Origin of the sequence: Aliagarivorans marinus DSM 23064 (assembly GCF_000429485.1) — a bacterium.
Taxonomy (GTDB): domain Bacteria; phylum Pseudomonadota; class Gammaproteobacteria; order Enterobacterales; family Celerinatantimonadaceae; genus Aliagarivorans; species Aliagarivorans marinus.
In genome coordinates, this window is the sequence record NZ_AUBY01000014.1 from 1 (window position 1) to 57,671 (window position 57,671).

A 57,671-nucleotide genomic window follows, 5' to 3' on the forward strand; every position below is an offset into this window, starting at 1 on the left:
CGTGAGGCTTAACCATACAACACCTAAGGGGTGTTGTTGTTCACCTAGACAAGAAATGCTTGTTTGAACTCTGATTTAAATCTTTATCCTTATCCGAATTGCTAAAGACACCGTTTTTTGCCTGGTGGCAATAGCGTTGTGGAACCACCTGACTCCATGCCGAACTCAGAAGTGAAACGCAACTGCGCCGATGATAGTGTGGGGCTTCCCCATGTGAAAGTAGGTCACTGCCAGGCACCCAATAAGAAGGCCCTGCTCATTGAGCGGGGCCTTTTTGCATTCAGCGCACACTAAAATGACCAGCTTTGGCATGGGGAGCAGGTAGAAAGCGCGCCCGTGGCGCAACAAACCCCATGTGTAAGTAGGTGAGGCGCAGCGCGCCGAACGCCAGGCGGAGACAATACCTCTGGTATTGGCTCCTACTCACCAAGTGCAGCAGACCTACTGCATACACAACACATCAGCCCACAGGGTGGGCCGTCCAGCGCGCAGGCCTCGCCCCCCTGCTTTCCAGCTCCGCATACATGCTACGCGTTCAAACAGCACCAAGCGTTGCTTGGTTAACTGCGCTGTTTTCACCCCCCGCTGTAAAAGGCTTCGCGGCGAATCAAAAGTACAGGGCTTGCATAAAAAGAGCGGGACGTTTTTGCATTCAGCGTTGGCTACTCATAAGCTCAGCTGGAAATTCGAGGGTGTTACGAGATTTATCTGCTACTTACGCAGATCATCTTTGGGGCTGGGGCCTCTAGCAACTCTCTCACAGCTTCCTCTCGCAATTTAATTAACTCACCACTGTTGTGCATTTCTAAGAATATACCACCTAGCTGATTGGCGAGGTCTTGATGCTTTATATGAAGATAGTGATACAAAGGCGCTTGGCTAAGGGGAGGCTCAAGGACACGGATGTTTGATAACTCCAATGTCTTTAGCCTAAGAAGAGCGGTGACTTTACCCGAGATGACAAAGTCGATTCTTCCCGTGCTGAGTACTTTCATCATTTGGCTCATATCATTATATAGAATGACTTCTTTAGCATGCTGCGCGCAGGTTTCAGCATGCTTGACGCCTCGAATGACCCCTACTCGATACTCGCTTAGGCCACGACATGTGCTGGGAGCTTGTTCATGGGTGGCACTAAAAAGGGTTTGCTCCAGATAGCTAATAGCAACCGGAACCTTGATGAGGTTTGCATAGTCAGGGGCAAAGCTAGCTACACGAAAGAGCTCGCCATCGGCTTTTCCGTCATTAGCGTATTGAATCGAACGCTTAGCAGGTAAGGCTTTATAGCTCAGAGTAATGCCAAGTTTGGCATAGGCGCGCTCGATGACCTTGCTACCCACAGTGATGATCGGTAAGTTCTCTGGACAAGCGAAAACCAGGGCCCTGCTCGAAGTAGCACCAGCAGTTAACAGTAACGTCGCGCCGAGTAGCCATAACTTTGTTGGCATCACCGTGTCTCCCTAGTGCACTTATCAGCAGCTGGAGTTCAGCTAACGGTTCTTACTCATCAAATCTAGTCGGTATTTTGCTCTATGGGCAGATCATAAGGATGTTTTGGGTGAAGAGGCGGGATGTGGGTAGCATAGCCCTTTGAAAGAAAGCCACCGATCTCGCAGTGGCTTGTTAATAGTGATAATACAATCTAGTCAGTTTTTAACTGATTTATCTCTTTTCTGAGCGCCCTCACCTCGTTGAGCAGCAATTGCATCTCGTCCATTTCTTCATCGCGAAGGGCTTTTTGCTCTTCAGCATCTTTTGCTTGCTGGGCCATACGCTGCTTGTTTCTTTCATCATCCATCACGCCCACCACGATTCCGATCACCATATTGAGGAAGGCAAAGGCGGTGAGGAAGATAAACGACACGTAGTAGGTCCAGCTCCATGGCACCACTTCCATGGTCTCGTACATGACGTCGGTCCAATCCTCGAAGGTCATGACCCTGAACAGCGTCAGCATAGAGATTGCGATATCACCCCACAGAAACTCGCTGATGTCAGCGAACAGCATATTACCGATGGCTGCATAGATGTAGAAGATAATAAACATCAGCAGCATGACGTAGCCGAGCTGCGGTAACGCCTTAATCAGTGAGTTGATCAAGAAGCGCAGCTCAGGTAGCACTGAGATCATCCGCATTACCCTAAACACTCGCACTAGGCGTGCGACCAGTGCTATCTCAGAGTTCTCCAGTGGTAACAGGCTCACCATAACCACGATGGAGTCGAAGATATTCCAACCACTTGAGAGAAACTTTGAGAGACTCTTAGTGGCTGCAAAACGCATCGAGATTTCTAGAACGAAGAACACGGTGATGGCGAAGTCTAAGTAACTAAGTGCTTCACTGACGGCGTGGGGGAGGATGAAGGTTTTTGCACCAACGAGTAAAGCTGCCAGTATGATTACCGCAATCACACAGCGCTCAAACAGCTTATTGGTGCTAATCCACTCTATCTTATTAGACAGAGTTGCTAGCATATTACGTCCTTATTTGTTGCAGCAAAGTCTGGCTGATACCACTTTGCCTTAGCGACTTTTCTTGCCTAGGTTAAGTGGCTTGCTAGCAAAAGCAAGACTTTGTATATCAATAGCTTAACTTGTGTTCGATGACCTCGCTACGAGTAACAATTGTATGCCTACTTGGTCATGAACTGTTACAACTGCAGCCTTCGCTTGCTTTCCGCCAGAGAGTATTTAATCTGTTGGGCTGACAAGTGCTAGGGCGGCCGGTGGTGAACATTGCCCTTGCTCACTTGGATTTCTTTAGCGCGTCAGGGAAGGCGTTATCTGTAAAAGGAAGTACTCATGCTAAATCGAATGCTCAATGTGATGGAGGCGCTCAGCGCTAACAAATTATTCGAGCGCGCCGTGATTGCGGTAATCATCTTGGCGGCCTTGGTGATCGGTGCCAAGACCTATTCGTTGCCGCGAGTGGTGGTTGATGCCCTGCTCTATCTCGATTGGGCCATCACGGTATTCTTTGTGGCTGAGATCAGCCTACGTTTTATTACCAGTCCGCAGAAGTCGCGCTTTTTCGCCAGTGGCTGGAATGTATTTGATACCTTCGTGGTGGTGATCAGTCTGCTGCCGCTGGAAAACTCCGATATCGCTTTGGTGGCACGTCTGGTGCGGATATTCCGGGTGATGCGGATTATCTCGGTGCTGCCCGAACTGCGCTTTTTAATCAACTCCTTGCTGAAAGCCCTGCCTCAGCTCGGTTATGTGATGCTGCTGATGTTCATCATCTTCTATATCTATGCCGCCATCGGCAACATGCTGTTCCAGGCGATCAATCCGGTTCTATGGGGCGATATTGCCATCTCCATGCTCACCTTATTCCGGGTGATGACCTTCGAGGATTGGACTGATGTGATGTACGAAACCATGCAGGTGCTACCGATGAGTTGGTCCTACTATGTGTCGTTTATTTTCCTCACTGCCTTTGCCTTTCTCAATATGGTGATTGGAATTGTGGTGGGGGTCATGGATGAAGAACGCAACAAGTTGCGCAACGAAGAGCTGGAACAGCAGCAAGCACTGCGTCACGAAGAGATGAATGAGATGCAGCTGCTTATCGATGAGGTACGCCAATTACGCGCAGAGTTGGTTGAGCAGCGGCGCGAGTAGTGGCTTGTCATGGTCACCAGAGCGTTAAGAGGATGCGTGCTTCCTGTTACCAAAACGAAAAAGTGAGTCTTTTCGCTTAAAAGCTAAGCACTTGCTGTCTTTACAGCTAAAGAAACGTCAGTCTCGGCGGTTACACTAGGGCGTTTTAGTGTAATTGCCGTCTTGCTGTATCCCTCTGCTCAAAGAGCCGATCGGCAGGCCCCAACCTGACTTCCCCTATGTTTAAGCAAATCAGTCTTAAGGCGAAGCTATTGGCTTCGTTTCTTGCCGCATTTCTATTGTTTTGCGTGCTCTATATCTCGTATGTATTTACCCAAATTAACCAGTTGAGCGAAACCCAAGCGCAACAGCGGATGGCCGACATTAGCCAAGCTAAGGCGCGTGAGATCCAATCGCTGTTCCGCAACCAAAAGGCCTTGGTCGAGGCTTCGGTTGCTCAGCTTAGGCTAAACCAGTTTTCTACTGAGGCCATTGAACAGGCGCTGCCTATGGTTCAACAGGCGGGCGATTTTTCTGCGGTGTTTCTTGGTTTTGAACAGAGTCGCGATACCTACCTGATACGCGACGATGGCAAGCCGGTGAACAAGCGCACGCTGGTCAAGGACAACTTCGATCCCACTGAGCGTCCTTGGTACCGTGAAGCGCACCAATGGGGGCAATCTAAAGTCATCGCGCCCTTCGATACCCATGTGGACGATCGCATCTGGTTGGGGGTAAGTGTGCCTGTTTACGAGGGGCGCCAGCTAACCGGGGTGTATCTGGCCGATTTTACCCATGACAAATTTGGCACCATTATCTCGGAGCTTCCGGGCAATGATGCGATTATCACCTTGGCCGACCAGCACAATCAGGTGATCCTCTCATCGGACGATGCATTGTCGTTTTCCGATCCGATTGCCGATATGCTTGAGCGCGCGCGCTTTGAGGGGCGCGTGACTCAACACGGCCGCCGCTACATCTCCCATACCATTGCGGTACCGGTGGAGCACGGTATCGACTGGCAACTGATGATCAGCATCAGCGAGCAGGAAGTGATGGCTGATGCGGCTGCACTAAAGCAGCGGGCGATGATGGTGTCGCTGGTGTTGGTGGCAGTGTTTGCAGGGCTGTTCTTTGTGGTGCTGAGCTGGGTGTATCAGCCAATCTTGGGTTTGAAACGTCTGGTGGTTGGCTTGTCGCGTCAGCAAAAGGACTTAACCCAGCGCATCCCGGTGGAAGGCCACGACGACATCGCCGATATCTCGATGGCAATCAACAGCTTTTTAGACAATGTGCAGCAGCTGTTGGGTGGGATACATGGTGCTTCTGACTCGCTATCTGGCTCCTCTGGTGAATTAAGTGGTGTGCTCAACGAGTCGCGCCGTAATGCTGAGCAAGAACAACAAGAGATGGAGCAGATCGCGACTGCGGTGACACAACTCTCCGGCGCCTCGAGTGAGGTCAGTCGCAATGCCGCTGACGCCGACGACCTGGCTCGCTCCGCGTTGGGAAGCGTCAACGTCGGACAATCCAGTTTGGAAGACCTGATTGAGCTCTCCAGCCAGATTGGTGAGTCAGTTACCGACAGTTCGCAGATTGTGCGGCGCTTGAAGGACTTCTCGTTAGAGATTGAATCGGTGGTGGATGTGATTAAGGGCGTCTCAGAGCAGACCAACTTGCTGGCGCTGAATGCCGCCATCGAAGCTGCCCGAGCTGGCGAACAAGGGCGCGGTTTTGCCGTGGTGGCTGATGAGGTTCGCAGCTTGGCAGCACAAACCCAGCGCTCGACGTTGAGCATCCAAGAGATCATCGAAAAGCTACAGGGAGAGGCTGAGCGAGCAGACTCGCACATGCAAAAGAACGCGCAACTAGTTTCGGGTTCCGATGACAGTGCCCAAGCGGTGTGTATCGCCTTTAACGACATCTTTGAGGTGGTAAACAAGATGTCTGATATCAATAGCCAGGTTGCGGCTGCAGCGGAAGAGCAGTCCAGCGTCACCGATGATATCTCTAGCAATGTCGCGGCTACCTTGAGCCTGGTGCAGTCGAACGTGAATGCTGTGGCGCAGAGCAGTGCTGCCAGCGAGCAGCTAGCTAAATTAGCAATCGAGCAACGCCAACAGCTGCAGGACTACACCATCGAATAGTTGCTTTGCGTAAGTTGACTTAAATATCACTAAGTCAACTTTTTCAGACGGCGCTCCAGAATTGCTATCTATACTGATCGCGAAGACGGTATAGATATGGAGCGTAAATGAAAGGATTCACTGACAAGTTATTGGTGATGGCACTTACGTGCTTACTGGCTGCCTGCGGTGGTGGTGGAGGTGATGGTGGCGGAGGTGATGGAGGTGGCGATGGCGACACTCCGGTCACCGAGCCTGAAGGGCTGTTTATCGACAGCTCACAGAACTCCTCAGTCGTTAACGATAGCGTCGAGTTCCGCGCTATTAGTTTAACCGGCACCTTTAGCGATCAGACCATCAGCTGGGACTTTGGCGACGGTACCCAACGGAATATCGGGGCGACGTCGTTAGTGCAGCATAGCTACGCGCAAGATGGTACCTACCAGGTGTCGGCCAGCTATACCTCGGCGCAAGGGTTAGAGCAGGCTCAGCTGCAAGTCACCGTGTTTAACGATGCCCGCTATGACTTTGGCGGTGAGATTCAGGTACTACCGAACACCATTGTCGATTCTGATATCAATGATCCGGTGGCGGAATATACCGAAAATAATACCCTGCAAGATGCCCAATCTGTGACCCCAGTTGCCGTTGTCAGCGGCTACATCACAGATGTGGCAACAGGCAACAGCCGCGACCGATTCTACCAGCAGGCCGATCCCTCCGACTATTTCCGGGTTGATTTACAAGCTGGCCAGCGGGTGTTCTTAGAGATTGCCGAGTGGGAAACCGGCGACGTTGATTTCGACCTTCAGTTGTTGGATGAGAGCGGCAACTGGATTGATCAATCCATTGGGGTCAATAAAACCGAAAACCTGAGTGTGGCCGAAACGGGCAGTTACTACGTCCGCGTATACAGCTATGAGGGCTCGGGGAACTACACCCTGCGTTTGATATCGCAAAACAGCAATACCGTGTTACCCGAGGGGCACTATTCAACCCAGCAAGACTTTACGTTGGGAGAAGCAGTTGCTTCAAGCGGTGCGCCTGCGACCTTGGCCAGAAGCAATGGCTACAATGCCATGGAACTTGTCGATCTCGACTTGTCGGTGGCACGTTCTGCAGTTGGCGACAAGCAAGCTAAGCTGGCAACCCTGCTGGCGATTAAGCAGCTTCATCATCAAGGTAAGTACCAGCAGGTATCGCCTAACTTTATGTATCAAGCCTTCGAAGTGCCCAACGATCCTCTGTATGACCGCCAATGGCACTACCAAGCTATTAAGCTCGAGCAGGCTTGGGAACAGCAGCGCTTGTATGACAGTGGATACTCGCCAGTGATAGCAGTGTTGGATACCGGAATCTATCAAAGCCATGATGACCTTGCTTCCGTGCTAAGCAACGATGGCTTCGATTTTATCAGCGATCCAAGCAATGCGTTGGATGGTGATGGCTTCGATAACAACCCGGAAGATCCCGGTGATAGCCCCAATGGTAGCTCCTCTTGGCATGGTACCCATGTCGCTGGCACCGTTGCCGCAGCAAGCGACAACAACCGCGGCGTCGCTGGGGTGAGCCGCAATACCGAGATCATGAACCTGCGCGTGCTTGGACGCTTTGGCGGCAGTACCTGGGATATCTCGCAAGCAATGCTCTACGCCGCTGGGCTGAGCAATGCGTCGGGCCAACTTCCCACGCGTGCTGCGCGGGTGATCAATATGAGTCTGGGTGGCAGTGGCTATGATCCGGCCTTTGATTCGGTGACCCAGCAAGTGATCGGCCAAGGTGTGGTCGTAGTGGCTGCAGCCGGAAACGAGAGCACCTCGTCGCCGAGTTACCCTGCGGCATTTGATAACGTGATTTCTGTGTCGGCAACGGCCGCAGACAACACGCTGGCCTATTACTCCAACTATGGCAGCAGCATCGATGTTGCCGCGCCCGGTGGTGATACCAGCCGCGACTTAACCGGTGATGGCTATGGCGATGGGGTTTACAGCACCTATGTAGCCGAGAACAGCGCCGGGCGTTCGCAAAGCTACGCCTATTTAAATGGCACCAGTATGGCAGCCCCCCATGTAGCGGGCGTTATTGCACTGATGATGACCGTGGATGAAACCTTGGATGCTGCGATCATCAATGATTTGTTGGCGCAGGGCGAGCTAACCCAAGATATCGGCAGCGTTGGCCGAGACAACCTCTATGGCTATGGCTTGATCGATGCCGAGAAAGCGATCAACACCGCCGCAGACAGTAACGGAGTGCCCGGTCGCTCCTACTTACGCTTCGACGTAAACCAGTTAGCGCTGGATCTGGCAGCCGATTCAGCCAGCTTTAACCTTAGCCGGGTTGGCGATGCAGCCCTGTCGGTAACCTCCATTAGCGCTAGCGCCGATTGGATGAGCGTAACTGCGGTGACAGTCGATGGTGATGGCTTGGGGGATTATCGGGTTCAGGTTAATCGTGATGGCTTAGCAGATGGCGTGTATCAGGGGCTGGTAAATGTTGTGGCCTCGGATGCGAGTGAGCTGTCTTTGTCGGTATCGATGCTTATTAGCAGCGTTACTGCTGGCGATAGCGGTCTGGTGTATGTCACCTTGGTAGATGTAAACGGCTATCAAGACACCCAGCAGATCGTGGTGCAAATGGTTGATGGCCGTTTCACCTATCTGTTTGAACAAGTCCAATCCGGGGAGTATGAAATTTATGCGTCGTCGGACAATGATAATGACTTCGAGCTCTGTGATGAGGGTGAACTGTGTGGTGCCTATCCACTGATCAATGAAATGGAAACGGTGCTATTGGAAAGTGACGCATTAAATATCAACTTTACGCTGAGCCCAATCACTACAGAGGACTACGGTCAGCAGCAGTTAGTGGAATTCGCCCGTTACTAACATATCGATTCTTCTAACCCGCAAAAGTAGGCACTTGCCACTCTGGTTCTGAATTATTTATTGATTCAGAACCAGATTTCTCCAACAAGTCCGATCTCGCTCACCCTGCAATAAAGTTACTATTGTGCCTGCCGATTATTGATGGTACCCGTAGTGTTAGGGTTGCTGTAACCATGGCCCGGGGTGAGCGTTAGGAGGAAAGTTGCTGGATTTAAGCTGTTTGCGGCCATCGCAAGACAAACTGGGGGTAATGCTAAAAATAGCACCCCAGTCGAGTGCGGTGAGTGAGATCGATATACGTGCGCTGTTAATGCGCTCGGATTTCAGTCAGTACCTGATTGATCAAGAGGCGCTGCAGGAAGCGGTCGATAAGTTCACTCAGCTACGGGAGCAACCCGACCTCGCCGACGAGTGGGGAGATACCGAAGTTAAGCTCGCCTCAGCCAAGAATGCTGAGGTTGAGGTGACCATCTCTGAAGATCGTATGGTCGCTTGGGCCACCATCACTGCCGCGCATGGTGGCCGCCCTATTGGTCATCGCGATCTGGTGGTGGCAATGCAAGAAGCCGGAATTCAGTTTGGTCTGCAAAAACGCCGTGCCACCGAGTTGATTCACTTTGGTCAAAAAGCCGAACCCGGTAGCACCATCAAACGGGTGGTGGCCTTGGGTCGTCATCCTGAAAATGGCGAAGACTCCCGTTTTGAGCGTCTAGTCGATACTCCACTAGAGCGAGTGCGCCGTCCTAAAGAGCTCGACCATGGCCGGGTTGATATGCGCGACTTAGGCGATCTTGGTACGGTGAAGCCCGGTACCGCATTGATGCGCCGCCATCCCCATATCCTTGGCCGTGAAGGCATGAATGTAACTGGTCAGGCCCTGCCCCACAAAGCAGGCAAAGAGCTGGCCTTGTTGCCCGGTGATGGCACCGAGATATCTCCAAGCGATCCTGAGCTGCTGATTGCTACCCGCAATGGTCTTCCTCTTGTGGTTAAGCAGGGGATGAAAGTGGATGATGTACTGTCGGTGAAAACCGTCGATGTGGGCTATGGCCATGTGGACTTTGAAGGCTCGATCCATATCACCGGCGATGTGGCAGAGGGAATGCGAGTATCGGCAACCGGTGACGTGCATATCAACGGCTTCGTTGAGTCTGCACATATCGAAGCGGGCGGCGACGTGGTGGTGGGCAAAGGTATTATTGGCCACCGTCGGGAAGAGCTCGACGAGCTGAGCTGTTCGGTTAGTGCTGGCGGTTCAATCAGCGCCACCTTCGCCCAGTATGCCGATCTGCAGTCTGAAGGTGATGTGTTGATCAGCAGCCAGTTGCTACATAGCAACATCAACAGCAAAGCTTCGGTATTAGTGCGCGATGAGCAAGGCTTCAAGGGCACCTTGGTGGGCGGTAAGGTTCAAGCCGCTAACACCATCGAGTGTGTGGTGCTTGGGGCGACGGCGGGCACTAGCACCTCCTTGCACATTGAGGGTGAAATCAGCGAGATCCGTGAAGAGTACCAAAGCTTTGTTCGTACCAAGAATGTGCTGGCTGAGCGGATAAGCAAGATCCTCGACGCCCAGCTACGACTCAGCACCCAGCGTAACGGCAATGATGAAACCAGCCAGCGCTTGGCAGTTACCCTTAGCCACTCCCAGGAAGAGTTCGCACGAACCAGCTACGCCATCGAGTGTAACTTGGAGAAAGAAGAAGCCTTCTTCGATAAAGCCAAGATCATCGCCTTAAAAGAGCTCCACCCCAATGTCTATCTGGACGTTGCTGGCTTTAAGGCGGTATCACGTCGCCAATATGGGCCCTCAGAGACCAAGGTCGAAAAGGGTAAGTTACTGCTCGAACCCCTGCAAAACCCCAACCAGAAGAAATAGTCCTTTTAGGCCGCAGTCTCCTGCTGCGGTCGCCTACCTATCGCCATGGCCAAGCCGTTTCAATCGGTCACGTAAGGTGGCAGAAACCATCCATTCGTTCGTTATGAATATGTTTAGAGCACACCGCTAAGACTAAAGTCTAAGCGTAATTCATTGGTTTTATTCACAAACCACCCGCTTTCAAATGGCGGCATCTTAACAAGCGTCTAACATAAGTGAGTAGCCAACTCTTTGGTTTAACGAATAAAACAATCAATGAAACGAAATGGAGAACGTTCATGCTGAAGTCCCTAGCCACCAAAACCCTAGTGCTAGCGGGCGCACTTGCCTTGGCGGGCAATGCACTTGCTGCGGATAAAGTGTACAAACTGAAGCTTGCGCAGACCTGGGGACCAAACTTCCCGGTGTTTGGTGATGCAGTAATCAACATGGCCAAGATGGCCGAAGAGATGTCGGGCGGTCGCCTGCAAATCCGCATCGATGCCTCCAACAAACACAAAGCGCCCTTTGGCGTATTTGATCTGGTGAAGAGCGGCCAGTACGACATGGGGCATTCAGCGTCTTACTACTACAAGGGTAAGGTGCCTAACACCTTGTACTTCACTACCATGCCGTTTGGCATGAACGCCCCCGAGCAACACGCTTGGTTGCAATACGGCGGTGGCCAAGAGCTGATGAATCAGGTTTATGCGGAGCACAACTTGGTGCCCTTCCCCGGCGGTAATACCGGGGTGCAAATGGGCGGCTGGTTCCGTAAAGAGATTAACTCAGTGGATGACCTGCAGAACCTGAAGATGCGCATCCCCGGTTTCGCCGGTGAGGTGCTAGCTAAGCTTGGCGCCACCCCGGTGAACATTCCACCCGGTGAGCTTTATACTTCACTGGAGCGCAACACCATCGACGCGCTGGAGTGGGTGGGTCCATCGCTCGACCTGCGTATGGGCTTCCACAAGATTGCGCCCTACTACTACATGGGATGGCATGAGCCAGCCACCGAGCTGATGTTTATCGTGAACAAGAAAAAGATGGAGAGCCTGCCGGAAGATCTGCAAGCCATCTTAAGCAATGCTATGCACAAAGCGGCTTACGATATGTTCATCCACTCCTACGCCGAAAGTGCCAAGAACTGGCAAACCATGCTCGAAGAGTACCCCAACATCCAGGTTAAAACCTTCCCGGATGATGTGATCAAAGCGCTTAAGCAAGCCAATGATGAACTGCTCCAAGAGAAGGCGGCAGAAGATGCCATGGCAGCTCAGATCATCGAGTCGCAGCAGACCTTTATGGAGGCCATTCGCGCCTACACCGCCATCTCTGAACAAGGTTACCTGAACAGCACCGCTGATCTGTAATCGTCAACAAGCTGCGGGCTGACACTTATTGGGTGTCAGCCCGTCTTGGTTTAACGCAAGGATGTAATATGTTGTTCTGGCAGCGTCAACTGGACCGATTTTCGTTGTTTCTTGGGAGGCTCAGTGCAGCGCTTATGCTGCTGATGCTACTCAATGTGTTCTACGATGTGGTTGCCCGGTATTTCTTTAAATCCAGCTCGATTGGTATGCAGGAGTTGGAGTGGCACTTCTTTTCTTCGATGTTTATGTTGGGCATCGCCTATACCCTGCACGCCGAGGGGCATGTGCGGGTCGATATCTTCTATGAAAAATGGTCCGAGAAAACCCGCGCCATCGTCGATATTGTCGGGGTAGTGGTGTTCCTGCTTCCCTTCTGTGGATTGATTCTATGGTATGGCCATGGCTTTGCGTTGGAGTCGTTCCGACTCGGCGAAACCAGCGGCGATCCCGGTGGTCTTCCTTATCGCTGGATCATTAAATCGATGATCCCGGCATCTGCCTGCTGTTTGGCACTGAGTGGTATTGGTTTGTTACTGAAAGACCTTATCAAGCTCAGTCAATCATCTTAAGACAAGGACTGTGTTGTGATTGGCATTATCATGTTTTTGGTTGCGCTGCTGATGTTGCTCAGCGGTTTTCCGGTGGCGTTTGTGTTTGGCGGCGTGGCCTTGATCTTTGGCATCTTTGCCGAGGGCATCGACCTGTTCGCGTTTATGCCGTTCAGGATCATGAGCATTATGCAGAACTCGGTACTGATGGCGGTGCCGTTGTTTATCTTTATGGGCATTGTGCTGCAAAAGACCCGCTTGGCCGAGCAGCTGTTAGAAGCCATGGGCCAGTTGTTTGGCCGTGTGCGCGGCGGGGTGGCAGTGTCGACGGTGTTAGTGGGTGCGTTGCTGGCCGCTTCTACCGGCGTGGTGGGCGCCTCGGTGGTGGCGATGGGCGTCATCTCTTTGCCCGTGATGCTCAAATATAACTACGACAAGCGCTTAGCGACCGGGGTGATCTGTGCCTCAGGTACCCTTGGTCAGATCATTCCACCGTCGATTATCTTGATTATCCTTGGTGATGTGATGGGTGTGCCGGTGGGCGATCTGTTTAAGGCCGCTTTAGGTCCCGGCTTGGTGTTGGTGGCTGCATTGGTGATCTATGTATTGGCGGTGTCATGGCTTAAGCCCGGCACCGCGCCAGCCTTGCCCGCCGATGAAGATGCTGAAAGCCGTCGCCAACTATACTGGCGCGCCTTTAAGGCGATTGCCCCGCCGCTTACGCTGATTGTGGCGGTATTGGGCTCAATCTTTTACGGCATTGCCACCCCGACGGAGTCGTCGGCGATTGGCGGTATGGGCGCCATCTTACTGTCGGTGATCTATCGTCAGTTCTCGTGGAAGATCGTCTATGAAGCGGCCCTTGAAACGGTAAAAGTCACCTCGATGGTGTTCGCCATCTTTATCGGTGCGACGGCCTTCTCGATGGTGTTCTCCTACACCGGTGGTGAGGAAGTGATTGAAGAGATCATGACCAGCCTGCCGGGTGAGAAGTGGGGCTTTCTGATTCTGACTATGCTGGTCATCTTGATTCTTGGCTTCTTCATCGACTTTGTGGAGATCTCGTTTATCGTGGTGCCGATGCTCTATCCGGTGGCGGAAGTGCTGGGCATCGACCTGACCTGGTTTGCCATCTTGATTGCGATGAACCTGCAGACCTCATTCTTAACGCCGCCCTTTGGCTTTAGCCTGTTCTATCTCAAAGGGGTCGCACCGCCCGAGGTGGCGACCCGCGATATCTATCGCGGGGTGATGCCGTTTATTGCGCTGCAGATCTTGGTGCTGCTGAGCATCCTGATCTTCCCCGAGTTGTATGGCTTTAGCGCAGAGGCGCAGTCACCTTGGTAGCGTCCACACGTTAACTCATGCGCTCAGTACTAAAAAGCCCGGCATTGCCGGGCTTTGTGCTAACTAACGAGCTGGGAGTGCTTAGTTGTACTTGCCATCCCAGTTTGGCTCAATCGCCTTGATACGTTTTTCCAGTGGCGGGTGCGAGGCCAGCATGCTTACCGGACTAAAGTGGCTGAAGAACATATGGCTGGCTTGCGCCGCGCCGCCGTTTTGCATCTCACGCTCTTCTTTCGGTGCGTTATGGTATTGCGCGCCAATCAGTTTCAGCGCGCTGGCAATCCCTTGTGGGTTACGGGTGTACTGCACCGCCGAGGCATCGGCCAGATATTCACGCTGGCGGCTTACCGCAGCCTTAATGAACTTACCAAACACGCTACCCAGCGAGCCCACGACCATCAGGGCAATCCCCACTAGGGCTAGCTTGTTAGCATTCTTGTTGCGCGAGAAGCGGGTGAACAAGAAGATGCGATAGCCAATGGCACTAACAATAATCAGGCCAGCAACGGTTGCCATCAGCTTCATGTTCAGGCTCATATCGCCATTGAAGATGTGGCTGAACTCGTGGGCGATCACGCCTTGTAGTTGGTCACGGTTAAACGCTTCTAGTGCGCCACGGGTTACCCCAATCACTGCATCGTCGACGGTGTTACCGGCGGCAAAGGCGTTGATGGCGGTTTCTTCGAGGATGTACACCGGTGGCGTCTTGATGCCTGCAGCAATTGCCATCTCTTCGACTACGTTCAGTAGCACTTGCTCTTGGTGGTTCGTGGTGGTTTTGTCTACCAGTTGGCCGCCCAGAGACTCTGCAACCTTGGCGCCGCCCTCTTTGATGCTAAGCCATTTAAGGCCGCTGATGCCGGTGATCACCGCGCAGATAACCAGCACAAACAGCCAGAAGTCTGGCGTGGCCATGCCTTGGAAGTAGAACGAGGCCAGCTGACCTGCACTGTAGTAGCTCCAGCTATCAAAAGAGATCAGCATAAAGCCAAGGGTGTAGAGGATCACCACAATCCCGAATAGTGACAGGGCGAACAGTCCGACCAACTGTTTTGAGCGGTTCTTCGCCTGATCCTGTTGCGTAAAAAAGTCCATTAGAAGCTCACCTCAGGGGCCTTTTGCAGAGCGGCGCTGTCTTCAAACTCAAGCAGTTTGGCATCGGCAGAGTGGCCGAACATGCCTGCAAACACGACTGCTGGGAACTGTTGCTTGTACGAGTTGTAGCCGGTTACGGAATCGTTGTAGCCCTGACGCGCAAAGGCGATCTTGTTCTCGGTAGAGGTCATCTCTTCTGACAGCTGCATCATGTTCTGGTTAGCTTTTAGGTCTGGGTAAGACTCCATCACCATGTTGAAGCGGCCCATAGCCGCAGTTAGCTGCTTCTCAGCACCTGCTAGTTCAGCAATGCCGGCACCGGTTTGGTCGCCGCTGGCTTTGTTCAGGCCGCTCATCGCTTCGTTACGCGCCTTAACCACGGCTTCCAGAGTTTCTGACTCGTGCTTCATATAGGCTTTGGCTGCGTTTACCAGGTTCGGGATCAAGTCATAACGGCGTTTTAGTTGCACCTCAATTTGAGAGAAGGCGTTCTGGTAGCGATTGCGCATGGTCACCAGCTTGTTGAACATCGATACCAAAAAGAACAGTACGACGACAACGACCGCAAGGGCGATAAGAAGAGAAGAATCCACGGTATTTTCCTTATGTTGGATATAGTTATTTGTCTGTTTGGGAAAATACCATGAGTCCTCAGAATTATTTATTAAATCTATGTAAAGAAAGAAAAAAATGACAAAGAGTTGATGTGAATCAGAGCTTGTCGCGATGATGGTTGACCCCGTCTATCTGAGATCACCCTAGGCGTACGGCGAACAATTAGCCACAGGCTAAACACCCGTGGCTGAAGGATAGGAGTGGGCTCTCTGGCTTACAGCTTACAGCTTAAAGCTGCCGACCAACTTGGCCAGTTGATCGGCCAGCTGATTGAGCTGCTTGCTGGCATCCGACATCTGCGAGGCAGACTCGGTACTCAGCTGGGTGGTTAGGTTAATCTCATCGACATTGCCGTTAAGCTCGGCCACCACCGAGGATTGCTCTTCGGTGGCGGTGGCAACCTGAATGTTCATGTCTGAAATCAGGCTGATCCGTTTCGAAATCTCCTGCAGCGCGCCATAGGCATGCTCGGCATCGTCGGCCCCTTGGCTGCTCATCTCGGTGCTCTGTTCAATGGCGCTAACCGCATTGCGCGCTTGCTCTTGCAGGCGGTTAATCATCTGCTGAATCTCATCGGTCGACTCGGCGGTGCGACTGGCCAGGCTGCGCACTTCGTCGGCTACTACCGCAAAGCCTCGGCCCTGTTCGCCGGCGCGGGCCGCTTCGATGGCAGCATTCAGTGCCAGCAAGTTGGTTTGCTCGGAGATGCCCCGGATCACATCGAGGATCCCACCGATGGACTGGCTGCTCTCTGCCAGCGAGTCCACCACCTCAGCCACCTGGCGCATCTCTTCGGCAAGGTTGATGATGGTGTCGCGGGCCTTGACCACCACCTCTTGGCCGCGAGAGGACTCTTGCTCGGCATCTTGGGCGGCATCGGCTGCTTGTGAGGCGTTGCCGGCGATCTCATTCACCGTTGAGCCCATCTCGTTGATGGCGGTGGCGACTTGGGTGACCCGATCCTGCTGGTTATGGGCATTATCCAAGCTGCTTTGGCTTTGGTCTGCGACGCTACGAGAAGCGTCATTCAGCTGTTCACCGCTACTGGCGACTTGCTTGACCGAGTCGTGGATCTTGCCGATAAAGCCGTTAAAGCCACTGGCGAGCTGGGCCATCTCGTCGTTGCCGACCACTTCGAGCCGCTGCCTGAGATCGCCATCGCCGGCTCCCAGGTTTTGAAACACCGTGGCCAGCTGGCTAATCGGTCTGCTGATGCTATTAGCCAGCCAAAGCGCGACAAACACAAACAGCACCACCACCAGTAGGGTACTCAGCAGGATGTAACGGGTGGCTTTGTTGAGGGCGGCAAGGGCTTCAGCCTTGGGCAGCTCGGCCACCACATACCAGCCCATGGACTCAATGTAGCTGGTGGCCACCAACAGGTTCTTGCCTTGGCGTTTTTGCTCAATCAGCGCAAACGGGGCCTTGTTAGTCAGCGCGCTGGCTGCACTGCCATATTCGTCAACTAGGGTGAGTTTGCCCAGTTTGGATTCATCGCGATGGATGCGGATGGTGCCCTCGCCATCAACCAAGTAGACAAAGCCGCTCTGCTCGAGCTTGAAGCCATCCAAAAAGTTAATCATCTCACCCATGGTCTTGGAGACGCCCGCTAAACCTTTTCCGTTCACCTGTTGGTAGTTCAGGAACAGTTTGACGCCATCCGTGGACGAGGTGTAAACACTGACCATTTTCGGCTCACCAGAGCTGCGGAAGGCAAAGAACCAGCCATCCCGGTCAGGAGTCAGGGTTCGTAGAAAGCCCTCTTGATTCCAGTAGTTGGCGGTTTCGCGGTTGGATACTGAGGCATCGGCCAAGTTGTACTGACGCTTGGTATCGACTAGCAGGTCGACAACTTGCTGCTCGCCTTCTGGGTTGGTGGTCGTGGTGGTGCGCTCGAGGATCATCGGGTTGTTGGCTAAGCTTTCCGCGGCGCCAAGTAGCACGGTGACTTCGCGGTCGATGCGGTTGCGGATCTGCTTGAGCACGGCAGGTAGCTCGCGCTCTTGCATCCGCGATTCGATAACCTGCTTGGCTTGGTGTTGGCTCAGCCAGCCCACCAACAGGGTCGATGCCAGCACTGCGGTAATCATCGACAGCGTCAGCTTTTGGCGAATGGTTAAGTGTTTGATGTTCATCGCCCCTCCTTGGGCAACGGCGGGGAGCCCGCCGGTTACTTCCTTGTTTTCTATCAGGTTAGCTGAGCGATCTGTTTAGTGCCCAGCTTTTACCCTGCTTAGAACGAGGTGCGCTTGTACTGTCGATACTCAGGCTTCCAGAATGCACCCTCAATCGCCTGCTCCAGCGCCTGGTCGTCGATGCGTAGCGCGTGGCCTTCTTGCATCGCGGTTATCGCCACTTGGCGGGCAATCACCTTGCTGACCTGCTGAATGTCTTCCAGTGCCGGTAGCAGCGCGCCTTCACCGTTTTGCGCCAGTGGTGAGCACTCCGCCAGTGCGCGCGAGGCGCTCATCAGCATGCCATCACTGACCCGCTCGGCTTGTACCGCCAATACCCCCAAGCCGATGCCCGGGAAGATGTAGCTGTTGTTGCACTGAGCAATCGGGTAGCTGTTGTCGCCCAGTTGCACCGCGGGGAAGGGGCTGCCGGTAGCAACCAGCGCTTGGCCGTCGGTCCAGCGCAGAATGTCTTCTGGTAAGGCCTCTACGCGGCTGGTTGGGTTGGACAGTGGCAATACGATAGGACGGGCACAGTTGCTGTGCATGGTCTCGATCACTTCTTGGGTAAACACGCCCGGTGCGCCCGATACACCGATCAACACGGTGGGTTTGGCGTGGGTCACCACGTCCAGCAGCGACAGGCTGTCTTGTGCGGTTTGCCATTGCTGCTGCAGATCGGCAGGCTGGGCCAGGGGTTTCTGGAAGTCCAGCAGGTTTGGCATGTTGTCTTGCAGCAGGCCCCAGCGGTCAACCATGTACACCTGCGAGCGGGCTTGCGCCTCGCTGATGCCCTCTTCCTGCATCGCCATGATAATCGCCTCGGCAATACCACAACCGGCTGAGCCAGAGCCGACAAAGGTGACGCGCTGCTCGCTCAGTTTGCTGTTGGCCGCTTTACAGGCAGCCAGCAAGGAGCCCACGGTTACTGCGGCGGTGCCTTGGATATCATCGTTAAAGCAGCAGAACTTGTCTTTGTAGCGCTGCAGTACCGGCATGGCGTTCTTCTGGGCAAAGTCTTCGAACTGAATCAGTGCGTCAGGCCAGCGAACCTTAACCGCTTGCATAAACAGCTCAACGAACTCGTTGTACTCTTCACCGCTGATGCGCTTATGGCGCCAGCCCATATACATCGGGTCGTTCAGAAGCTGTTGGTTGTCGGTGCCCACATCCAGCACGATCGGCAGGGTGTAGGCCGGGCTGATCCCGCCACAAGCGGTATACAGCGATAGCTTACCGATAGGAATACCCATGCCACCAATGCCTTGGTCGCCCAAACCGAGAATACGCTCACCATCGGTGACCACGATAATCTTCACGTTGTGGCGAGTGGCGTTGTTTAACAACTCGTTAATGCGATGGCGGTTAGGGTAAGAGATAAACAGACCGCGTGAACGACGGTAGATATTAGAGAACTGTTCACAGGCTGCACCCACGGTTGGGGTGTAGATAATCGGCATCATCTCGCTGATGTGATCCTCTACCAAACGATAGAACAGGGTCTCGTTGGTGTCCTGAATGTTGCGTAGGTAGATATGGCGGTCCAGATCGGTGGTGAAGCCTTGATACTGCTGATAAGCGCGCTCTGCCTGCTCTTCAATACTCTCGATGTTCTCTGGCAACAACCCTTCCAGATTGAAGAAGATTCGCTCTTCCTGACTGAAGGCACTGCCTTTGTTCAGCAAGGGGGTTTCTAGTAATGCCGGACCGGCGTAAGGAATAAAAAGCGGGCGTTTAAACTCTTCCATTCACGACTCTCTGTTGGGGCTATTGAACATGCGGGGGCGCTATTCTTTCACAGCGAACTTACAAAATCACTACAAGCGGTGTGGTTGTTACAACAATATTAGCCTTTGCTTAGAGACTGTTGATATTTTCTGCAATTTTTTAACGGCGCGAGCCGAACAAAACGCTGTTACAGCTCGCGATAACGCTGACGAACAGCGCTTGGCATGGCTTGTAGTTGCTGCTCGATCAGCGCGCGTTGTAGCTGGTGCAAGCCGTTTACCTCTGCCTGTTCCGTCGTCGCCAAGGTGTAGGCAATGGCCTCCAAGGTTGACAGGCTATCGCTGCGCTTGGCCTTGCGAATGGTGTAGGCGCTGGCGGGGGCGTGAGCAAAGTGGAAGCTAGGCAGTGATTGCAACCAAGGGTTGAGCTGTAACAATTTGTGCGCTTTGCGCCAAGTGCCATCGAGAAACAGCCATGAGTCAATCTCTCCGACATCCGCCTGCTCGAGTGGCTGGCTCGCGAGGCTTGGGTAGATAAGGCCTACCCTGCGCATATCTGAGTTGGCGATAAACGCGGCGAAATCAGCGGGGCCTTCGCCATCTATCAGCTCACAGCGACTCAGTGACAAGGCGGCTAAATGGGCGGTCGCTTTGGCGTGCTGCTGCTCACTCGGATGGCGCAAGATAGTCACCGGACGCTGGTGCTGGAGCATGGAGATATCGGCACACAGGCAGTGGCTAAGTGGACGTTGGCAGTGAGGGCAGCGAGCGCGAGACATCAAGATAGCGTTGTAATGGCAAAGTGGCTAAAGGATATCGCCTTGTGTCTAGCAAGGCGACATTTTCAGGCCATTGAGCCAACTGTTTAGCTCCGGTGGACAGCTATAGGCGCAATGCCGATAACAAGGGAGCTCGCCCATACTTTGTGGCCAGGCTTTCAGCGTGCCGTCGGCCAGGCGTGATTCCACGCTGATCTCTGGCAGTACCGCCCAGCCGAGTCCGGCTTGCAGGGCATCTAGCAGCAAGCCCTCGCCATCAAACAGGCAATGGATATCCCTTGGGTTGGCGATATCAAACAGGCACAGATGGCCGTCGAAGCGCTGCGGCTTAACCAGCTGAGGGTGGGCCACTTTAACCAGTTTGAGTGACTGCCACAGGCTGCTATGCCATGGAGGATCGCTGTTGGGAGGCTGAGCCGAGAACGAGAAGAACACGTCGCACAGGGGGTTGTGGCTCACCGCCACCTGCAGGTGGGGATAGCGCTGACTAAGCTGGCGCAACACCAAGGTCAGCAGTGGGCTGGGAAACCATGCGGCATAGCCAAGCTGTAGCTGCTGTGGGGTGTTATTCAGCGCATGCTCGACTTGCTGCAGGCTCTGTTGGTAGAGCAGCTCGATAAGCTGAGCCTGCTCGATTAGCCCCAGTCCACACGGGCTTAGGTGATAGTGACCATCGCGCACCACAAACAGCTCGGCGCCAATCAGCGCCTGTAAGTCTTGTAGCTGGCCTTCGATCTCTGCGGCGCTGGAGGTGCTGTAGCGACTGGCTTGAGGCGGAGAGCCATGCTCAGCCACGAGTCTTAGCGCGGTCAGTTGGGCTTGGTTAGCCAGCAGTGGTTTACTCATGGCTGGATACCCCAAGCAGATTCAGGCAATGGACAAACTGGGCATCACGCCGGTGGCTAAGCCACATCAGTTCGATATTGAGCTTGTTGGGCACATAGTGATTGTCCAGTCGCAGCTCGGTTAAGCGCCCGGAATTGAGGGCATGATTGAGCCAATGGCGTGGCGCGATGGCCCAGCCCTCGCCCAGCACCAGTAGGTCGTTTAGCAGATCACGCTGATTGACCTGCCAATGGTTGAGCGGGTTAAGCAGCAGGTAGTCGGGCAGGCTGCTGATATGTAGCTGACGAAACTGCAGCACCTGCTCAATGCTGAGCTGCTGGCGCTTGGCTAGCGGATGGCTGGGTGCGCAGGCCCAGCATACGCTCATCGAACAAAACCGCCGTGACTGGGTACGCGGTGGCTTTTGCTGCTCGGCCAGGCGCAGCAACATATCCGCCTCGCCTTGCTCTAAGGCCGAGACCAGGTTTTCGTTGGGAAGCTGACGTAGTACGAACTCTTGTAGCGGCAACTCAGAGAGTAGCTTGGGATAGAAGTTTAGCAGCGCCTGGCTTGGGACCAGCTCGTCCATCGCCAACACAAGCTCCGCGTTATGTCGCTGTGGTGGGCGCTGGCTGAAATGGCCGAGGGCTTTATTCAGGGCTTGGGCGTGGCTAAACAGTTGTCTGCCGAGCTGGTTGAGTTGGGCGGTGCGGCGATCAACTAACTGACACTCGAGGGTTTTTTCCAGTGCTTGAGTGGCAGGCCCCATTAACCCTGCGGCACGTTGCTGATGGCGCTCGACCAATTGGGCGAAGGCGACCAGCTGTTCCATCGGAGGTTGTGACATGGGGCTCTCTGCAAGACGTTTTTATAAGGCTAGCAGAGATTTATCGGTAGTTCTGATAGTACGCGCCCCGAACAGCAAGAGTGTGCGCTTGTCCTAGAAGCGGTAACGTACACCTGCGTTTACTTCCAGCTTCATGGCGGTGTCCTCCAGCAGATAGGCAATCGGTTGTGCCTCTGCATAGAACACGAAGTTGTCGACCTGGGTTTTGATGCCGAAATTGCCGCGGATGCCGAAGCTATGCTTGTTGCTGTCGCGGTACTTGGCACCGTAGCCCCAGTAAAGATGCTGTGGGTTCTGGTTGAAGCTATGCAACTTATCCAGAGACAGTGCAAAGTTGTCGAGGCCTACATTGACCCGCAGATCATGATGCAAGATCCCGATACCGGCGTCATCGCCAAGGTAAGCGCCAAGCTCTAAGGCCTGGGCCGAGGTGCAAAGTCCAAGTCCGCAGACTACCGCTAAACAGTGCTTTTTCATGGAAGGTCCGATTAATCAACTGTGCAAAAAGAGCGCATTCTAGAGCGAGGGCGGAGCCGTGAAAATACTGGTACTAATTATGCAGAGAATTTCATAGAGCAGTAATCAGTGACAATGTAACGATTTCTGTACAACTTGAGCAAACACTGAGGAGTATGTCTATGGCTGTTGCAGTAGCTTCTGGTGAATGGGGCCGTTTCTTACAAACCGGCATTATGCAGCGTTTTCTTGACGCCCGAGAGCGTTACACGGCGGGCGCCTGTAACCCGAGCTTTGAGTGTGGGGTTGTTCGCCCGGATGAGGTTTGCATTAGTGCGCTTCAGCACGCCTACCTACAAGGCGAAATCGGAATCAAAGACCTTCAATACTGGCGGGCTGTGCTTGATCGCGACTAAGCAGCTTTTGTAGGTTTTGTCGCTGCGGCTTAAGGCTGCGCAAAGGCGGCAGCTCATAGTAGCGCACCGGCAGTTTGAGTCCGGCGAGCTGTTGGCGCAGGTGGGCCTCTAACTCGTTGTAGTTGAGCCCGGCGGCTAACTGTACGAAGGCAACTGGCCGATGGCCATACTCTGGGTTGGGCTGGGGGAGTACCACCGCTTGTTCGATGGACGGGTGCTGCAGTAGCACCTGTTCGATCTCTTCTGGCTGGATGTTCTCTCCACCGCTGATAAACATATTGCTGCTGCGGCCAAAGATCTGCAGGTCGCGGCCTTGCACCTCGCCGCGGTCGCCGCTGTTAAACCAGCCTTCGCCATCTTCCGGGCGCTTAATCCCCTGTGCGCCCCAGTAACCCATAAACAAGGTCTCGCCTTTGAGATAGAGCTCGCCATTCACCTGCTTAGCTTGGCGGAACGGCAATACCTGGTAGTGCTCATGGATCCGGTGGTTGCGGGTGGCGATCTGTGAACACAGCTCAGAGCTGCCGTAGGAGCTATACACCTCAAAGCCGCGGTTGATCGCCTGCTCCAGCAGCGACTCCTCGCAGCTGGCACCGCCAATCAGTAGCTTGCGCAGTGGCAGTTGGGTGGGGTTAAAACCGGGATCGCGTAGCAAACGGTACAACTGAGTAGGCACCAGCGACAAATGGGTGATGCCCTGTTTCGCCAAAAGCTGGGTATTGAGGTTATGGCTGCTGGTAACCACTGCCGCGCCGGCTATCAGGCAGCGCCACAAGATGGCTTGACCGCCAATGTGGAACAGCGGCAGCGACAACAACCAGCGCTCACCCGGTTTCAGGCTCAGCCCCTGATTGGAGCCCAGCGCACTAAAGAAGTGATTGCTCCAGCTATGTACCACGGCTTTCGGGGCGCCGCTTGAGCCGGAGGTAAACACCACGCTACTGGCTTGCTTGCCGTTTAGCTGGGCAGGTAAGGTAATACTCCCTTCGCCTGCCTCTTCGCCATAGCCGAGCGTCAGCGCTTGCAGGCCCGGTAGCTGGTGGTCATCGCTCCAGTAAAAGCGTGCGCCTAGCTTGGTCGCCATCGCTTCTAACGCGCTTTGTGGCTGGTGGAAGCTCAGTGGGCAGAAGATGGCCCCAAGCTGCAGGCAGGCCAGTTGCAACAGTAGTTGGGCAGTAGCCTTGTTGCTGATCACCACCACCGGATCGCCCGAGCTTACCCCTTGTCGCTCTAAGCTGGCGCACAGCTGGGCAACTTCGTCGGCCAATTGGCGGAAGCTGTAACTGCGTTGATCGTTGAGCAAAGCGAGGGCGTTGCCATCATGCTGGCAGCGGAACCAAAGCGGGTTGTGATGAGGGAGCAATGCGTTCATGGGGCGCATTATGCCCCATGACGCGTGCAATGTCCTAGCCGTTAGTAAGCAAAAGGGCCAGACCGGTGCCAGCAGAAGCGGCAGAGCTGAGTTTCAGCAGCAGATTAGACAGCATGCCGCGCTCGATGCCGCGACCAGCGAGGTGGCCAAGGCTTAGCAAGGTGGTTGAGCTTAGCAGGAAGCCAACAAAGAACTGGGTAGTGGCTGCGCCGCCCGGGGCTTCTGCGCCATGGGCCAAGCCATGCATTGCCGCCAGACCTGCCAGCAGTGGCAACAGGGCGTAGCTGTTTAGCTTAAGAACGCGTGCCGCCAGCGCCGCCAGAATGATCAGTGACAGGGCCAAGGTGGCTTCAAACATCGGTGGCAACCAGCCAAGCTGACCGATCATCGCCGCGATAAGAAAGCTACCCAAGCCAAGCAGCAGGGTGCGGCTTAGGGTCAGCTGACGCGCCGCCAGCAGGCCAATCAAGCTTAGGGCAAACAGGTGATCGACACCGGTGAGTGGGTGCATCAGGCCAGACCAAATGCCGTGGTGGTCGCCGTTGTGCGCCCAGGTCGGTGCGCTCATCAGGCTCAGTAGCAGTGCAACGATTGCATGTTTCATGGGGTTCTCCTTACCTTATTTGCTGAGCGCAGCTGACTCTTCCAGCATGCCTTGCTCGATAATGAAATTGATGATCTCTTGTAGGCCTTGGCCGCTTTTCAGGTTGCTGAAGACAAACGGGCGATCGCCGCGCATCTTCTTGGCATCGCGGTCCATCACCTCGAGTGACGCACCCACGATGGGGGCCAAGTCGGTTTTGTTGATGATCAGCAGGTCAGATTTGGTGATACCGGGGCCGCCTTTGCGGGGGATCTTGTCGCCAGCGCTCACGTCGATAACGTACAGGGTCAGATCGCTCAGCTCCGGGCTAAAGGTGGCACTAAGGTTATCGCCGCCGCTCTCTACCAGCACCAGGTCCAAACCCGGGTGGCGCTTTTGCAGCTCGGCAATCGCCGCCAGGTTCATTGAGGCATCTTCACGGATGGCGGTGTGCGGGCAGCCGCCGGTCTCCACGCCAAGGATGCGGTCTTCTTCCAATGCTTCGTTACGCAGCAGGAACTGGGCATCTTCCTTGGTGTAGATGTCGTTGGTGACCACGGCCAGATTAAAGCGGTGGCGCAGCTCGCGGCACAGGTTGGTGAGAAGTGCAGTCTTGCCCGAGCCGACCGGGCCGCCGACACCGACGCGTAGGGTTTGTTTGTTGCTCATAATATTTCCTTGGCTCTTCTATGCCTTTTGTTCACGAGCGGAACAAGCGACAGTATTGGGTTTCGTGCAGGCTGCTGGCCATACTTAAGGCGGGCAGCGAGCCGGCAATCTCAGAGTCATTCAGACTCAATCCTTGATGACGCGCCTGCGGCAACAGCGGCAGCAGATCGTTCAACAGTAGCTGGCAGGCGGTTTGCCCCAAGGGGAGGGTTTTGCCTGCCACGGTTAATTGGTTTTCCAGCCAGCTCCACAGGTAGCCATCAGTCAGGGCATCCAGTGGGATCTGCCAGTGGCAACCGGCGGCGGCGAATACCGCCGTCCAGCTGTAGTCCTCGCTGGGGAGCTTGTCGAAGGTAGCCGGCGCCACGCTGCGCAGTAGCTCGCGCAGGGCGCGTCCCATCTGCAAGTCTTCCAGCTCCAGCTCGGCGGTTTCCCGGCTGGCAATCAGGCGTAGATTCCAGCGTTCGAACTCGCAGTAATCGCCTTGCTGCCAAGCGTGATAAAGCCTTGCCAGAATAGGTAGGTCCAGCTGCGCCAGCCCTTCAGTCAGTACCCCTTGCAGCCAGCCGCGTAGCTGCTCAGGGTTGCTGACCCAGCCCTCTTCGATGGCAAACTCCAAGCCTTGCGAGTAGGCAAAGCCGCCCACTGGTAGCGAGGGGCAGGAGAGGCGCAGCAGCTGTAGCTGCGCCAGACCGGGCTTAAACTGAGCGCTATCCATTAATGGCTATGTCCCGTTGGCAGATGGCTGTGGTAGGCACCGCTCTCTGGTTCAAACGGCGCTTGATGTTGCTCGCAGCGCAGGCCGTAGATCTCCACCAGATCCTGCAGCACATGGTCGGGCTGGAAACGCAGCCAGTTATCGCCGATCTGTAGCGGAGTGTGGCGGTTGCCGAGGTGGTAGCACACCCGGGCGAAGATCAGCGGATCGTCGGCATAGGCGGTAACCACTTCTTCGGCGGCGCTTTTCACTTCGATCAGCTCGCCGCTTTCGGCTTGCAGCACCTGGCCGTCTTGCAGCACTTGGCCACGTGGCAGGAACAGGCCAACCTCAACTTCGTCGGTGGTCAGCGCTTTGAAGCGGGCCTTTTTGCGCAGGTCAAAGCTCAACTCCAGCTGGTGGCGAGCTTTTTCATGACAGTGTTTGAGGCATTGATAGACCTTTAACATGGGTGCTCCTAAAACAAAAAGTAACGCTGAGCTAGCGGTAGCTCAGTGGCAGGCTCGCACTCCAGCAACACGCCATCGGCCCGCACCTCATAGGTCTGGGAGTTGACCTCCATCTTGGGCTGGTAGCTGTTGTGGATCATGTCGGCCTTGCTGATAGTGCGGGTGTTCTTACAGGCGATAACCTGACTCTCCAGCCCCAATACCCGGTCGATGTTGGCTTCTAGTGCAGCTTGGCTAACAAAGCTGATACGGGTCTGCTTCATGGCCTTACCGTAGCTGCCGAACATCGGACGGTAGTGCACCGGCTGGGGAGTGGGGATCGAGGCGTTCGGATCGCCCATCGGTGCTGCGGCAATCGCACCACCTTTAATAATCATCGACGGCTTCACGCCAAAGAAGGCCGGCTTCCACAGCACCAAGTCGGCCAGTTTGCCCACTTCCACCGAGCCCACTTCCTCGCTGATCCCGTGGGTAATCGCAGGGTTAATGGTGTATTTGGCCACATAGCGCTTGGCGCGGAAGTTATCGCAACCGAGGTCTTGGTCTTCCGGCAGCAGGCCGCGCTGCACCTTCATCTTGTGGGCGGTTTGCCAGGTACGGCAGATCACCTCGCCCACCCGGCCCATCGCTTGTGAGTCTGAGGCGATCATCGAGAACGCGCCCAAATCATGCAGGATGTCTTCCGAGGCGATGGTCTCTTTGCGGATGCGCGAATCGGCAAAGGCCACATCTTCAGGGATGGCCGGATCGAGGTGGTGACAGACCATCAACATGTCCAGATGCTCATCCACGGTGTTGACCGTGTAAGGGCGGGTTGGGTTGGTGGACGATGGCAGCACGTTGGGCAGCTCACAGGCGGTGATAATGTCGGGGGCATGGCCGCCGCCAGCGCCTTCGGTGTGATAGGTGTGGATCACCCGGTCTTTAAAGGCGGCCAAGGTGTCTTCTACAAAGCCGGACTCGTTCAGGGTGTCGGTGTGGATGGCCACCTGCACGTCATAGCGCTCGGCCACTTCCAGACAGTTGTCGATGGAGGCCGGGGTGGTGCCCCAGTCTTCGTGTAGCTTAAGGCCCATGGCGCCGGCTTGCAGCTGCTCTTCCAGAGGGCGCGGTAGGCTGGCGTTACCCTTACCGAGGAAGCCGATGTTCATCGGAAACTCTTCGGCGGCTTGCAGCATCTTGCCTAAGTGGAAGGCACCCGGAGTACAGGTGGTGGCGTTGGTGCCCGTGGCAGGGCCAGTACCGCCACCGATCATGGTGGTGGTGCCTGACATCAGCGCCTCTTCAATCTGCTGTGGGCAGATAAAGTGGATGTGCGAGTCAACGCCGCCGGCGGTCAAGATCTGGCCTTCGCCGGCAATCACTTCGGTACCGGCACCAATGTTGATGTCGATGTTATCTTGAATGTCCGGGTTACCGGCCTTACCGATGGCCATAATACGGCCATCTTTGATGGCCACGTCGGCTTTGACGATGCCCCAGTGATCGAGGATCAGGGCGTTGGTAATCAGGGTGTCCGGCACCTTGTTGGCACCGGCCTGGCTTTGGCCCATGCCATCGCGGATTACCTTACCGCCGCCAAATTTCACTTCGCTGCCGTATTGGGCAAAGTCTTTCTCTACTTCGATGATCAGTTCGGTGTCGCCGAGGCGAACTCGGTCGCCCACGGTGGGGCCGAACATCTCGGCATAAGCGCGCTTATCCATGCTGCTCATGATTGCTCTCCTTGTTCGTCATCATCGATCTGCTCGCTTTTGTCCAGATCGCCCATTACCTCACCGCGGAAGCCAAAGACTTCACGATCGCCGGCCAGTGCTACCAGCTCAACGGAGCGGTGTTGGCCGGGCTCGAAGCGCACGGCGGTGCCGGCAGGGATGTTCAGACGAAAACCACGTGCCGCGGCGCGGTCGAACAGCAGCGCGGGATTGGTTTCGGCAAAATGGTAGTGCGAGCCCACTTGGATGGGGCGGTCGCCACTGTTAGATACTTCGACCTCGATGGTCGCCAAGCCGACATTCAGTTCGATCTCACCGGCTTCAATAATCAGTTCTCCAGGGATCATGCTCTGCTCCTTAGGGGATGGGATTGTGAACGGTGACCAGCTTGGTGCCATCGGGGAAGGTGGCCTCAACCTGAACCTCATGGATCATCTCGGGGATGCCGTCCATTACTTCCTCACGGCTGAGCAGGGTGCGCCCCCAACTCATCAGCTCGGCAACGCTGCGGCCTTCGCGGGCACCTTCAACGATCTGAGCGGAGATATAGGCAACAGCTTCCGGGTAGTTCAGTTTCAATCCCTTCTCTTTGCGCCGTTCGGCCAGCAAGAAGGCGCTGAATAACAGCAGCTTATCTTTCTCTCTTGGGCTTAATTCCATAGCTCTATCCTCAGGTATTCCAAATCCGTGGCGGGCTGGCGGGGCGTCCCATTACAGAAGGACGCAGTACTTGCCAGCTGGCTTTAAAGTGATCCATGGCCCGATCGGCGCGATCCCCCAGATAGCGCAGCACCAGTAGTCCGCGGATCAGGGTCAGGGCCAAGGCCTTGTCGTCAATCATGTCACGCAGCTGTTGTTGGATTTGTTGCTGCTCGGTGTCACTTAGGTGATCCACCGTGGCCAACATACAGGCGTAGACGGTTTTGCCGGCTAATGCGGCGGGGTTGTTCAGGCTACTGGCGGCATCGATACGGGTATGCTCCAGCAGCAGTGGGCGCTCGCCGCGCCACACTTCAATACTTTGCTTAAGGCTGCCTTCTGTCAGCGGGTGGTTGCCCGCTTGGCGGCCCAGGCAGGTGATCTCCCAGGCGATTAAGCGAGCGCCTTCGGCCAAGTCGAAACGAGAATGCAGCTCGCCCTGCGCGCCGTCGAACACAATAGTCTCTGGCGGTAGCCACTCCAGTTGGCTGTCGGCGGCCAAACTAAACTGCTGCTGTTGGATCTGTGCCTGGCGCAGTTTGTTGGAACGATAAACCTTGCCCGATGAGGGCGTGGTCAGCAGCACTTGGCTCGCTTCAGCGCAATCTACCCCGATACGCAGATGGTCGCCGGCGACCAAACCACCGGGCGGATGCAACAGATAACAGTGACAGGCGCTGTCGTCAGCAGGGAAAAAAGGACGCTGAACGCGCAGTGGTCCCTGACTATGGTTATGCAGTAGCCGGGTCTTGCCCACAAGTTGTGCAAAACCGAGATCTAAACGGGCAGGCCAGCTGCGCAAGCTGGTCTCGGTCTGCGCTTCCATTTGCTCAATAACATCCATTGGACGAGGTATTTCCTGCTTTTTTTAGAATTTTTATTCGAAATCGGACTACCACCAAGGGGTAGACCTATAGATAAGAGCAAAGACTAAGCCAGCTTTGAAGAAGGGCGCGGTTTCTGCCTTTACTGAGTTTATCAATAGCTTATTTAATGAGGTGGGCACCATATTGGTGCGATATTTCCTGCTTTTGTGCACCACAGTGGTGCTTTGTGAGTTTTTGCTCATTTTGGTGCAAGCTGCTGATTCTTCGCGCCTTTATTGTGCAGTTTTCACTGAATAATTATGTCCCACATGCGACTAAAGTCGCGTCAGCTCTGGGCTGAGGGGATCTGGCACAGAGTCTGCTCCAGCCTGATTAGCCTCGCTGTCGAAGAGCTAGCGTTCGATAGCGGCAAACACACATAAAAAAGGACTTTAACCATGACACAACAGAAACAACACTCTTCTCGCTGGAGCAAACAGCTGGCCGCTTCAGCTATGGCTTTGGCGCTCACCTCCGGTATGTCGCTGGCTCAAGCAGCAGAAACCATCAAGGTTGGGGTATTGCACTCGCTGTCAGGCACCATGGCTATCAGTGAAACCACCTTGAAAGATACCGTACTGATGATGGTGGAAGAGCAGAATAAGGCCGGTGGCTTGCTAGGTAAGAAGCTCGAGCCGGTTGTGGTTGACCCTGCCTCTGACTGGCCGCTATTCGCCGAGAAAGCGCGCGAACTGCTGGAAAAAGAGCAGGTAGATGTGATCTTTGGTTGCTGGACGTCGGTATCGCGTAAGTCGGTATTGCCAGTGGTTGAAGAGCTGAACGGCCTGCTGTTCTACCCGGTACAGTACGAAGGCGAAGAGAGCTCTAAAAACGTATTCTACACCGGCGCTGCGCCAAACCAGCAGGCTATCCCAGCAGTGGATTACCTGATGGGCGAAGAAGGTGTTGAGCGCTGGGTATTGGCGGGAACCGACTACGTTTACCCACGTACCACCAACAAGATCTTGGAAGCCTACCTGAAAACTGCCGGTGTGGCTGACGAAGACATCATGATCTCTTACACCCCATTCGGTCACTCTGATTGGCAGACCATCGTATCTGACATCAAGAAGTTCGGTGAAGCGGGCAAGAAGACTGCAGTAGTGTCCACCATTAATGGTGATGCCAACGTGCCGTTCTACAAAGAGCTGGCTAACCAAGGCATCGCTGCGGAAGACATTCCTGTTGTGGCCTTCTCGGTGGGTGAAGAAGAGCTATCTGGCTTTGATACCGCGCCGCTGGTCGGTCACTTGGCCGCTTGGAACTACTTCCAAAGCGCCGATAGCGAGCTGAATGAAGAGTTCATCGGTGCGTGGCAGAGCTTTATCGGCTCCGAAGAGCGCGTAACTAACGACCCAATGGAAGCGACCTACATCGGCTTCAAGATGTGGGCAGAAGCGGTTGAGAAAGCCGGCTCTGTGGAAGTTGACAGCGTACGTGACGCCATGTACGGCATTACCGTACCTAACCTGACCGGTGGCTACGCGGTAATGAACACCAACCACCACCTGACCAAGCCAGTACTGATCGGTGAGATCCAATCTGACGGTCAATTCGACGTGGTATGGCAAACTGCTGGTGGTGTAATCGGTGATGCATGGACCGATCACCTGCCAGAGAGCGCCAACCTGGTGGCTGACTGGACCGCGCCGATCTCTTGCGGCAACTTCAACATCACTACCTCTCAGTGTTCTGGCCAAAACTACTAATCCCAGTAGTTAGCTAGCCAAGCCTTAAGTCGGGGCAGCCTTGCTGCCCCGCTTCTAAGCGCACGCCAGTGCGCACACATAAAGTAGTTTCACCAGGAGAGGTTGTCGTGAAAACTATGCTAAATAAACTGCTCGGTCTTGTTGGACTGGTTGTACTGAGCTTCGGCGTACTCGCCGACGATTGGCAACAAGCCGCCAGCGGCCTGACCGGAAAAAGCAGTAACGATAAACTGGCAGCGATTGAAGCCATGCTGGAGTTTGATGATCCGCGTAATGCGGTCGCGCTTCAAGGCATGTTGGATGCTGAGCTTTACTACGTGAAAGCCGATCGCCAGCTGGTTATTGCAACGAAGAGTGGCAGGAGCTTCCTGCTTACCGATCTACAGGGCGAGTCCCTCGGTGAAGTAGCCAAATCAAAAATAAAACGGATTACCGTTAACAACAGAATACGTCGCGAGATCCGCTCGGGTCTGGCAATGATGGCCCTGGCTGGCCCCGATGAAGATGCTCGCTTTAGTGCGGTGCGCTCGTTGATGGCCAACGTAGAGGCCGAACAGCTCCCCTTAGTTGAGCAGCGCTTAGTCGCTGAAACCAGCGCCAAGGTGCAGGACAAACTGCGCGAGCTGCAAGCGATTATCTTGTTGGAAAATGGCGATGATGCCCAGCGCCAGAGCTCGGCAGAGTTTCTGGGCGGGCGTATGGACGCCCCTTCGCGTAACGCGCTGTTGCGGGCTCAAGCCGACGAGCAAAACGCTGAGGTATTAGCGGCGATCAATGAGTCGGTGGCGCGTAACCAGCAGCTACTTAAACTCAATCGCGCTGCCGAGAACCTGTACTTCGGTCTGAGCTTAGGCGCAGTGCTGCTATTGGCGGCGGTTGGTCTGGCGATCACCTTCGGCGTGATGGGCGTGATCAACATGGCCCACGGCGAGATGATCATGCTGGGCGCCTACACCACCTATGTGGTGCAGCAGCTGATGCCGGGGCATATCGAGCTTTCCTTGGTGGTGGCGATCCCTGCGGCCTTCTTGGTATCGGGCGCCATGGGCGTGCTGATTGAACGTGGGATTATTCGCTTCTTATACGGCCGACCTCTGGAAACCCTGCTAGCGACCTTTGGTCTGAGCCTGGTGCTCCAGCAGTTGGTGCGCAGTATCTTTGGCCCACTTAACCAAGCGGTAATCACCCCGCAGTGGCTGAGCGGCTCGCTGGAGATCAACGGCGTGCTGGCGCTGACCTATAACCGCCTCTACATCATTATCTTCAGCTTTATGGTGGTCGCCGCGCTGTGGCTGCTGATCAGCAAGACCTTCTTCGGCCTGCAGGTACGCGCGGTAACGCAAAACCGGGCAATGGCCAACGCCATGGGTATTCGTTCCTCGTGGGTAGATGCCATGACCTTTGGTTTGGGTTCAGGCGTTGCCGGTATTGCCGGTGTGGCACTCAGCCAGCTAACCAACGTTGGTCCTAACCTTGGCCAGAACTACATCATCGACTCGTTCATGGTGGTGGTGTTCGGTGGTGTGGGCAACCTGTTCGGTACCGTGGTGGCTGCGATGACCCTTGGGGTGGCCAACAAGCTGGCAGAACCGTTTACCGGTGCGGTACTGGCGAAGATTTTGGTGCTGGTATTTATCATCCTGTTTATTCAAAAACGTCCTCGGGGCATGTTCGCTCTGAAAGGCCGCATGGTGGAGGACTAAGCGATGAGTCGTTCTATTATCGTATCTTTTCTGATGCGCGATAAGGTGGGCAATGCCCTGCTGGCGGTGCTACTGGCACTGGCGATTATCGTGCCGTTTTGTAGCTTGGTGTTTGAGCCGGGCGATACCTTTTATCTGTCATCGTATTGGGTGACCTTGCTGGGCAAATACCTGTGCTACGCCTTGCTGGCGGTTGCGGTGGACTTGGTGTGGGGCTACTGCGGTATCTTGAGCCTTGGCCACGGCGCCTTCTTTGCCCTCGGCGGCTACGCCATGGGCATGTACCTGATGCGTCAAATTGGTGAACGTGGGGTGTACGCCAACCCGCTGTTGCCAGACTTCATGGTGTTCCTGAACTGGACTGAGCTGCCTTGGTATTGGCAGGGCTTTGATATGTTCGGCTTCGCCATGCTGATGGTGCTGTTGGTGCCGGGCGCTCTGGCCTTCCTGTTTGGTTTTTTGGCCTTCCGCTCGCGGGTGACCGGGGTGTATCTGTCGATTATCACCCAGGCACTGACCTACGCGCTGATGCTGGCCTTCTTCCGCAATGACATGGGCTTTGGTGGTAATAATGGCCTGACTGACTTTAAAGATATCTTGGGCTTTAACCTGCAGCATCCGGGCACCCGGGCCGCGCTGTTTAGCCTGAGCGCCTTGGCGCTGGCTGGTGGCTATCTGCTGTGTCGTTTTATTGTTAACTCCAAGCTGGGCCGAGTACTGATTGCGATCCGTGATAGCGAAAGCCGTACCCGCTTTATTGGCTATCGGGTGGAGCGCTTTAAGCTGTTTGTGTTTGTGGTTTCCGCCATGTTGGCGGGTGTTGCCGGTGCGCTGTATGTGCCGCAAGTGGGCATCATCAACCCGGGCGAGTTTGCGCCGCTGAACTCGATTGAGAGCATCGTTTGGGTAGCGGTCGGTGGTCGTGGCACCTTGTTTGGCGCGATCTTCGGCGCGTGGATGGTGAACTTCGGTAAGACCTGGTTTACCGGTGCCTTCCCCGAGCTGTGGCTGTTCTTCCTAGGCGGCCTGTTTGTGGTAACTACATTGTGGCTACCCAAGGGTGTGGTGGGGCTGAGTGCTCAGTTGAGCAAGATGCGCCGCAGCAAGGCGGCTTCAGTGGCTGTTAGTGAAAAATCGCCGGTTCAAGCGCAAGCTGTTGAGGCTGAGCCACAGCCTCAGCAAGCGTCTCAGGTAGCGCCGGAGCCGGAACAGCAAGCTGAGCCGACCCCCAAGAACCTTGATCAAGGAGCCGCCAATGTCTAAGCCAAAGCATATTCCACAGAATACCCTGCTGTATGTGGATGGCGTCACCAAGAGCTTCGACGGCTTTAAGGCGCTCAACAGCCTGTCGCTGATTATGGAACCCGGCGAGATGCGGGCGATTATCGGCCCCAATGGTGCTGGTAAAACCACCATGATGGATGTGATCACCGGAAAGCTCCGCCCCGATGAAGGCATCGTGATGTTCGAGCAAGACATCGACCTGACCCAGCACGACGAGGCGGAAATCGCCAACTTAGGGATTGGTCGCAAGTTCCAAAAGCCCTCGGTGATTGAAAACCTGACGGTATTCGAGAACCTCGAGCTGGCGCTCTCTGGCGGCCGCGGGGTGTTCCAATCGCTGCTACATAAGCTGAGTAACCAGTCCTTTGGCCGCATCGAAGAGGTGCTGGAGTTGATCCGCCTGCAGGACAAGCGCAGTTGGCTGGCCGGCTCACTCTCACACGGCCAGAAGCAGTGGCTGGAGATCGGTATGTTGATTATGCAGGAGCCGCGCTTGCTGCTGATCGACGAACCGGCAGCCGGGATGACCGATGAAGAGACCGCGCTGACCGCCGAGCTGTTTAAGCAGCTGGCCCAAGACCACTCGCTGGTGGTGGTGGAGCACGATATGGACTTTGTGAAAGCGCTGGATTGCCCGGTAACCGTGTTGCACGAGGGCTCGGTGCTGGCACAAGGCACGCTGGAGCAGGTTCAACAGAACCAACAAGTGATTGAAGTGTATCTGGGGCGCTAGGGGAATATATGTTAGAAATTGCTAATGTAGATAGCCACTACGGTGCCAGTCAGGCGCTGTATGGTATCGATCTAAAGGCCGAGCTGGGCCAAATCAGCTGTGTGTTGGGGCGCAATGGTGTGGGCAAGACCACGCTGCTGCGTTCGCTGGCCGGACAGCAACGTATCTCAGGCGGCGAGATCCGCTTTGAAGGCAAGGACATCAGCAAACTCTCGGCGGCGCAGCGCGCCAAGCTGGGGATTGCGATTGTGCCGCAGGGGCGGGAGATCTTCAGCCAACTGACGGTGCTGGAGAACCTGAAAACCGGCTTCTCGGTCCTGCCAAAATCTGAGCGAGTAATCCCCGATGAGATCTACCGTCTGTTCCCGGTGCTGAAAAAGATGCTGGGCCGACGTGGCGGCGACCTCAGCGGTGGTCAACAGCAGCAGCTGGCGATTGCCCGGGCACTGGTGATGCAGCCCAAGCTGTTGATGCTCGATGAACCCACCGAAGGGATCCAACCTTCGATCATCAAGGACATCCAACGGGTGCTGGCCCACCTGCGTGACCGTGGCGATATGGCCATCGTGCTGGTGGAGCAGTACTTCGACTTCGCTGTTGAGCTGGCCGATCACTACACCGTGCTGGACCGGGGCAATGTGGTGCTGCAAGGCGACAAGCAAGCGGTTGATCCTCAGCAAGTGAAGCAGTGGATGAGCGTATAGTCCGCTTTGATGCTCAATAAAGGCCCTGCTAACAGCAGGGCCTTGTTGTATCTGAAGGCGGTTTTGTTTGACCCAGTCGCGCTTATTGGCAGGAACTTTGGACAGCCTTGTCATTCTCCCCCTAGTATTGAGCTGACGCTCGCTATCGTTGGAGGCCGTGATGCGCCAGCTCAACTCCTTACTCTCTGTTCGCTATCGTGGCTGGTTACGCTTTACGGTCAGCGCCTATGCCCTGTTGGGCAGCCTGGCTTTGTTATCGCAGGCCTTGTCGGGGGCATTCCAGGTATCGGATATGATCACCCGCTTGGGGCCGTTTCCACTGAGCTTCCCTTGGGCGCTTAGCCTGTTCTTTGTCAGTGTACTGGCGGCCTATTCGCTGCTCTACGCCAGCCGTCATGGCATGTGGTTACTGCGAGCTTGTGCACTGGCCTATCTGCTTGATCGAGCGCTGGCGCCCCAGCTAAACCTGCCGCTACTACTGGCTATCTTTGAAGCTTTGCACCTGCTGTGTCTGGCCATGCTGCTCTACCTGTCATGGAAACTTGAGCACCGCCCGAGTCCGCAAGTCGAACAACTGGTGGCAACGTTGCAGCAATCGCAGCAAGAGTCGGCCGCCGAGAGCGAGCAGGAGCCTGAGGAGGCTGCCAGTAACCCTACCAATACCGCCACCACCACAGAACAGGATGATGCCAGCCGCAGTTAGCGGCCGAGCCGCTGCATAGCTGCCAAGATATGGGTAGGATACCAATCTACATAAGTAACTGATCATTCTTGCTGGTTAAAATCATCGATGACAGCGTCAACGCTTTTGTAATTAGTCCACTAGTTACGGCAAGCGCCTCCTCGCCCTCAATGATTTTCCCTGCGCAATATCTGATCATTAACTTATCCAGATTGGTATAATGGTGAGCTTTTCAGAAAGTTATCAAAAGACGTATGGCACGAAACAATCAGCGCCGCCGGGCTAAAGGGTCGGCAGGCAGTAACAAGAATAACGGCGCAGAGTTTATTACCAAATACCAGCAGAAAGCGGATGTCCATTGTCTGCCTTCAGGTCTGATGTATCGGGTGATTGAGCAGGTGGAAGGGCCGACCCCAACCGAGTTCGACACGGTGACGGTGAACCAGCGCATCTTGCTGGCCGACGGTGCGGTAATTGCAGATACCTACAAAGAAAGCCTGCCAGATAAATACTCGTTACAAGAAGCGATCCCCGGTCTGCGCGAAGGCCTGCAGCTGATGCCGCTGGGCTCTCGCTATGAGTTTGTGATCCCGCCTGAGCTGGCGTGGGGACGCAAAGGTAATGGCAGTGGGATTGGCCCTTACGCAGTGATGGTGGTGGACGCTCGTCTGCTTAAGTTCGAGTAACTCACTCGACCCCTAGGGTTTCTAACAGTCGGGCTTGGTCGAAATAGCGTTTGCCGACAAAGGCGATGGCATGATCGCCCAAGCGGCGCAGGCTACCCGCATCGGCAACCCCCATCGGCCAGAAAAACCAGCGCTCTGGGCGCTGTGAGCCGGGCACGATCCCCTCGCGGTTAAACGCGCTCTTAAATGAGTAGTTAGGCAAGCTCTTATCAGAATTGTTCGGCGCTGGGCTCTCGCTAAGCTGATACAGCCTATCCCAAGGCAGCGCCGTGAGTGCAATCGCTTGGCTGGCAGAGCTCGGCTCGCTGGCCGCTGCTACCCCAACGATATGATGCTCATCCGCAGATACCTGTAGCCTGACCGGCAAAGCGCTGGTCACTCGCTGCATCATCACCGGCTCGCCCTGCGCCTGCGCCGTGTAGCCGCGCCCCTCGGGTAGCATCAACTGATACCAGCAGCCACAGAGGTGCACGCTGTCCATGGCCAACAGCTCACCGCGCTGGTCGAGATGGATGCGAAACAGCAGGGCGTCGTGCTGCCCCGCCACCCAATCAAAACGACTCAGCTTGGGCCGCTCGCTAAACCACAACAGATAGTTCAGTTGAGTGGTGGTCTGCCGGTGATGCCGGCCAAAGCTGACAAAGTGGTAGTAACTGGGCTTATCGGTATTTACCGTAAGTTGCTCGTCTTGAATATATTCAACCCGACCCGGCTGATTGGCGGGATCTCGGGCCGCGATCTGCCACTGCGGCGCATAGGCCATGGCCAGTTGCTGCCACTGTGCGGCGCTAAACTGGGGCAGGCCTAGCGCATCGGCTGTTGGCCATGGAGGCGCGATTGCGTGGTCGTCAGGCAGATAAAGGGCATCGTCTTGGCTGTGGATATGCGCTTGCCAGTCGGCCGTAAGGCGCGCTTGCTCCTTCTCAACGGCATGTTTAAACGGCCCCTTGAGTAAGGGATACAGGCCAAGTACCCGCGCCCAGTCTTGATAATCGTCGTCCGGCTCTTGGCCTTGCAGCTGACTAATGGTGTGTTGCCATTGCTGTTGATAGGTTGATTGCTGCTGCTCTAAGCAGTGTGTAAGTGGTAACTCACTTTGTGGCGCTTGAGTGGCTAGTCGCGACTCCCAAGCGAGCTGCTGCTCAGGGGAAAGCTGGGCCCACTCCAGTTGCCATGCACGCTTGGCCAGCGCCGCCATGTAAGCGATCAGCGCCTGTGCCTGAGGCTGCTCGAGTGGCTCTGTCAGCCAGCTCTCGACAAAGCGATCGCTGCGCAAAGCGGGTAGGTTGTCGATGGAATTGCCGAGGCTAATGCCGATATCGCGGTGGATCTGCTGCTCTAGCGCTTCTAACGCTTGATGGCAGTCGAGGGGAGCGGGTGGTCGGCTGCTGCAAGCGGCGAGCAGTGCGCTGGTGAGTATCAGTGCCATCCGCCAGAGCATTGCTACCCGCCAGACAATTGTTACCTGCCAGATCATCGCGCTGACCCCGCTAGCTAGCGCCTTCGGCGCGATTGCCGTCGAAGTAGTGGCAGTAGCTGTAAAGGTAGAGGGTGCCGATGGCTAATCCGGGCGCGATCGCCTCAAAGATATCCGGGGTGTTCTGCCAGTGATGTAGGAAAAGTGGGATCGCCAGCAAGCAGCTCCAGCCCACGGCCAATGCTGCGACGAGCGGCCAAGGGCTCGGCCAGGGCTTGAGCAGGAAGTAGCGGGCAATGTAGGTGACCAAGGCGGTTGAGACAAAGGCATAGCTGGCTTGCACCAGCCCTGCTCGCAGCGCGATCATGCTGCCATGGTCGCTGTTCACCCAACCCGCCCAGCTGCCATAAATCACCGCTGCCAGCAGCGATATCTGCCAAGGTGAGAGGCTTTGTAGCCCTTGGCGATAGAGTTTGAGCATTAGCGCTCTAGCACCGTTGGCCAGTGGCCATCGGCATCGCTGATGTATTCATCGCGATTTTTCAGCCAGCGCTGCTGGATCTTGGCACTGTAGTTGAGATAAAGCTTGCCATCGACAATGGTGAACTGCTCTGGGTCGATGGGGGCCAGCTCATCGTTGGCCAAGGCATAGGCGCAGTAGCCACCGTATTGCGGGGCGTAGCGCTCTGGCTCGGCCTCAAAGGCGGCCAGGTTTTCCGCTGAGCTAAACAGCCAATCGGCGCCTTGCCATTCCAGGGTGTATTGCTTGCTGCCTTTTACCGCGGCTTGCTGGGTAAAGTAGGCCACCGGATCATAGCCGCGAATCGCTTTATTGTTGCTCCACGGGGTGAAGATCGGGTCTTTGGCGGCCATTACCTGACCGGGCAAAAAGATGCTGGCCAGTACCAGTAACAGGGCGAGTGGTGAGTGCTTCATAGGGCCTCCTTGGGGTTCGGCTTGAAGGTCACAAGGCGTCGCGGTAGCTCGCTGGGGCTCACGCCTTCACGGCTAAGGTTCAGCGACGTCTCATCGAAGTAGCGTAGTTGTTTACGGTTGCTGCTCAGTAGCAGCTGGCAGATGCTCTTACTGTGGGCGATCTCGCGGTCCATCATCACCGAGCGAATCGGGTCGTCGCGGTTGAGGTGGAAGTCCCCCAGTATCTGATCGGCCAGCGCTTCGGTCTCCTCGGCTTTAGTCTGGGTCAGCCATGCCTCGAAGTGTTGATAGCGAAAGGCCAAGGTGGCGTCGGTTTCAAAGGATGATGAGCTAAGGATCCAGCTATCCGGGCTATCCAGCTGCTGCCAGCTAGCTTGCTGGCCATTCCAACTCAGGTGCCACTGTTGGCGGTTAGCAAACAGCAACAAATCGAAGGGGTTGAACTGGCTTAGCTGTTGCGCCCGCAGCTGCTGCAGCGCGGCGTCGACATCGGCATGTTGCAGCAACATCGGCACCAGCGCACCACGGCTTTGCTTGTGCAGCGCTTGTGGGTCTTGGTAGCGATTGAGTAAGGCAGCCGCTATGCCCTGCTGATTAAAGCCGAACCAACTGCCTTCGGCGCGCAGATCCAGCGGATAGCAGTAGTGCAAGGTGCCGTGCTGGCGGATCTGCAGCTGGCCTTCATGGCGATCGCGCGCTTCGTCGCGATTCATGGTGATCAGCCAATCGTTGCCATTGCGCAGCAGACTCAGGGTACACATTAGCCTTGGCCTCGCAGGTAGCTGGCGGTGCTGGGAGCTAAGCCCAGTGCCGCATCAAACTGCAGCCCCAGCTGTTGGCCGAGCAGTTTGGCATAGGCGATATGGTGGATGGTGTGGTTAATCAAGTAGAGCAGCTCACGCGAGAGCAGGCTGCTCACCTCGATGTTCTGCTGCTCATGCACCGATATCTCGGAGATGACTTGCAGCGAGTTGTCTTGCTCGATCTGGCCATCTAGCCATTCGATTAACTGCTGGCAACGGGCCAGTGCCAGCTCGGGCTGCTGTTCCAGCTCTGAGTCGCGTTGGCGCTGGTTGTAGTCGATCACGCCTTGCTCCATCCCTAGCTGCAGCGCCCAAAAATGGTCGAGGATGTGCCGCACATGGCGGCCGATCCCGGACTGGCTATGCGCCGAGGGCTGGTTATATAACGGCCCCGAGGCAAAGCCAATCAGTTGTTTAACTTGTTCCAGAGTATCTATGGTTGCATTAAGCAGCAGCTTCATCGTCTCTCCATTTAGCCAGAAAATCGGCACATCCTTGTGGACCGAGGTAACGTCGTAAATATTTCTCCGGGGTCTTACGTAAATCGACAACAATCAGCCCATCCAGCGATTGGTTGAAGCTGGTGTTGACTGAAAAACAGACAAAACGCCCGTTTAATGCCAGGTAATGGCGCAGCAAGATGGGTATCGAACGACCGGGCTCACACTGGCCTACCAGCTTGTTGATCGCCGAGATACTGCTGATGGAGGACAAGATCGCTTTGTCCCACACCTTGCCCTTCACCTTAAGGGGGGTCAGCGGTTTTACCTTCTGCAGGTACTTTTGCTCGGCACAGAAGGCCGACACCATCGAATCGGAGATAAAGGCCTGCGCCAGCGTCGACAGCTCGCGGGAGATGCTGACGCAGCCAAACAAGGTGTGGTGTTCCGGCTGCTTCGCCACATAGTGACCGATGCCTTGCCACAGTAGGTCTAGCGCGCGTGGATGGCGCTGATACTTGGGCACCACAAAGGAGCGGCCCATCTCCAGACAGTCGCCAAGGCGCTCGATATAGCTCTCATCGAAGTGGTAGAGCGAGCGGCTATACAATGCATTCAGGCCGTGCTCGCGGATAATCTCTTTGGCGTGACCGATACGATAGCCGCCCACCAAGGCGTGGGCCTTGTCATCCCACACAAACAGATGCCAGTAGTGCGGATCGAACTGGTCGCTATCGAGGGTCTTACCGGTGCCCTCACCAACCGCGCGGAAGGTGACCTCGCGGGCCAGCGCGATCTCGTCCATCAGCGGCCCCAGCTCTGTATAGGGGGCGCAGTAGACGCTGAATTCGCGTTGGCTTAACAGCTTACGCGGTTCCAGCTCATCTAACTGCTGGCGGATCGATACCCGACCGTTGGGAAGTGATTCTACCAGGCTCAGTGGCGGTAGCTTGCTGCCCTCCGTGCGTTGCTGACTGGCAGGTAGGCTCAGTAGCTCGGTGGCCACGCGCAAGTAGTCGGTGACCGCCTGATCGCTCTCCAGCTCGGCGTAGTCTTTAGGGGAGATCAGCGCGCCAGCCTGCATGGTGAACTGCTGAGCCCCCTTGTTTTGCAGCTCGCGCGGCAGCATCAGGGTGCGCAGGCGCGGATGGATCAGCCCGCTTAGGTAGAACAGCCGGGAGTTACGGCCTTGCACATAGAAGGTTTGGCAATGGGGCTTGTAGCGACGGGCGAGTCGGCCAACCAAGTTGTTCCATTGACGGTCGCAGATCTTCCAGCTGCCCTTTTGGATGCAGGATACCTGTCCGGCGGGGTAGATCATCAGCGCGCCACCGGAAGAGAGGTGCTTGCTGGCGGTTCGGATGCCCTTGGCGTTCTTCTTCGCCGCTTGCTTGGACAGCACATCCACGCCGATAAACAGGTCTTTAAACTCGGGGATGGTGGCGAGTAGCTCGTTGGTCAGTACCTTGAGATCGGGTCGATATTTGAGAAGCAGTTTACTCATCGCCACCCCTTCCAATCCGCCTAGCGGGTGGTTGGCCACAATCAGCAAAGGGCCCTCCTCAGGCAGCGATTTCAGTGCCTCGGGGTTGTTTAGCAGCAGGTCGAAGTCGAGCGCTTTGGTTGTGTGCGCTAAAAACTCTGCTGCATTGTCCTTGCTGTGTTCTGGGCGTTGTTGGTATTTCTCTGCCAATGGGTAAAGGCCGAGTGCCCGTTCCAGTGTGGCTGAAAACCAACGAGGTCCCACGGTGATGCGAAAGGGATTGTACTGCTCCGTCATAGTTATTCTCTAATCAGTTTCTGGATAGTGCGGGGTCAGGGTGCGTTCCAGGTGCCAGCGTCGCAGCAGCTCCCGGAGGCGTGGTGGCCGAAAGCCGCGCTTACGTTGGGCGGCTCCCAGCTCGAATAGGGTTCGGTACTGAAACAGCAGCGAACGAACGGCTTCTCTCAAGGGGGTGGCGCGATCCCAGATATGCAGCGACTCCGAGCTGGCGCTGTTGATCTCGACAATCTCCAGGCCCTTACCGGTTTGCAGCGCCTCGATATCGGCGAACTTGATATCCAAACGCCCGTAGTAGAACTCCGGCAGGTCTTGCATCAGGCCATCGATGGCGGCACTTAGCTCTGGGGTAATCAGGTCATTGGCATCGCGGAAGATCGCGCCGCGGCTGTGCGAGGCGGCAAAGATCAGGCGAAACGCTTCACCCTCGGGGATGATGTCGTCCAGATGATCCTGATGGCGTGGCAGATACAGGTGCTGCAGCTCGCTGGCACGGGGGTCTTGGGCGATCAGCTCTTTTAAGCTTGAGCGACCATCGCCAACCACGTAGGGCATGTACTTCAGTGCCAAAGAGACAATCTTGCCTTGCTCGGCTTTGGGGTGGCGTACATAGAACACCCCGGCCTCAGCCTCATGCTGGGCCAGCTTTTGCAGCAGCATCGATGCGCCGGCTGGGTAGTGGCGGAAGGCCTCCGCCAGCTCTTGCTCGTTGTGCACCAGCTTCACGCCTACGCCGCGGCAGCCGATATCGGGCTTGGCGACCAGTGGAAAGGCCAGATTGGCTTGTTCCATGGCTTGCACAATCTTCGGCAGCTGCTCATCGGCAAAGGGGGCGGTGCGTATCACTTTGATCCACGGCAGGATCGCCTCGGCGCATTGGCCGCGGGCCTGTTCAAACAGTTCACTCTTAGCCACGCCCACCATCCCTGAGAGCGGCAGTTTCGGGTTGGCCAGTAAAGGCAGCATCAAGCTGCGATGGCGCAGGCTGAGCAGCAGCCACTGGATTGCGACCGGGAAGTACATCGCCCACGCAGGCCAGAACTCGAAAAACGATGTGGTTTTTCCACTGGTGTCGAGTTGCGGCATGCCGGGGCTTACATAGGGTTTCTCGGGCTTTCTAGTCACTTATGCGTCCTTGTATGAGTGTAAAACTGAGTTGCCATGAGAAAGACCGATGCGATGAGAAAAACTATTCACGTCTACCAGAAGATGATGACGCTTTGTTGAATATGCGCATTTTTTGCCTTTCTCTTAATTACTTAACACAGTTAAGCTGACATTGCTTAGCATAGGAGAGCTTAATGAGAATTTGCCAGTTAGCCTTGGCCGGAAGCCAACACAAATTAGCCATCAAGGATTGGGATCTAGCTAATCAGCATTGGGCGCTGTTTGGTAGCAGCGGCAGTGGCAAGAGCCTGTTAGGTGAGTGGCTGGCGGGCTTGTACACCGCTGAGCAGGGCCGGGTGGAAAACCTGCCCGAGCCTGTGGGACTGGTGTCATTGGCCGAGCAACAACGCTTGTTGGAGCTAGAGCTGGAGCAAGATGACAGCGACTTTAGCCAGGTACAGGAGTTTGGCCATAGTGTGGCTGAGCTGTTGCACTCACAATCCGACGACCCTTCGCTAATTGCCACGGTGGTGGGCCAGTGCGATCTTTCCCCCTTGTTAACGCGTGGCTTTCGCCAGCTCTCCACCGGAGAGAGTCGCCGACTGATGCTGGCGCTGGCGCTATTAAGGTCGCCACGATTGCTGCTGTTGGATGAGCCCTTTGCTGGCTTGGATGTGGAGCACCAGCAGCAACTGATGACGCTATTGCAAGAGGTGGCCAAGGGCTGTCAGCTGCTGCTGATTACCTCCCGCGATGAGGAGCTGCCTGAGTGTATTAGCCATGTCGCTTTGCTCGACGAGCAGGGGCTGTCGCGCACCTTTAGCCGTCAGCAGTGGCTAAACAACCCCGAGCGCGAGCAGCTAACGCGTTTGGCCCAGAAGCAAGCCAAACAGCTCACCGAACAGTTGCGCAGTGACGCGCCAGAGCAAGCCGAGCAGCCGCTGTTTAGCATTCGCAATGGCCGGGTCAGCTATGGCGGCGAAGAGTTGTTTTCCGGGCTGGATTGGCAGATTAACCCCGGCGAGCACTGGCAGGTCAGTGGCCCCAATGGTTGTGGTAAATCCACCCTGCTGAGCCTTATCAGTGGCGATCATCCGCAGTGTTATAGCAACGATATTGAGGTACTGGGCTATCGGCGCGGTAGTGGCGAGAGTATCTGGCAGATTAAGCAGCAGCTGGGCATTGTCTCGTCGGCGCTGCATCTGCAATATCGGGTCAGCTGCAAGGCCATCGAGGTGGTGTTGTCGGGCTTGTTCGATTCGATTGGCCTCTATCAAGCGGCCTCGCTGCCGCAGCAGCGCCTGGCGATGGACTGGTTGGCACTATTGGGCATGGACGAACTGGCTCTGTTGCCCTTTAAAGAGCTGTCCTACGGCCAACAGCGGCTGCTATTGATTGCCCGGGCCTTGATCAAACAGCCACGACTACTGCTGCTGGATGAGCCCTGTCAGGGGCTGGATTTTCTGCATCGTCAGGTAGTGCTTTCTGCCTTGGAGCGGATTGCCGAGCAGCAGCTTTGTCAGTTGGTGTATGTGACCCACCATCAAGAAGACCGCCTGCCCAGCGTGACCCATCGATTAAGCTTTAGCGAGCACGGCTTTGAGCTGGTTTAGCGGAGCATCAACCGGTGGTCAGCAATAAAGAGTTAAAGCTGATGTTATACCAATCTACATAAGTAACTGACCATTCTTGCTGGTTAAAATCATTGATCACAGCGTCAGCGCTTTTGTAATTAGTCCACTAGTTACGGCAAGCGCCTCCTTGTCCTCAATGATTTTCCCTGCGCAATAACTGGCCATTAACTTATCCAGATTGGTATAATCGCCGGATTGCTCGTTGGTTCGCATGAGGTGAACCGTTAGTGGCCAAGTGGCCGCATGCTAAGGATGGTTTATGAAGTTTGAATACCGCCCCGCCCAAAATTATCAACACGCCCAGCGCTTAGTGCGCCTGAACATGCAGGATTACTACACCCAGCAACAGGTTGAGTGGAACGCTCAGGCCTTTGTCGATAGCTGGCAGGACTGCGAGAATTATGAGCTGCTGGTGGATGGGCAAGTTGTCGGGGTGGTGCGTTGGCAGGCCCAAGGTGATGACTGGTACATCCGAGACCTGCAAGTGGCTGAGGATTTCCAAAATCGGGGTTTGGGCAGTTGGGCCTTGGAAGCATTGATCGAAGAAGCCCAAGCGGAAGGCATCCACAACCTGCGCTTGCGGGTGTTTCGGGGCTGCCGTGCCCAAGAGCTGTATCAACGCTTCGGTTTTGAAGTGACCCTGCCCGGCGATGTGGTGCTGACCATGAAGCGCTGCCTAACTCACTAATCCTTAAAGTACCGCTGTTATCTTTTCGTATCTCGTATTTGCGGCTCTCGTTTTTATCGGTAGCCGCCTCCTTCCAAGCAGCCGGTAAGCTGCGACTTTATCCAATTATCAATAATTTGTAGCTTTTTGTGAGCTGATGCGGCGGGCTTACGACTTTTGTCTAGTTGGGCCAACAGGGTGGTGGATTGATAATTCCTTACAAATAGTATGTGAATTTTCTGTTAACGATCTTGTTTAGCCAGGAGGGCTTATGACCGTTGCCTTAGCAAACCCGAGTTATGCTCAACAGCACCAAGCGAAACTGATTGGCCTAATACTGGGCCCGGTGGTTTTGCTGCTGACGCTGGTGGCAGAGCCTCCCTTTGAAGGTTTGAGCCCGCTGGCGTGGCGTACTATGGGTTTGGCCACACTGATGGCGATCTGGTGGGTGACCGAAGCCGTGCCCATCCCGGTGACCTCCTTCCTGCCTATGGTGCTCTCGCCCTTACTCGGAATCGCAACGATTAAAGTGGCTACCGCCAGCTTTGCGCATCCGCTGATCTTCCTGTTTATGGGCGGCTTTATCCTCAGCTTGGGGATGGAGCGCTGGCAGCTGCATCGACGGATTGCCTTGGCCACCATGCTGGCGGTGGGTGATAAACCGGCGCAGCAAGTCGGCGGCTTTATGCTGATCACCGCATTCTTGAGTATGTGGATGAGTAATACCGCCACCGCAGTGATGATGCTGCCCATCGGTATGTCGATTATTACCTTGGTCACCAAGGACTCCAACGACGATAACTTTGCCCCAGCGATGCTGCTGGGGATTGCCTACGCGGCCAGTATTGGCGGCTTGGGAACCCTGATTGGCACACCGCCCAACGCGCTACTAGCGGCTTACTTGGCGGATAGCTACGACATTCACTTGGGCTTTGGCCAGTGGATGATGGTGGGCGTGCCTATCTCGATGGTAATGTTGGCGATCTGTTGGGTATGGCTGACCAAGATCAATTATCGCTTGGGTGATGGCGGCAGTGAAGGCTCGCGCGAGCTACTGCGTCAGCAACTGCATCAGTTGGGCGCCATGAGTGGCCCCGAGAAAGCGGTCGCGGTGGTGTTCTGCTTAGCTGCGATTGGCTGGATCTTCCGACCGCTGCTGGCCAGCATGACGGGCTTGCCGATCACCGATACCGGCATCGCAATGCTGGCGGCATTAAGCTTGTTCCTAATCCCGGTGAACTGGCGCGAACAGGTGATGGTGATGGATTGGGATACCGCCAAGAAGCTGCCTTGGGGCGTGCTGATGCTGTTCGGTGGTGGTCTGAGCCTGGCCGCGCAGATCAAAAGCTCTGGTCTGGCTGATTTTATCGGTGCCAGCCTGGGTGAGACCTCTTACCTACCGCTACTGCTGGTGATTGCGATTGTCACCGCCGCGATTATCTTCCTCACCGAAGTGACCTCCAATACCGCCACGGCGGCAGGTTTCTTACCACTGCTTGGCCCTATCGCGGTGTCGATGGGAGAGAGCCCCTTGATGCTGGTGGTACCAGCGGCTCTCGCGGCCAGCTGCGCCTTTATGATGCCGGTGGCCACGCCGCCCAATAGCATCGTGTTTGCCTCCGGCCAGTTGCAGATCAAGCAGATGGTGAAAGCAGGCTTCGCCCTAAACATTGTGGGCGTGGTGCTGATTACAATGGCTGCATATTGGCTAGCCTCGGCGCTGCTAGTGCCTTAGTAGTGCTCCGCTAGTTCAAGTTGCCCGAAATCCTCTCCTGTATTTCGGGCTTTTTTGTGCCTGTTTGATGGATTTCTTCCTGTTCGTTCGTGCGACAACTCAGAGCAGTAAGTGCTCATTTTTGCATGTAAGCTCAAAGACTTGCTCTGATAGATTCGCTTTACTAAAAGAACTCAAGCAACAGGGAGTGGACCATGGATTTTGTTCTACAAGTTGCGCTGGTGGCGGTCATCTTTATCCTTTTATGTCGACTGGCGGCATCGATATGGCTACCCATGCTGCGCAAGGAGCATCAACAGCAAGAGGTGTTGTTCTCATTCGGTCAGATACTGATCAAGGTGTTTCAAGTGCATATCGGAGTGGGGACCTCGGTGGCCATTCTGGCAATGCCGATCTTATACCTCGGCGTGGCTGGGCTGTTTGGCGTAATAGCGGGTATTTGGCTGTGGTACTTCTACTTCCAACAGGAGTCTTTGCGGATCACGCTGTGATTCAGTTTTTCGTCAGGTAAATGATTAAAAAATAAGATAAAAATGCCAAAAGCGAAGTTATTTTGGTAAACAACTTGCTTCATGCTCCCCCGTAGCAAATTTTTGACTATCTAATTTGAGGGTGTGAAGTGAACAAGATGATTTCGGTAGCTTTGGCTACCTCAGCGGTACTTGTTGGTTGTGGTGGGAGCAGTGGTGGTAGTGGTCCAACACCTCCGCCGGTTTATCATTGGCAGATGGCTCAGGTAGTGCAAAAAGAGGTGGCTGACGTCGCCAGTGGCTGTATCGTGTACGGCGAGGTTGCCGGCAGCGATTCCAAAGTTTGGACTGCAGAGCGCGCGATTACCCCGTTCAATATCTTGTTCCATGATGCCGATGGCACCGTGATTAAAACCATCACCGACACCGAGCTTGCCCCAGACCTTAAAGCCCGCATCGATACCGCTGAGATCCCCGATGGCGGTTTTGTCTCCCTTGAGGAGTACACCGAAGGGGTTAGCAACCGGGAGGTCTATATGTTCTCGGTGCAAAAAGAGATGCTGAGTTCGATGACCGTTAACCTGCGTAATGGTACCCGCTCAGAAGGTTGTTTGAGAGGCAGCCGTTTCGATAACACCTTTGCGATCAATGATAATGCGGTAGTGGATGTGCGAGATGAGCAGCGCTCGGCCTACTTCCAAACCAGCTATACCCCCGATGCCAACTTTGTCGGCGGGCGAGATGGCTCGACCGATATTCCGGTGAAGAGCCCTATCCCACCGCGCCATGATGTGTTAGTGACCGCCTTCCAAAACTTTGATGGCGAGCGTGCCACCCAATTGGAAGGCTACGGCTTTGCCACCAGTGCTCACGTATTCGACAAAGACTTAACCCCGAAGGATCCGTTGCAGCTGGAGTATTTTGGCGACCAGGTTTTCTGGGAGGTTGATGCAGGCCTTGAGCTGGATGCTGGCAGTGCAGTACTGGTGCAGCGCAAGAACAAGAACTACTTGTGGCAGTACCTCTACCCGGGTGAACCACTGACCCAATTTGATGATGCTGAGATTAGCTTCTGGGCAGCCCTGTTTAGCGGTATCGACAGCTCAAGCAGTTGGCAGTTCGAACGCTTTGTGGCCTTGGATGGTGAAGATATCAACGTTGAGCTACCACGTGGTATGGAAGCAATCGACGATGCTGGAGTGAGTCAGTCTTGCGCTGCAGCCAACTACTGCATCGACCATGGCCGCTCGTTCAGTCCTGCTGATTTTGCGGTGCAGCGCAGCTACTTTGCAGCGATGAACGCTGTAAACGATCGCCTGTTCGTACAGACGGTGGTAGGTGCTCCGGCGGCTAGCCAAGTGATCCCTAGCCCAAGTGTGGTCGATTTCGCCCTTGGTGAGTCGCTAGGCTTTGAGATCTCCCTGTTGCAGGGCGATGCAGAGAGCGAAACCGCCAGTCGCGATGAGGTTCAGTTCTTGTTATCGCAAAGCTTCGATATGGAGTTGGTTGATTCAAACTACGCCTATGCCAACGGCATGATCTCAACGCCGGACGAGCAGCAAAACCTGCTGAATGCGATGATGAAGCAAGGTGCGCTAACGGTTATTCAAAAGCAGTAAGCGAGCTTGTTGAACACAATCCCATTGAGTTATCTCGATGGGATTTTTTTGTGGCTGATAGAAACAAAAAAGCGACCCATTGGGCCGCTTTTTTTGATTGCGCAGTATTCGAGCTAAGGCTTAGAACAGCTCGCTAATCTTAGGGTATAAGGCTTTGAAGGTCTCACGACGCTTAGCGTACAGCGCGTGCTGCTCAGCGTTTGGCTGATGAACCTCTACCAGCTCTGGCACTGGGCAGATAACATCAAGATCGGCATTTTCGGTAACTGCCAACTGCGCCAGGCGTGCGGCACCTAGTGCAGGGCCTACTTCGCCACCTAAGCGGTAAGTCACCGCTTTGCCGAATACGTCGGCCAGCATTTGGCGCCATAGCTTGCTGCGTGCACCACCACCGATGAGGGTGATTTCTTCTGGCTCCAGGCCAGTGGCATGCAATGCATCCAGGCCATCGGCGAAGGCAAACGATACGCCTTCCAGTACCGCACGGCACAGATCCAGAGGACCGGTTGAGTGAGTCATACCGAAGAACACGCCTTTCGCTTCTGGATTATTGTGCGGGGTGCGCTCGCCTGACAGGTAAGGCAGGAATACCACTGGGTCATTGGACTCAGGCGCAGCTTCTACCGCTTGTAGCATGCTTGGTACGTCTTTCTGGCCAGTCAGGTTAACCACCCAGTCCAGACAAGATGCGGCACTCAGGATCACTGACATGCTGTGCCAGGCACCCGGTAAGGCGTGACAGAAGGCGTGCAGTGCTGATTCAGGGTTGCTCAGGTAGCCATCGCTTACCGCGAAGTATACGCCAGAGGTGCCCAGTGACAGCATGGCTTGACCAGGCTTGGTGATGCCCACGCCAACTGCGCCCGCGGCATTATCGCCACCGCCGGCAACCAGAGGTACCGCAGGCATGCCCCAGCGCTCAGCCAGTTCAGGTTTGAGGTGACCGGTGATGTCGCTACCTTCGAACAGTTTTGGCATCTGCTCAACGGTTAGGCCGGTGGCGTGCAGCAGCTCATCGCTCCAGTCGCGCTTGGCAACGTCCAGCCACATGGTGCCGGCTGAGTCAGACATATCCGAGGCAAAGTCGCCGCTCATCAAGAAGCGCAGGTAGTCTTTAGGCAGCAGTACTTTGGCGATTTGCTCAAACACTTCTGGCTCGTTTTGCTTAACCCACAGCAGCTTCGGCGCGGTAAAGCCTGGCATCATCAGGTTGCCGCCAATCTCGCGTGAGTTAGGTACCTTAGCCTCCAGCTCCGCACACTGCGCAGCACAGCGGCCGTCGTTCCACAGGATTGCTGGGCGTAGAACGTCGCCATTGGCATCCAACAAGGTGGCACCGTGCATTTGACCGCTAAAGCCAATGGCTTTCACTGAGGCCAGGTTTTCAGCTTGTGCCAGCGCATCGAGTGCGTCTTGAGTAGCGGCCCACCAGTCGGCTGGCGCTTGCTCAGACCAAAGTGGTTGTGGACGAGAAACGGTGAGTCCCGCATTGTGCTGAGCGACGATCTCGCCCTGTTCGTTTTGCAGTACCGCTTTTACGCCTGACGTACCTAAATCAATACCGATGTACATGAAGATTCCTCTTTGATGTCACTTTAGTGCGCTGTTGCGACGCATATGCGGCGATCCTCCACGATCCGTGCTATTGGTCTCAATTACGAATTTTTCTCGGTGTCTTGTGGTTTTTGGGATGCGTGCGAGGTCTCACAGTTTTCTTTGATATGTGCCTCAGCCATTTGTTTAATCTGCGGTTAAACTCAAAGCTATTCCTAGCCAAGGGGGAAATTTGGTAACATCCCACGGCCTTGGGCCAGTTACGCTTTTTCTCAAGGCAATATCGCTGGTTTTTAACACCGACGTGGACGCGGTGTAGCTTTAACGTTGGAGCTCTGCATGTTCGACAAACGCTTTAAGATCACCTTGCTGTTTAACGCCAACAAGGTTTACGACAGAGAAGTGATTCACGGCATTGGTGACTACCTTCAGGCTTCCCAGTGTGACTGGGACATCTTTCTAGAAGAAGACTTCCGTACTCGGATCTCCGGGCTACAACATTGGGTTGGCGATGGCATTATCGCTGACTTTGACGACCCTCAGGTGGAACAGGCTCTTACTGGCGTGAAGGTGCCAGTGGTAGCGGTTGGTAGCTCTTACGAAGACGAGCAGAAGTATCCTAAGTTCCCTTATGTGGCCACCGACAACCGCGCTCTGGTGCAAAGCGCTTATGAGCATCTCAAGTCAAAAGGTCTGGAGTACTTCGCTTACTATGGCCTACCGCTCACCGAGCAAACCCGCTGGGCTGCTGAGCGTGAGATGATCTTCCCTGAGCTGGTCGCCGCCGATGGCTACGAGTGCGCTGTGTACCGCGGTATGGAAACCACTCCGGAGTCGTGGCAGTACTCGATGAATCGTTTGGCCGATTGGGTGCAGTCGCTACCCAAGCCAGTTGGGATTCTAGCGGTCACCGATGCACGAGCCCGCCACCTACTGCAGGTGTGTGACCACTTGGGCATTATCGTGCCTGACAAAGTGTCGGTCATCGGTATCGACGATGAAGATTTGACCCGCCACCTGTGCCGGGTGTCGCTGAGCTCGGTGGCCCAAGGTTGCCGGGCGATGGGCTTCCAAGCGGCGAAGCTGTTGCACCGTCAGTTGCAGGGCCAAGATCTGGGCGCGATCCGTCACTTGGTGACGCCAGAGAAGGTGGTGGAGCGCCAATCCACCGACTTTAAAGCGCTGAAAGACCCCTATGTGATTCAAGCGATGCACTTTATCCGTCACAACGCCTGTAAAGGCATCAAGGTTGAGCAGGTGCTCGATTACGTGAAGGTGAGCCGTTCAAACCTTGAGAAGCGCTTTAAGGAAGATATTGGTCACTCGGTGCACCAAGAGATCCACTGCGCCAAGCTGGAGCAAGCGATGAGCCTGCTGCGTAACACCGACTTGTCGACCGCGGATATCGCAGAGCTATGTGGCTACCCGTCGCTGCAGTATATGTACGCGGTGTTTAAGAAAGACTTAAACCTGACACCGAAGGCCTACCGTTTGTCCCGTCAGGAGCGCGACGAGTAAGAGCTGTCGCTATTGGCACTGAAACTATCCAGCCCGAGCATTGTGCTTGGGCTGTTTTGTAATTAAGCTTCAACAACTTATCTTTTGGTGTGGAATAAAGCAGGGAGATGCATAGTGGCAGACAAAATCAATAAGGTATCTATTGTGGGCGGAACTCATGGTAATGAGTTCACCGGGATCTATTTAGTTGAAAAGTGGCAGCAACAGCCACAGTTGATCGCCCGCGATGGATTGACGGTGGAAACCGTGTTTGCCAACCCCAAGGCCCATGGCGAGAACAAGCGCTATATCGATAGTGATTTGAACCGCCAGTTTGCCAGCAAAGACTTGGCCGATGCGACGCTGGCTAACTACGAGCAGAGCCGCGCCAAGGTATTGCACCAGCAACTAGGGCCGAAGGATGCCCCAAACAGCGACTTTGTGATTGATCTGCACAACACCACCTCAAACATGGGGCCGTGCTTGCTGCTGGTTCAACAAGATCCGGTCTACAACCTGTTGGCTGGTTACCTTAAGATGAAGATGCCAGAAGCGGTAATCTTCCGCGATGAAGACCATCTGACTAAAGATCAGCATCACCTACTGGCTAGTTGCGGCCGCTTCGGGGTGATTGTGGAGGTTGGCCCGCAGTCGCAATCGGTAATACGCCAAGATGTGTTTGAGCAGATGGAGACCATGACCGGGCATATCCTCGACTTCATCCAACTGTATAACGACGATGCTTTGCCCGAATTGCCTGAGCAGGTGGAAGCCTACCTCTATCTGGAAAGCCTGACCCTGCCAGTGGATGAACAAGGGCGCAGAACGGCGATGGTGCATAGCCGGGTGCAAGACCATGATTTCGAGGCGATCCACCCCGGTGACCCGATCTTCCGCAGCTTTAACGGCGAGGATATAAGCTATCAAGGCGACAAGGTGGTGTATCCCGCCTTTATCAACGAAGCTGCTTATTATGATAATAATCTGGCCATGTCGTTGATGGAAAAAGTTACCATTAAGGTTTACGGCGACTAAGTTTTCTTGATGCTACAGGGTGCTGGCCAAGGCTTATCCAGAATTAAGCTCTGGCCATTCCCTTTTATTCCAAACATTTCTCCGCTATTTCCCGCTAGCTGTAACTCTTCTCTGACGTTTCAGTGTAAGCCCCCACAGTTTTAATACCTTTGTATTGCTAGACTGATAACGAAGGCTAGGTTTTACTTCGCGCTTAACTTACTATTTACATATTCATTATTAGCCAGGGAGGCAGGATAGCGGACATGGAGCAAGCGCTTAAGCCCCAGCATGACGCGTATCAGCATAGCCATTGGCAGGTATTGCTAGATAGCTGTGTGCGCGCCACCACCTTTTCTGCCGCGGCGTTGTTGCGGGTGAATCATGAGGGCGGGGTGTGTTCTGCGATGGCGGGTGAGCTAAGCTGCGAACTTCCCACCGCCTGTTTGTCTGTGGTTGATCAGTCGCTTCCTCCCTGTGAGCCGGGCTTGGATAAATGGTTTCCGGTAGCCGAGCTCGCAGTTGCCCCCCTGCAGTGTTATGCCTGTTATCTCCAGCAAGATATCTATCAAGAGGGGCTGATCCTGTGTCTGTGGGGAGAGCAGATCGAGTCCCAGCTTCAGCAGCATCATGAGGCTGTTTCGCTGGTGGTGGAGGTGATCGAGCAACAACTCACCGAGATGGGCCAGCCGATTCTCAGCAAGTCTATTCTTGATGCACTTGGCCATAACTATTTTATTATCGATGGCGAGCTAACGGTGGAGGAGTACCGCCTCTACCGCCCATTGCCCGATGCCAATATGGTTGAAGGTGGCATTAAGAGCATCAAACAGGTGCTGCACCCGGCGGCGGTGAATGCGGTCGAAGAGGAGCTGAGCCGCCTGCTGGTGGGCGATAGTGCTCGGGTGGATATTGAGTGGCCGGGCTGGCAGTTGATGCTGTTCTCGCAAGACACCAAGCGTACCTTACTGGTGTTTCACTACACCGAATCCCAACAGCGCCTGCAATATGCCATGGAGCAAAGCGGCGTTGGCTATGCCTTATTCGATGATTGTGGGCGGATCCAGCTGGCCAATGGTGCATTGGCCACACTCGCTAACCATCAGGTCGAACAGCTACTGAACCGCCCTTACTGGGAGCTATTTGATGCCGGCTTTAGCAAGCAGTTGATGCTGTGGCATCGCTTAGGCTGCAACGGCTATCGCGGAGCGCTACCAAAGCGCTTTGAATGCCGCTTGGAGCACCAAGGGGTGTGGGTGATGCTCGGCATTGTAAGGCTGGAAGGTCAGCACTCGCTGCTCAGTGTGGTGGATATCGATATCGCCAAGCGGCGCCAGCAGTTAGAGCAGCTCAATGCCAAGGCCTTTAGCCACAGCGGTGATGCCATCGCGATTACCGACCAGCAGTTTCGCATCGTGGAAGCGAATCCGGCGTTTTGCCAGCTCTCTGGCTATGCGGTGGAAGAGCTACGCGGTAATCCCCCCCAGTGTTTGGACCCCGGGGTTGAGCGGGAGCGGCAAGAGGTGGAAGACATCGTCGAGTTGTTGTCGCGTAACGGCCAATGGCATGGCGAGTTTTATAATCGCAGCAAGGCGGGGCAATTCTTCCCGTATTTGGTGACGATCAGCGTGATCTACGGCCACCACGGCGATGTGTGCAACTACGTGGTCAACTACTCCGATATCTCTCAGCTCAAGTACAGCGAGCAAAAACTTTATCAGATGGCCCACCACGACAGCCTAACTGGGCTGCCTAATCGTTTGGCCTTTGAAGACTCGCTCAAGCAGGCCATCAGTGTGACCCAGCGCCGTTGTGGGCTACTGGCGGTGGCGTTTATCGATATCGATCACTTCAAGCGGATCAACGATGAACTTGGCCATCAGATGGGCGATCAGGTGCTTTGTCAGGTATCGGCGCGGCTGCGTGAAACCTTGCGACGCAGTGACCACCTTTCTCGCTTGGGAGGCGATGAGTTCGTGGTGCTGCTGCAAAACAACCTGCTGATTGATGATATTGAGCAGACCTTGAACAAGCTGCGGCAGAAGATGAACGTTGAGGTCTACCTGCCGAATGGTGACAAGCTGCCGGTTACCCTGAGCATTGGCGCCAGCGTCTTTCCCTACGATGGCCAAGACAGCCAAGTGCTGCTGGAAAGCGCCGACAAAGCGATGTACCGTGCCAAGCGCAACGGGCGCGATCAGGTCCAGCTATTCGGCCGTTATAAATCTAACTCCTAGCCTTGGCTGCGGCTTGTGATTGCGAGCTCAGCCCCCCCTCGGTACACTCTGGTTTTTATCAAGCAGTACTTCTCATGACATCTCAAAAGCTCGCCTATGCCTTTGGTATCTCTGCGGTTTTAATGTGGTCCACGGTGGCGACCGCGTTCAAGTTGGCGCTCGCGGTAGTTACCCCTGCCCAGCTAGTGCTGCTGGCCTCGCTGTTTTCTATCATCGTGCTGCTGTTGTGCTTGCTCAAGCAAGGGCGGCTTTCGTTGGTGTGGCAGTGTGCCCGCACGCGACCATGGTATCTGCTAAGCCTTGGGGCGATTAATCCCTTCCTTTATTACTTGGTGCTGTTTCAAGCCTACGACTTGCTGCCCGCGCAACAGGCGCAGCCACTTAATTACACCTGGGCGATTACTCTGTCATTGCTCGCAGTGCCGTTTTTAGGTCAGCGCCTGCGTCGCCAAGATCTGCTGGCGATGGCCTTGGGTTACATGGGGGTGTTGATCATTGCCACCCGCGGTGATGTGTTTTCCATGCAGTTCGACAGTGTCCCCGGGGTGGTACTGGCCCTGCTGTCGACCCTGCTATGGGCGGGCTACTGGATCTTAAACACCCGCAATCAGCAAGATCCTATCGCCAGTTTGCTGGTGGCCTTTGTGATGAGTCTGCCGATGACCTTTATCTATTGCTGGTGGAGCGATGGCTTGCCGCCGTTTGAGTTGAAGGCGTGGGCCGGCGCGGCCTATGTTGGTGTATTTGAGATGGGGCTGGCGTTTGTCTGCTGGGTGATGGCGCTCAAGCACACCAGCAATACATCTAGCATCAGCAACCTTATCTTTATCTCCCCGTTTTTGTCGCTGCTGTTTATCAACAAGATTTTGGGGGAGAGCATTGAGCCCGCCACCTATGTAGGCTTGGTGGCGATTATCTCCGGGCTGCTGGTGCAGCAGTGGCGGGGGAAAACGGGAGCTGCCAACCAAGCCACTTAATCATGGCATTCGGTGAGTACTTATTGATTGCTGCGACAATCAATCGGGATTCGCTAGAATATACATAACCCTTACCAGAGAACGATAGATATGAGTAAACAAGAGATCTCCGCTCAGGAGCTTATTAGCCTTGCCAATCAGTTACTGCAAGAGCACGAGGACTACATCGAGGGCCTGGAAGTTCGCGAAGTGAGTCAGCATGGTGATGTGCTAACGTTCCGTGGCGAAGCATTCCTCGATGACAATCTATTGCCCACCGCGAAATCTCCCACCGCTTTTAATCTCTACAAATGGCTATGCCACCGATTGTCTGAGCAGTATGTGTTAACACAGGATTAATATCAGAAGAGTCGTTTTGATGCTTTTGTAGCTCTAGCTTGTATGACTTCAAAGGCTTACATTCCGAAATTTGATTTTTGCTTTAGCAAATTTTGCATTTTATTTGTGTTAAAAAATAATGCGGGATGAAAAGTTGATGTTTCAGCTAATGATGTGATCACGATCTAAATGAAACCGGTATCACTGTGATGCCCT

The 57,671-nt window shown here is 54.9% G+C and carries 52 protein-coding genes and 1 rRNA gene; 26 read left to right on the forward strand and 27 right to left on the reverse strand.

Annotated elements, in window-relative coordinates; all coding sequences use genetic code 11:
• Positions 1–120 precede the first annotated feature (120 nt).
• Positions 121–236 (forward strand): 5S ribosomal RNA (rrf, locus tag G461_RS0105200).
• A 468-nt stretch (positions 237–704) separates the two neighbouring features.
• Here the strand turns inward: rrf and G461_RS0105205 are convergent.
• Together G461_RS0105205 and G461_RS23360 are read right to left on the reverse strand one after the other, a co-directional pair.
• Positions 705–1,448, reverse strand: coding sequence for a substrate-binding periplasmic protein (locus tag G461_RS0105205; protein ID WP_026971036.1), 744 nt, complete (start codon positions 1,446–1,448; stop codon positions 705–707).
• Between the two features lie 194 nt (positions 1,449–1,642).
• Positions 1,643–2,476: an ion transporter gene (locus tag G461_RS23360; RefSeq protein WP_035479448.1), complete on the reverse strand. Its 834-nt coding sequence runs from the start codon at positions 2,474–2,476 to the stop codon at positions 1,643–1,645.
• 327 nt (positions 2,477–2,803) lie between these two features.
• Here G461_RS23360 and G461_RS0105215 point away from each other — a divergent pair, with 327 nt between their 5' ends.
• The 7 genes from G461_RS0105215 to G461_RS0105245 all read left to right on the forward strand — a co-directional run bounded on the left by G461_RS0105215 (position 2,804) and on the right by G461_RS0105245 (position 13,744).
• Entirely contained in the window at positions 2,804–3,625 is an 822-nt protein-coding gene (locus tag G461_RS0105215) for an ion transporter (RefSeq protein WP_026959766.1), read from the forward strand.
• A gap of 218 nt (positions 3,626–3,843) precedes the next feature.
• Positions 3,844–5,751: a methyl-accepting chemotaxis protein gene (locus G461_RS25395; protein ID WP_051333370.1), complete on the forward strand. Its 1,908-nt coding sequence runs from the start codon at positions 3,844–3,846 to the stop codon at positions 5,749–5,751.
• Between the two features lie 107 nt (positions 5,752–5,858).
• Positions 5,859–8,618: a S8 family serine peptidase gene (locus G461_RS0105225; RefSeq protein ID WP_026971037.1), complete on the forward strand. Its 2,760-nt coding sequence runs from the start codon at positions 5,859–5,861 to the stop codon at positions 8,616–8,618.
• Between the two features lie 202 nt (positions 8,619–8,820).
• Positions 8,821–10,497 carry a flagellar assembly protein A gene (locus G461_RS23370; protein WP_051333371.1) on the forward strand — a complete coding sequence of 559 codons (1,677 nt, stop codon included), beginning with the start codon at positions 8,821–8,823 and terminating at the stop codon, positions 10,495–10,497.
• 278 nt (positions 10,498–10,775) lie between these two features.
• Entirely contained in the window at positions 10,776–11,849 is a 1,074-nt protein-coding gene (locus G461_RS0105235; protein WP_026959764.1) for a TRAP transporter substrate-binding protein, read from the forward strand.
• A 68-nt stretch (positions 11,850–11,917) separates the two neighbouring features.
• Positions 11,918–12,418, forward strand: coding sequence for a TRAP transporter small permease subunit (locus G461_RS0105240; RefSeq protein ID WP_026971038.1), 501 nt, complete (start codon positions 11,918–11,920; stop codon positions 12,416–12,418).
• A 15-nt stretch (positions 12,419–12,433) separates the two neighbouring features.
• The gene (locus G461_RS0105245; protein ID WP_026959762.1) at positions 12,434–13,744 is read left to right on the forward strand and encodes a TRAP transporter large permease; all 1,311 of its coding nucleotides are present in this window, start codon (positions 12,434–12,436) and stop codon (positions 13,742–13,744) included.
• Positions 13,745–13,825: 81 nt separating this feature from the next.
• Here G461_RS0105245 and G461_RS23375 read toward each other — a convergent pair whose 3' ends face one another.
• The 8 genes from G461_RS23375 to G461_RS0105285 form a co-directional block, all read right to left on the reverse strand.
• Positions 13,826–14,839, reverse strand: coding sequence for a M48 family metallopeptidase (locus G461_RS23375; RefSeq protein WP_051333372.1), 1,014 nt, complete (start codon positions 14,837–14,839; stop codon positions 13,826–13,828).
• Positions 14,839–15,432 carry a LemA family protein gene (locus tag G461_RS0105255; RefSeq protein ID WP_026971039.1) on the reverse strand — a complete coding sequence of 198 codons (594 nt, stop codon included), beginning with the start codon at positions 15,430–15,432 and terminating at the stop codon, positions 14,839–14,841. Before G461_RS0105255 ends, G461_RS23375 begins: the two co-directional genes overlap by 1 nt.
• Positions 15,433–15,675: 243 nt before the next feature.
• A complete protein-coding gene (locus tag G461_RS0105260) occupies positions 15,676–17,589 on the reverse strand; it encodes a methyl-accepting chemotaxis protein (RefSeq protein WP_026971040.1) in 1,914 nt (637 codons plus the stop codon).
• A 98-nt stretch (positions 17,590–17,687) separates the two neighbouring features.
• Entirely contained in the window at positions 17,688–19,376 is a 1,689-nt protein-coding gene (locus tag G461_RS0105265; RefSeq protein WP_026971041.1) for an NAD-dependent malic enzyme, read from the reverse strand.
• A 167-nt stretch (positions 19,377–19,543) separates the two neighbouring features.
• Complete coding sequence (locus G461_RS0105270) at positions 19,544–20,134, reverse strand: tRNA-uridine aminocarboxypropyltransferase (RefSeq protein WP_026971042.1); 591 nt, start codon at positions 20,132–20,134, stop codon at positions 19,544–19,546.
• A gap of 48 nt (positions 20,135–20,182) precedes the next feature.
• Positions 20,183–20,980, reverse strand: a complete 798-nt coding sequence (locus tag G461_RS0105275) for a LysR family transcriptional regulator (RefSeq protein WP_026971043.1) — start codon at positions 20,978–20,980, stop codon at positions 20,183–20,185.
• Positions 20,973–21,806 (reverse strand): LysR family transcriptional regulator, encoded by an 834-nt coding sequence (locus G461_RS0105280; protein ID WP_084429022.1) that lies wholly within the window; start codon positions 21,804–21,806, stop codon positions 20,973–20,975. The genes G461_RS0105275 and G461_RS0105280 overlap by 8 nt, the downstream gene beginning before the upstream one ends.
• Before the next feature lie 93 nt (positions 21,807–21,899).
• Positions 21,900–22,283 (reverse strand): hypothetical protein, encoded by a 384-nt coding sequence (locus tag G461_RS0105285; protein ID WP_026971045.1) that lies wholly within the window; start codon positions 22,281–22,283, stop codon positions 21,900–21,902.
• 161 nt (positions 22,284–22,444) lie between these two features.
• Between G461_RS0105285 and G461_RS25810 the strand changes: the two genes are divergently transcribed.
• Positions 22,445–22,678, forward strand: a complete 234-nt coding sequence (locus G461_RS25810; RefSeq protein ID WP_026971046.1) for a hypothetical protein — start codon at positions 22,445–22,447, stop codon at positions 22,676–22,678.
• Here the strand turns inward: G461_RS25810 and menE are convergent.
• From menE to G461_RS0105335, 9 genes are read right to left on the reverse strand one after another with little or no spacing between them, the layout of a single operon-like run.
• Positions 22,635–24,050, reverse strand: a complete 1,416-nt coding sequence (menE, locus tag G461_RS23380; RefSeq protein WP_051333373.1) for an o-succinylbenzoate--CoA ligase — start codon at positions 24,048–24,050, stop codon at positions 22,635–22,637. The genes G461_RS25810 and menE overlap by 44 nt on opposite strands.
• Positions 24,051–24,084: 34 nt before the next feature.
• Positions 24,085–24,654 (reverse strand): HupE/UreJ family protein, encoded by a 570-nt coding sequence (locus G461_RS23385; RefSeq protein WP_051333374.1) that lies wholly within the window; start codon positions 24,652–24,654, stop codon positions 24,085–24,087.
• A gap of 15 nt (positions 24,655–24,669) precedes the next feature.
• The gene (ureG, locus tag G461_RS0105305; RefSeq protein WP_026959753.1) at positions 24,670–25,302 is read right to left on the reverse strand and encodes an urease accessory protein UreG; all 633 of its coding nucleotides are present in this window, start codon (positions 25,300–25,302) and stop codon (positions 24,670–24,672) included.
• Positions 25,303–25,333: 31 nt separating this feature from the next.
• A complete protein-coding gene (locus tag G461_RS0105310) occupies positions 25,334–26,020 on the reverse strand; it encodes an urease accessory protein UreF (protein ID WP_026971047.1) in 687 nt (228 codons plus the stop codon).
• Positions 26,020–26,469, reverse strand: coding sequence for an urease accessory protein UreE (ureE, locus tag G461_RS0105315; protein WP_026959751.1), 450 nt, complete (start codon positions 26,467–26,469; stop codon positions 26,020–26,022). Before ureE ends, G461_RS0105310 begins: the two co-directional genes overlap by 1 nt.
• Positions 26,470–26,477: 8 nt before the next feature.
• Positions 26,478–28,184 (reverse strand): urease subunit alpha, encoded by a 1,707-nt coding sequence (gene ureC, locus G461_RS0105320; RefSeq protein WP_026959750.1) that lies wholly within the window; start codon positions 28,182–28,184, stop codon positions 26,478–26,480.
• A complete protein-coding gene (locus G461_RS0105325) occupies positions 28,181–28,531 on the reverse strand; it encodes an urease subunit beta (protein WP_026971048.1) in 351 nt (116 codons plus the stop codon). Before G461_RS0105325 ends, ureC begins: the two co-directional genes overlap by 4 nt.
• A gap of 10 nt (positions 28,532–28,541) precedes the next feature.
• Positions 28,542–28,844 carry an urease subunit gamma gene (gene ureA / locus G461_RS0105330; RefSeq protein ID WP_026959748.1) on the reverse strand — a complete coding sequence of 101 codons (303 nt, stop codon included), beginning with the start codon at positions 28,842–28,844 and terminating at the stop codon, positions 28,542–28,544.
• 10 nt (positions 28,845–28,854) lie between these two features.
• On the reverse strand, positions 28,855–29,727 hold the full coding sequence (locus G461_RS0105335; protein ID WP_051333375.1) for an urease accessory protein UreD: 873 nt from the start codon (positions 29,725–29,727) through the stop codon (positions 28,855–28,857).
• Positions 29,728–30,204: 477 nt separating this feature from the next.
• Here G461_RS0105335 and urtA point away from each other — a divergent pair, with 477 nt between their 5' ends.
• The 7 genes from urtA to G461_RS0105375 all read left to right on the forward strand — a co-directional run bounded on the left by urtA (position 30,205) and on the right by G461_RS0105375 (position 37,250).
• On the forward strand, positions 30,205–31,458 hold the full coding sequence (urtA, locus tag G461_RS0105340; RefSeq protein WP_157360247.1) for an urea ABC transporter substrate-binding protein: 1,254 nt from the start codon (positions 30,205–30,207) through the stop codon (positions 31,456–31,458).
• A 116-nt stretch (positions 31,459–31,574) separates the two neighbouring features.
• Positions 31,575–33,161, forward strand: a complete 1,587-nt coding sequence (urtB, locus tag G461_RS0105345) for an urea ABC transporter permease subunit UrtB (RefSeq protein ID WP_035479453.1) — start codon at positions 31,575–31,577, stop codon at positions 33,159–33,161.
• Positions 33,162–33,164: 3 nt separating this feature from the next.
• On the forward strand, positions 33,165–34,424 hold the full coding sequence (gene urtC, locus G461_RS23390) for an urea ABC transporter permease subunit UrtC (RefSeq protein WP_035479455.1): 1,260 nt from the start codon (positions 33,165–33,167) through the stop codon (positions 34,422–34,424).
• Positions 34,417–35,178: an urea ABC transporter ATP-binding protein UrtD gene (urtD, locus tag G461_RS0105355; protein WP_026959743.1), complete on the forward strand. Its 762-nt coding sequence runs from the start codon at positions 34,417–34,419 to the stop codon at positions 35,176–35,178. The genes urtC and urtD overlap by 8 nt, the downstream gene beginning before the upstream one ends.
• A gap of 8 nt (positions 35,179–35,186) precedes the next feature.
• Positions 35,187–35,882 (forward strand): urea ABC transporter ATP-binding subunit UrtE, encoded by a 696-nt coding sequence (gene urtE / locus G461_RS0105360; RefSeq protein WP_026971052.1) that lies wholly within the window; start codon positions 35,187–35,189, stop codon positions 35,880–35,882.
• 160 nt (positions 35,883–36,042) lie between these two features.
• Complete coding sequence (locus tag G461_RS0105365) at positions 36,043–36,585, forward strand: hypothetical protein (protein ID WP_026971053.1); 543 nt, start codon at positions 36,043–36,045, stop codon at positions 36,583–36,585.
• A 221-nt stretch (positions 36,586–36,806) separates the two neighbouring features.
• On the forward strand, positions 36,807–37,250 hold the full coding sequence (locus G461_RS0105375) for an FKBP-type peptidyl-prolyl cis-trans isomerase (RefSeq protein WP_281171857.1): 444 nt from the start codon (positions 36,807–36,809) through the stop codon (positions 37,248–37,250).
• A gap of 1 nt (position 37,251) precedes the next feature.
• Here G461_RS0105375 and G461_RS0105380 read toward each other — a convergent pair whose 3' ends face one another.
• The 7 genes from G461_RS0105380 to G461_RS0105410 form a co-directional block, all read right to left on the reverse strand.
• Positions 37,252–38,679: a hypothetical protein gene (locus G461_RS0105380; protein ID WP_026971054.1), complete on the reverse strand. Its 1,428-nt coding sequence runs from the start codon at positions 38,677–38,679 to the stop codon at positions 37,252–37,254.
• A gap of 61 nt (positions 38,680–38,740) precedes the next feature.
• A complete protein-coding gene (locus G461_RS0105385; protein ID WP_026971055.1) occupies positions 38,741–39,148 on the reverse strand; it encodes a hypothetical protein in 408 nt (135 codons plus the stop codon).
• Positions 39,148–39,603, reverse strand: a complete 456-nt coding sequence (locus tag G461_RS0105390; protein WP_026971056.1) for a YHS domain-containing (seleno)protein — start codon at positions 39,601–39,603, stop codon at positions 39,148–39,150. The genes G461_RS0105385 and G461_RS0105390 overlap by 1 nt, the downstream gene beginning before the upstream one ends.
• Entirely contained in the window at positions 39,600–40,364 is a 765-nt protein-coding gene (locus G461_RS0105395; protein ID WP_026971057.1) for an NRDE family protein, read from the reverse strand. Before G461_RS0105395 ends, G461_RS0105390 begins: the two co-directional genes overlap by 4 nt.
• A complete protein-coding gene (locus G461_RS23395) occupies positions 40,364–40,867 on the reverse strand; it encodes a hypothetical protein (RefSeq protein ID WP_051333376.1) in 504 nt (167 codons plus the stop codon). The genes G461_RS0105395 and G461_RS23395 overlap by 1 nt, the downstream gene beginning before the upstream one ends.
• A complete protein-coding gene (locus G461_RS0105405) occupies positions 40,851–42,626 on the reverse strand; it encodes a bifunctional lysophospholipid acyltransferase family protein/GNAT family N-acetyltransferase (RefSeq protein ID WP_035479457.1) in 1,776 nt (591 codons plus the stop codon). The genes G461_RS23395 and G461_RS0105405 overlap by 17 nt, the downstream gene beginning before the upstream one ends.
• A gap of 9 nt (positions 42,627–42,635) precedes the next feature.
• Positions 42,636–43,751: a hypothetical protein gene (locus G461_RS0105410; RefSeq protein ID WP_026971059.1), complete on the reverse strand. Its 1,116-nt coding sequence runs from the start codon at positions 43,749–43,751 to the stop codon at positions 42,636–42,638.
• Between the two features lie 176 nt (positions 43,752–43,927).
• Between G461_RS0105410 and modF the strand changes: the two genes are divergently transcribed.
• The 5 genes from modF to G461_RS0105440 all read left to right on the forward strand — a co-directional run bounded on the left by modF (position 43,928) and on the right by G461_RS0105440 (position 49,858).
• On the forward strand, positions 43,928–45,346 hold the full coding sequence (gene modF / locus G461_RS0105415; RefSeq protein ID WP_026971060.1) for a molybdate ABC transporter ATP-binding protein ModF: 1,419 nt from the start codon (positions 43,928–43,930) through the stop codon (positions 45,344–45,346).
• Positions 45,347–45,626: 280 nt separating this feature from the next.
• On the forward strand, positions 45,627–46,055 hold the full coding sequence (locus G461_RS23400; protein WP_051333377.1) for a GNAT family N-acetyltransferase: 429 nt from the start codon (positions 45,627–45,629) through the stop codon (positions 46,053–46,055).
• 250 nt (positions 46,056–46,305) lie between these two features.
• Positions 46,306–47,769: an SLC13 family permease gene (locus G461_RS0105430; protein WP_035477893.1), complete on the forward strand. Its 1,464-nt coding sequence runs from the start codon at positions 46,306–46,308 to the stop codon at positions 47,767–47,769.
• A 194-nt stretch (positions 47,770–47,963) separates the two neighbouring features.
• The gene (locus tag G461_RS0105435) at positions 47,964–48,260 is read left to right on the forward strand and encodes a hypothetical protein (protein ID WP_026971061.1); all 297 of its coding nucleotides are present in this window, start codon (positions 47,964–47,966) and stop codon (positions 48,258–48,260) included.
• Positions 48,261–48,388: 128 nt separating this feature from the next.
• A complete protein-coding gene (locus G461_RS0105440) occupies positions 48,389–49,858 on the forward strand; it encodes a hypothetical protein (RefSeq protein ID WP_035479460.1) in 1,470 nt (489 codons plus the stop codon).
• A 120-nt stretch (positions 49,859–49,978) separates the two neighbouring features.
• On the opposite strand, the gene xylB is transcribed toward G461_RS0105440, so the two are convergent.
• Positions 49,979–51,430, reverse strand: coding sequence for a xylulokinase (gene xylB / locus G461_RS0105445; protein ID WP_026971063.1), 1,452 nt, complete (start codon positions 51,428–51,430; stop codon positions 49,979–49,981).
• A gap of 321 nt (positions 51,431–51,751) precedes the next feature.
• Here xylB and G461_RS0105450 point away from each other — a divergent pair, with 321 nt between their 5' ends.
• The 5 genes from G461_RS0105450 to G461_RS0105470 all read left to right on the forward strand — a co-directional run bounded on the left by G461_RS0105450 (position 51,752) and on the right by G461_RS0105470 (position 57,476).
• Positions 51,752–52,930 carry a XylR family transcriptional regulator gene (locus tag G461_RS0105450; protein ID WP_026959727.1) on the forward strand — a complete coding sequence of 393 codons (1,179 nt, stop codon included), beginning with the start codon at positions 51,752–51,754 and terminating at the stop codon, positions 52,928–52,930.
• Positions 52,931–53,044: 114 nt separating this feature from the next.
• Entirely contained in the window at positions 53,045–53,944 is a 900-nt protein-coding gene (locus tag G461_RS0105455; RefSeq protein ID WP_026971064.1) for an aspartoacylase, read from the forward strand.
• A gap of 245 nt (positions 53,945–54,189) precedes the next feature.
• Positions 54,190–56,160, forward strand: a complete 1,971-nt coding sequence (locus tag G461_RS25400; RefSeq protein ID WP_026971065.1) for a diguanylate cyclase domain-containing protein — start codon at positions 54,190–54,192, stop codon at positions 56,158–56,160.
• Positions 56,161–56,234: 74 nt separating this feature from the next.
• Positions 56,235–57,137, forward strand: coding sequence for a DMT family transporter (locus G461_RS0105465; protein ID WP_026971066.1), 903 nt, complete (start codon positions 56,235–56,237; stop codon positions 57,135–57,137).
• A 90-nt stretch (positions 57,138–57,227) separates the two neighbouring features.
• Positions 57,228–57,476, forward strand: a complete 249-nt coding sequence (locus G461_RS0105470) for a DUF2498 family protein (RefSeq protein WP_026971067.1) — start codon at positions 57,228–57,230, stop codon at positions 57,474–57,476.
• Positions 57,477–57,671: the final 195 nt, after the last annotated feature.

What these genes read in the sequence shown, in the direction of transcription:
- ureG (WP_026959753.1), bottom strand. Translation starts at nt 25,302, where the DNA reads ATGAGCAACAAACAAACCCTACGCGTCGGTGTCGGCGGCCCGGTCGGC.
- G461_RS23400 (WP_051333377.1), top strand. Translation starts at nt 45,627, where the DNA reads ATGAAGTTTGAATACCGCCCCGCCCAAAATTATCAACACGCCCAGCGC.
- G461_RS0105235 (WP_026959764.1), top strand. Translation starts at nt 10,776, where the DNA reads ATGCTGAAGTCCCTAGCCACCAAAACCCTAGTGCTAGCGGGCGCACTT.
- urtD (WP_026959743.1), top strand. Translation starts at nt 34,417, where the DNA reads ATGTCTAAGCCAAAGCATATTCCACAGAATACCCTGCTGTATGTGGAT.
- G461_RS23360 (WP_035479448.1), bottom strand. Translation starts at nt 2,476, where the DNA reads ATGCTAGCAACTCTGTCTAATAAGATAGAGTGGATTAGCACCAATAAG.
- modF (WP_026971060.1), top strand. Translation starts at nt 43,928, where the DNA reads ATGAGAATTTGCCAGTTAGCCTTGGCCGGAAGCCAACACAAATTAGCC.
- G461_RS25400 (WP_026971065.1), top strand. Translation starts at nt 54,190, where the DNA reads ATGGAGCAAGCGCTTAAGCCCCAGCATGACGCGTATCAGCATAGCCAT.
- G461_RS0105275 (WP_026971043.1), bottom strand. Translation starts at nt 20,980, where the DNA reads ATGAGTAAACCACTGCTGGCTAACCAAGCCCAACTGACCGCGCTAAGA.
- G461_RS25395 (WP_051333370.1), top strand. Translation starts at nt 3,844, where the DNA reads ATGTTTAAGCAAATCAGTCTTAAGGCGAAGCTATTGGCTTCGTTTCTT.
- menE (WP_051333373.1), bottom strand. Translation starts at nt 24,050, where the DNA reads ATGAACGCATTGCTCCCTCATCACAACCCGCTTTGGTTCCGCTGCCAG.
- G461_RS0105205 (WP_026971036.1), bottom strand. Translation starts at nt 1,448, where the DNA reads ATGCCAACAAAGTTATGGCTACTCGGCGCGACGTTACTGTTAACTGCT.
- G461_RS0105265 (WP_026971041.1), bottom strand. Translation starts at nt 19,376, where the DNA reads ATGGAAGAGTTTAAACGCCCGCTTTTTATTCCTTACGCCGGTCCGGCA.
- G461_RS0105260 (WP_026971040.1), bottom strand. Translation starts at nt 17,589, where the DNA reads ATGAACATCAAACACTTAACCATTCGCCAAAAGCTGACGCTGTCGATG.
- urtA (WP_157360247.1), top strand. Translation starts at nt 30,205, where the DNA reads ATGGCTTTGGCGCTCACCTCCGGTATGTCGCTGGCTCAAGCAGCAGAA.
- G461_RS0105430 (WP_035477893.1), top strand. Translation starts at nt 46,306, where the DNA reads ATGACCGTTGCCTTAGCAAACCCGAGTTATGCTCAACAGCACCAAGCG.
- G461_RS0105215 (WP_026959766.1), top strand. Translation starts at nt 2,804, where the DNA reads ATGCTAAATCGAATGCTCAATGTGATGGAGGCGCTCAGCGCTAACAAA.
- ureA (WP_026959748.1), bottom strand. Translation starts at nt 28,844, where the DNA reads ATGGAATTAAGCCCAAGAGAGAAAGATAAGCTGCTGTTATTCAGCGCC.
- G461_RS0105325 (WP_026971048.1), bottom strand. Translation starts at nt 28,531, where the DNA reads ATGATCCCTGGAGAACTGATTATTGAAGCCGGTGAGATCGAACTGAAT.
- G461_RS0105405 (WP_035479457.1), bottom strand. Translation starts at nt 42,626, where the DNA reads ATGACGGAGCAGTACAATCCCTTTCGCATCACCGTGGGACCTCGTTGG.
- G461_RS23375 (WP_051333372.1), bottom strand. Translation starts at nt 14,839, where the DNA reads ATGGACTTTTTTACGCAACAGGATCAGGCGAAGAACCGCTCAAAACAG.
- G461_RS0105395 (WP_026971057.1), bottom strand. Translation starts at nt 40,364, where the DNA reads ATGTGTACCCTGAGTCTGCTGCGCAATGGCAACGATTGGCTGATCACC.
- ureE (WP_026959751.1), bottom strand. Translation starts at nt 26,469, where the DNA reads ATGTTAAAGGTCTATCAATGCCTCAAACACTGTCATGAAAAAGCTCGC.
- G461_RS0105465 (WP_026971066.1), top strand. Translation starts at nt 56,235, where the DNA reads ATGACATCTCAAAAGCTCGCCTATGCCTTTGGTATCTCTGCGGTTTTA.
- G461_RS0105240 (WP_026971038.1), top strand. Translation starts at nt 11,918, where the DNA reads ATGTTGTTCTGGCAGCGTCAACTGGACCGATTTTCGTTGTTTCTTGGG.
- G461_RS0105285 (WP_026971045.1), bottom strand. Translation starts at nt 22,283, where the DNA reads ATGAAAAAGCACTGTTTAGCGGTAGTCTGCGGACTTGGACTTTGCACC.
- G461_RS0105380 (WP_026971054.1), bottom strand. Translation starts at nt 38,679, where the DNA reads ATGGCACTGATACTCACCAGCGCACTGCTCGCCGCTTGCAGCAGCCGA.
- G461_RS0105450 (WP_026959727.1), top strand. Translation starts at nt 51,752, where the DNA reads ATGTTCGACAAACGCTTTAAGATCACCTTGCTGTTTAACGCCAACAAG.
- G461_RS23385 (WP_051333374.1), bottom strand. Translation starts at nt 24,654, where the DNA reads ATGAAACATGCAATCGTTGCACTGCTACTGAGCCTGATGAGCGCACCG.
- G461_RS0105470 (WP_026971067.1), top strand. Translation starts at nt 57,228, where the DNA reads ATGAGTAAACAAGAGATCTCCGCTCAGGAGCTTATTAGCCTTGCCAAT.
- G461_RS0105280 (WP_084429022.1), bottom strand. Translation starts at nt 21,806, where the DNA reads ATGTCACAACCTCCGATGGAACAGCTGGTCGCCTTCGCCCAATTGGTC.
- G461_RS0105365 (WP_026971053.1), top strand. Translation starts at nt 36,043, where the DNA reads ATGCGCCAGCTCAACTCCTTACTCTCTGTTCGCTATCGTGGCTGGTTA.
- urtB (WP_035479453.1), top strand. Translation starts at nt 31,575, where the DNA reads ATGCTAAATAAACTGCTCGGTCTTGTTGGACTGGTTGTACTGAGCTTC.
- G461_RS23395 (WP_051333376.1), bottom strand. Translation starts at nt 40,867, where the DNA reads ATGAAGCTGCTGCTTAATGCAACCATAGATACTCTGGAACAAGTTAAA.
- G461_RS0105270 (WP_026971042.1), bottom strand. Translation starts at nt 20,134, where the DNA reads ATGTCTCGCGCTCGCTGCCCTCACTGCCAACGTCCACTTAGCCACTGC.
- G461_RS0105435 (WP_026971061.1), top strand. Translation starts at nt 47,964, where the DNA reads ATGGATTTTGTTCTACAAGTTGCGCTGGTGGCGGTCATCTTTATCCTT.
- G461_RS0105225 (WP_026971037.1), top strand. Translation starts at nt 5,859, where the DNA reads ATGAAAGGATTCACTGACAAGTTATTGGTGATGGCACTTACGTGCTTA.
- G461_RS0105390 (WP_026971056.1), bottom strand. Translation starts at nt 39,603, where the DNA reads ATGAAGCACTCACCACTCGCCCTGTTACTGGTACTGGCCAGCATCTTT.
- G461_RS25810 (WP_026971046.1), top strand. Translation starts at nt 22,445, where the DNA reads ATGGCTGTTGCAGTAGCTTCTGGTGAATGGGGCCGTTTCTTACAAACC.
- urtE (WP_026971052.1), top strand. Translation starts at nt 35,187, where the DNA reads ATGTTAGAAATTGCTAATGTAGATAGCCACTACGGTGCCAGTCAGGCG.
- xylB (WP_026971063.1), bottom strand. Translation starts at nt 51,430, where the DNA reads ATGTACATCGGTATTGATTTAGGTACGTCAGGCGTAAAAGCGGTACTG.
- G461_RS0105310 (WP_026971047.1), bottom strand. Translation starts at nt 26,020, where the DNA reads ATGGATAGCGCTCAGTTTAAGCCCGGTCTGGCGCAGCTACAGCTGCTG.
- ureC (WP_026959750.1), bottom strand. Translation starts at nt 28,184, where the DNA reads ATGAGCAGCATGGATAAGCGCGCTTATGCCGAGATGTTCGGCCCCACC.
- urtC (WP_035479455.1), top strand. Translation starts at nt 33,165, where the DNA reads ATGAGTCGTTCTATTATCGTATCTTTTCTGATGCGCGATAAGGTGGGC.
- G461_RS0105335 (WP_051333375.1), bottom strand. Translation starts at nt 29,727, where the DNA reads ATGGATGTTATTGAGCAAATGGAAGCGCAGACCGAGACCAGCTTGCGC.
- G461_RS0105385 (WP_026971055.1), bottom strand. Translation starts at nt 39,148, where the DNA reads ATGCTCAAACTCTATCGCCAAGGGCTACAAAGCCTCTCACCTTGGCAG.